This is a genomic window from Rhodococcus sp. NPDC060084 (assembly GCF_042730335.1).
Taxonomy (GTDB): Bacteria; Actinomycetota; Actinomycetes; order Mycobacteriales; family Mycobacteriaceae; genus Rhodococcus.
The window spans coordinates 1-56,512 of sequence record NZ_JBHWWX010000005.1 but is presented as its reverse complement, the minus strand read 5'-3'; the positions used below and the strand labels follow the sequence as shown (position 1 = coordinate 56,512).

The 56,512-nt window shown below is 68.2% G+C and carries 59 protein-coding genes (1 of these 59 cut by a window edge); 41 read left to right on the top strand and 18 right to left on the bottom strand.

From position 1 onward, the window contains the following. The 3 genes from ACFWBU_RS04555 to ACFWBU_RS04545 all read left to right on the top strand — a co-directional run. Positions 1–518 carry the 3' portion of an ABC transporter ATP-binding protein gene (locus tag ACFWBU_RS04555; protein ID WP_169651675.1) on the top strand. It extends 262 nt beyond the left edge of the window, so only the last 518 of its 780 coding nucleotides appear in the window; the start codon falls outside the window, past its left edge; the stop codon is at positions 516–518. Next, complete coding sequence (locus ACFWBU_RS04550) at positions 515–2,947, top strand: FtsX-like permease family protein (RefSeq protein ID WP_378527631.1); 2,433 nt, start codon at positions 515–517, stop codon at positions 2,945–2,947. Before ACFWBU_RS04555 ends, ACFWBU_RS04550 begins: the two co-directional genes overlap by 4 nt. Before the next feature lie 62 nt (positions 2,948–3,009). After that, a complete protein-coding gene (locus tag ACFWBU_RS04545) occupies positions 3,010–3,414 on the top strand; it encodes a hypothetical protein (protein WP_169619815.1) in 405 nt (134 codons plus the stop codon). Here the strand turns inward: ACFWBU_RS04545 and ACFWBU_RS04540 are convergent. Beyond that, a complete protein-coding gene (locus ACFWBU_RS04540) occupies positions 3,392–4,102 on the bottom strand; it encodes a TIGR03089 family protein (RefSeq protein ID WP_378527630.1) in 711 nt (236 codons plus the stop codon). The two genes, ACFWBU_RS04545 and ACFWBU_RS04540, sit on opposite strands and share 23 nt — an antisense overlap. Positions 4,103–4,172: 70 nt before the next feature. Then, positions 4,173–5,648, bottom strand: a complete 1,476-nt coding sequence (locus ACFWBU_RS04535) for an LCP family protein (RefSeq protein WP_378527692.1) — start codon at positions 5,646–5,648, stop codon at positions 4,173–4,175. A 386-nt stretch (positions 5,649–6,034) separates the two neighbouring features. Between ACFWBU_RS04535 and rfbD the strand changes: the two genes are divergently transcribed. From rfbD to ACFWBU_RS04515, 4 genes are read left to right on the top strand one after another with little or no spacing between them, the layout of a single operon-like run. Then, entirely contained in the window at positions 6,035–6,892 is an 858-nt protein-coding gene (gene rfbD / locus ACFWBU_RS04530; protein ID WP_378527629.1) for a dTDP-4-dehydrorhamnose reductase, read from the top strand. A gap of 59 nt (positions 6,893–6,951) precedes the next feature. Further along, positions 6,952–7,872 carry a glycosyltransferase family 2 protein gene (locus tag ACFWBU_RS04525; protein WP_378527628.1) on the top strand — a complete coding sequence of 307 codons (921 nt, stop codon included), beginning with the start codon at positions 6,952–6,954 and terminating at the stop codon, positions 7,870–7,872. Then, positions 7,869–8,954 carry a sugar phosphate nucleotidyltransferase gene (locus tag ACFWBU_RS04520; RefSeq protein WP_169619811.1) on the top strand — a complete coding sequence of 362 codons (1,086 nt, stop codon included), beginning with the start codon at positions 7,869–7,871 and terminating at the stop codon, positions 8,952–8,954. The genes ACFWBU_RS04525 and ACFWBU_RS04520 overlap by 4 nt, the downstream gene beginning before the upstream one ends. Before the next feature lie 10 nt (positions 8,955–8,964). After that, positions 8,965–9,729: an SGNH/GDSL hydrolase family protein gene (locus ACFWBU_RS04515; RefSeq protein WP_378527627.1), complete on the top strand. Its 765-nt coding sequence runs from the start codon at positions 8,965–8,967 to the stop codon at positions 9,727–9,729. Between the two features lie 12 nt (positions 9,730–9,741). Here the strand turns inward: ACFWBU_RS04515 and ACFWBU_RS04510 are convergent, their stop codons facing one another. Genes ACFWBU_RS04510 through cofD form a run of 3 tightly spaced genes read right to left on the bottom strand, consistent with a single transcriptional unit; the run spans position 9,742 to position 12,655 of the window. Continuing rightward, a complete protein-coding gene (locus tag ACFWBU_RS04510; protein ID WP_378527625.1) occupies positions 9,742–10,293 on the bottom strand; it encodes an NUDIX hydrolase in 552 nt (183 codons plus the stop codon). A 2-nt stretch (positions 10,294–10,295) separates the two neighbouring features. Beyond that, positions 10,296–11,666, bottom strand: coding sequence for a coenzyme F420-0:L-glutamate ligase (locus tag ACFWBU_RS04505; protein WP_296550430.1), 1,371 nt, complete (start codon positions 11,664–11,666; stop codon positions 10,296–10,298). After that, positions 11,666–12,655: a 2-phospho-L-lactate transferase gene (cofD, locus tag ACFWBU_RS04500; protein WP_378527624.1), complete on the bottom strand. Its 990-nt coding sequence runs from the start codon at positions 12,653–12,655 to the stop codon at positions 11,666–11,668. The genes ACFWBU_RS04505 and cofD overlap by 1 nt, the downstream gene beginning before the upstream one ends. Positions 12,656–13,032: 377 nt before the next feature. Here cofD and ACFWBU_RS04495 point away from each other — a divergent pair, with 377 nt between their 5' ends. Next, positions 13,033–13,260 carry a WhiB family transcriptional regulator gene (locus tag ACFWBU_RS04495; protein ID WP_169619998.1) on the top strand — a complete coding sequence of 76 codons (228 nt, stop codon included), beginning with the start codon at positions 13,033–13,035 and terminating at the stop codon, positions 13,258–13,260. A gap of 173 nt (positions 13,261–13,433) precedes the next feature. Here the strand turns inward: ACFWBU_RS04495 and ACFWBU_RS04490 are convergent, their stop codons facing one another. Continuing rightward, a complete protein-coding gene (locus tag ACFWBU_RS04490; protein ID WP_169619807.1) occupies positions 13,434–13,931 on the bottom strand; it encodes a metallopeptidase family protein in 498 nt (165 codons plus the stop codon). A gap of 89 nt (positions 13,932–14,020) precedes the next feature. On the opposite strand from ACFWBU_RS04490, the gene ACFWBU_RS04485 reads away from it, so the two are divergent. The 16 genes from ACFWBU_RS04485 (at position 14,021) to secA (ending at position 31,867) form a co-directional block, all read left to right on the top strand. Next, the gene (locus ACFWBU_RS04485) at positions 14,021–14,416 is read left to right on the top strand and encodes a DUF3499 domain-containing protein (protein ID WP_169619806.1); all 396 of its coding nucleotides are present in this window, start codon (positions 14,021–14,023) and stop codon (positions 14,414–14,416) included. A 77-nt stretch (positions 14,417–14,493) separates the two neighbouring features. Next, entirely contained in the window at positions 14,494–15,864 is a 1,371-nt protein-coding gene (locus ACFWBU_RS04480; RefSeq protein WP_378527623.1) for a phosphomannomutase/phosphoglucomutase, read from the top strand. An 84-nt stretch (positions 15,865–15,948) separates the two neighbouring features. Then, positions 15,949–17,037 (top strand): tobH protein, encoded by a 1,089-nt coding sequence (locus tag ACFWBU_RS04475; protein ID WP_296550428.1) that lies wholly within the window; start codon positions 15,949–15,951, stop codon positions 17,035–17,037. Beyond that, a complete protein-coding gene (gene manA, locus ACFWBU_RS04470) occupies positions 17,037–18,278 on the top strand; it encodes a mannose-6-phosphate isomerase, class I (protein WP_169619803.1) in 1,242 nt (413 codons plus the stop codon). The genes ACFWBU_RS04475 and manA overlap by 1 nt, the downstream gene beginning before the upstream one ends. A 219-nt stretch (positions 18,279–18,497) precedes the next feature. Next, positions 18,498–19,736 (top strand): alkane 1-monooxygenase, encoded by a 1,239-nt coding sequence (locus ACFWBU_RS04465; protein WP_169619802.1) that lies wholly within the window; start codon positions 18,498–18,500, stop codon positions 19,734–19,736. Between the two features lie 7 nt (positions 19,737–19,743). Further along, the gene (locus ACFWBU_RS04460; protein ID WP_169619801.1) at positions 19,744–19,911 is read left to right on the top strand and encodes a rubredoxin; all 168 of its coding nucleotides are present in this window, start codon (positions 19,744–19,746) and stop codon (positions 19,909–19,911) included. After that, positions 19,908–20,093 carry a rubredoxin gene (locus tag ACFWBU_RS04455; protein ID WP_169619800.1) on the top strand — a complete coding sequence of 62 codons (186 nt, stop codon included), beginning with the start codon at positions 19,908–19,910 and terminating at the stop codon, positions 20,091–20,093. Before ACFWBU_RS04460 ends, ACFWBU_RS04455 begins: the two co-directional genes overlap by 4 nt. A gap of 66 nt (positions 20,094–20,159) precedes the next feature. Further along, a complete protein-coding gene (locus tag ACFWBU_RS04450) occupies positions 20,160–20,861 on the top strand; it encodes a TetR family transcriptional regulator (protein ID WP_169619799.1) in 702 nt (233 codons plus the stop codon). A 110-nt stretch (positions 20,862–20,971) separates the two neighbouring features. Continuing rightward, positions 20,972–22,441, top strand: coding sequence for an adenosylhomocysteinase (ahcY, locus tag ACFWBU_RS04445; RefSeq protein ID WP_169619798.1), 1,470 nt, complete (start codon positions 20,972–20,974; stop codon positions 22,439–22,441). A 31-nt stretch (positions 22,442–22,472) separates the two neighbouring features. Beyond that, positions 22,473–23,138 carry a dTMP kinase gene (locus ACFWBU_RS04440; RefSeq protein ID WP_169651682.1) on the top strand — a complete coding sequence of 222 codons (666 nt, stop codon included), beginning with the start codon at positions 22,473–22,475 and terminating at the stop codon, positions 23,136–23,138. Positions 23,139–23,143: 5 nt separating this feature from the next. After that, a complete protein-coding gene (gene mtrA / locus ACFWBU_RS04435; protein WP_072699446.1) occupies positions 23,144–23,821 on the top strand; it encodes an MtrAB system response regulator MtrA in 678 nt (225 codons plus the stop codon). A gap of 68 nt (positions 23,822–23,889) precedes the next feature. After that, positions 23,890–25,563, top strand: coding sequence for an MtrAB system histidine kinase MtrB (mtrB, locus tag ACFWBU_RS04430; protein ID WP_240951962.1), 1,674 nt, complete (start codon positions 23,890–23,892; stop codon positions 25,561–25,563). Next, positions 25,560–27,341 (top strand): MtrAB system accessory lipoprotein LpqB, encoded by a 1,782-nt coding sequence (gene lpqB, locus ACFWBU_RS04425; RefSeq protein ID WP_169619795.1) that lies wholly within the window; start codon positions 25,560–25,562, stop codon positions 27,339–27,341. The genes mtrB and lpqB overlap by 4 nt, the downstream gene beginning before the upstream one ends. A gap of 44 nt (positions 27,342–27,385) precedes the next feature. Continuing rightward, entirely contained in the window at positions 27,386–28,030 is a 645-nt protein-coding gene (locus ACFWBU_RS04420; RefSeq protein WP_378527620.1) for a ComF family protein, read from the top strand. A gap of 207 nt (positions 28,031–28,237) precedes the next feature. Further along, positions 28,238–28,903, top strand: a complete 666-nt coding sequence (gene hpf / locus ACFWBU_RS04415; protein WP_169619793.1) for a ribosome hibernation-promoting factor, HPF/YfiA family — start codon at positions 28,238–28,240, stop codon at positions 28,901–28,903. Positions 28,904–29,086: 183 nt separating this feature from the next. Next, positions 29,087–31,867 (top strand): preprotein translocase subunit SecA, encoded by a 2,781-nt coding sequence (secA, locus tag ACFWBU_RS04410; protein ID WP_378527691.1) that lies wholly within the window; start codon positions 29,087–29,089, stop codon positions 31,865–31,867. A 31-nt stretch (positions 31,868–31,898) separates the two neighbouring features. On the opposite strand, the gene ACFWBU_RS04405 is transcribed toward secA, so the two are convergent. Continuing rightward, positions 31,899–32,429 (bottom strand): Rv3235 family protein, encoded by a 531-nt coding sequence (locus tag ACFWBU_RS04405; protein WP_378527619.1) that lies wholly within the window; start codon positions 32,427–32,429, stop codon positions 31,899–31,901. 331 nt (positions 32,430–32,760) lie between these two features. Here ACFWBU_RS04405 and ACFWBU_RS04400 point away from each other — a divergent pair, with 331 nt between their 5' ends. From ACFWBU_RS04400 to ACFWBU_RS04375, 6 genes are all read left to right on the top strand, one after another. After that, on the top strand, positions 32,761–33,204 hold the full coding sequence (locus tag ACFWBU_RS04400; protein WP_169619997.1) for an HAD family phosphatase: 444 nt from the start codon (positions 32,761–32,763) through the stop codon (positions 33,202–33,204). Next, positions 33,201–34,610 carry a wax ester/triacylglycerol synthase family O-acyltransferase gene (locus tag ACFWBU_RS04395; RefSeq protein ID WP_378527618.1) on the top strand — a complete coding sequence of 470 codons (1,410 nt, stop codon included), beginning with the start codon at positions 33,201–33,203 and terminating at the stop codon, positions 34,608–34,610. The genes ACFWBU_RS04400 and ACFWBU_RS04395 overlap by 4 nt, the downstream gene beginning before the upstream one ends. Positions 34,611–34,613: 3 nt before the next feature. Further along, entirely contained in the window at positions 34,614–35,123 is a 510-nt protein-coding gene (locus ACFWBU_RS04390) for a DUF6912 family protein (RefSeq protein ID WP_378527616.1), read from the top strand. A 106-nt stretch (positions 35,124–35,229) separates the two neighbouring features. Beyond that, positions 35,230–36,360, top strand: coding sequence for a ferredoxin reductase (locus tag ACFWBU_RS04385; RefSeq protein ID WP_169619788.1), 1,131 nt, complete (start codon positions 35,230–35,232; stop codon positions 36,358–36,360). Positions 36,361–36,420: 60 nt separating this feature from the next. Then, the gene (locus ACFWBU_RS04380) at positions 36,421–37,701 is read left to right on the top strand and encodes an acyl-CoA desaturase (protein ID WP_169619787.1); all 1,281 of its coding nucleotides are present in this window, start codon (positions 36,421–36,423) and stop codon (positions 37,699–37,701) included. Between the two features lie 87 nt (positions 37,702–37,788). Continuing rightward, positions 37,789–39,024, top strand: coding sequence for a fatty acid desaturase (locus ACFWBU_RS04375; protein WP_169651685.1), 1,236 nt, complete (start codon positions 37,789–37,791; stop codon positions 39,022–39,024). An 80-nt stretch (positions 39,025–39,104) separates the two neighbouring features. On the opposite strand, the gene rsgA is transcribed toward ACFWBU_RS04375, so the two are convergent. Both rsgA and aroA read right to left on the bottom strand, forming a co-directional pair. Further along, on the bottom strand, positions 39,105–40,124 hold the full coding sequence (rsgA, locus tag ACFWBU_RS04370) for a ribosome small subunit-dependent GTPase A (RefSeq protein ID WP_378527615.1): 1,020 nt from the start codon (positions 40,122–40,124) through the stop codon (positions 39,105–39,107). Then, entirely contained in the window at positions 40,091–41,377 is a 1,287-nt protein-coding gene (aroA, locus tag ACFWBU_RS04365) for a 3-phosphoshikimate 1-carboxyvinyltransferase (RefSeq protein ID WP_378527690.1), read from the bottom strand. The genes rsgA and aroA overlap by 34 nt, the downstream gene beginning before the upstream one ends. A gap of 79 nt (positions 41,378–41,456) precedes the next feature. On the opposite strand from aroA, the gene ACFWBU_RS04360 reads away from it, so the two are divergent. After that, the gene (locus ACFWBU_RS04360; protein ID WP_296550018.1) at positions 41,457–42,203 is read left to right on the top strand and encodes an SOS response-associated peptidase; all 747 of its coding nucleotides are present in this window, start codon (positions 41,457–41,459) and stop codon (positions 42,201–42,203) included. A gap of 11 nt (positions 42,204–42,214) precedes the next feature. Here the strand turns inward: ACFWBU_RS04360 and ybaK are convergent, their stop codons facing one another. Together ybaK and ACFWBU_RS04350 are read right to left on the bottom strand one after the other, a co-directional pair. Beyond that, positions 42,215–42,712 carry a Cys-tRNA(Pro) deacylase gene (gene ybaK, locus ACFWBU_RS04355; protein ID WP_169619783.1) on the bottom strand — a complete coding sequence of 166 codons (498 nt, stop codon included), beginning with the start codon at positions 42,710–42,712 and terminating at the stop codon, positions 42,215–42,217. 27 nt (positions 42,713–42,739) lie between these two features. Next, complete coding sequence (locus tag ACFWBU_RS04350; RefSeq protein ID WP_169619782.1) at positions 42,740–43,333, bottom strand: ABATE domain-containing protein; 594 nt, start codon at positions 43,331–43,333, stop codon at positions 42,740–42,742. Between the two features lie 96 nt (positions 43,334–43,429). Here ACFWBU_RS04350 and ACFWBU_RS04345 point away from each other — a divergent pair, with 96 nt between their 5' ends. Then, positions 43,430–44,497: an LLM class flavin-dependent oxidoreductase gene (locus tag ACFWBU_RS04345; RefSeq protein ID WP_378527614.1), complete on the top strand. Its 1,068-nt coding sequence runs from the start codon at positions 43,430–43,432 to the stop codon at positions 44,495–44,497. Positions 44,498–44,583: 86 nt separating this feature from the next. Then, positions 44,584–45,216: an isochorismatase family protein gene (locus ACFWBU_RS04340; protein ID WP_378527613.1), complete on the top strand. Its 633-nt coding sequence runs from the start codon at positions 44,584–44,586 to the stop codon at positions 45,214–45,216. A 59-nt stretch (positions 45,217–45,275) separates the two neighbouring features. Here the strand turns inward: ACFWBU_RS04340 and ACFWBU_RS04335 are convergent, their stop codons facing one another. Then, on the bottom strand, positions 45,276–45,827 hold the full coding sequence (locus ACFWBU_RS04335; RefSeq protein ID WP_378527611.1) for a GNAT family N-acetyltransferase: 552 nt from the start codon (positions 45,825–45,827) through the stop codon (positions 45,276–45,278). A gap of 292 nt (positions 45,828–46,119) precedes the next feature. On the opposite strand from ACFWBU_RS04335, the gene ACFWBU_RS04330 reads away from it, so the two are divergent. Further along, the gene (locus ACFWBU_RS04330) at positions 46,120–46,788 is read left to right on the top strand and encodes a sigma-70 family RNA polymerase sigma factor (protein WP_378527610.1); all 669 of its coding nucleotides are present in this window, start codon (positions 46,120–46,122) and stop codon (positions 46,786–46,788) included. Then, a complete protein-coding gene (gene rsrA / locus ACFWBU_RS04325) occupies positions 46,785–47,069 on the top strand; it encodes a mycothiol system anti-sigma-R factor (RefSeq protein ID WP_169619759.1) in 285 nt (94 codons plus the stop codon). Before ACFWBU_RS04330 ends, rsrA begins: the two co-directional genes overlap by 4 nt. A 69-nt stretch (positions 47,070–47,138) precedes the next feature. Here the strand turns inward: rsrA and ACFWBU_RS04320 are convergent, their stop codons facing one another. Further along, positions 47,139–47,213, bottom strand: coding sequence for a 50S ribosomal protein bL37 (locus ACFWBU_RS04320; RefSeq protein WP_022597109.1), 75 nt, complete (start codon positions 47,211–47,213; stop codon positions 47,139–47,141). Between the two features lie 96 nt (positions 47,214–47,309). Here ACFWBU_RS04320 and ACFWBU_RS04315 point away from each other — a divergent pair, with 96 nt between their 5' ends. Both ACFWBU_RS04315 and ACFWBU_RS04310 read left to right on the top strand, forming a co-directional pair. After that, the gene (locus tag ACFWBU_RS04315; RefSeq protein WP_169619758.1) at positions 47,310–47,525 is read left to right on the top strand and encodes a biotin/lipoyl-binding carrier protein; all 216 of its coding nucleotides are present in this window, start codon (positions 47,310–47,312) and stop codon (positions 47,523–47,525) included. 17 nt (positions 47,526–47,542) lie between these two features. After that, a complete protein-coding gene (locus ACFWBU_RS04310) occupies positions 47,543–49,018 on the top strand; it encodes a sensor histidine kinase (RefSeq protein WP_169619757.1) in 1,476 nt (491 codons plus the stop codon). Between the two features lie 80 nt (positions 49,019–49,098). On the opposite strand, the gene ACFWBU_RS04305 is transcribed toward ACFWBU_RS04310, so the two are convergent. Further along, positions 49,099–49,353 carry a WhiB family transcriptional regulator gene (locus ACFWBU_RS04305; RefSeq protein WP_072699424.1) on the bottom strand — a complete coding sequence of 85 codons (255 nt, stop codon included), beginning with the start codon at positions 49,351–49,353 and terminating at the stop codon, positions 49,099–49,101. 243 nt (positions 49,354–49,596) lie between these two features. Further along, a complete protein-coding gene (locus tag ACFWBU_RS04300; RefSeq protein ID WP_169651692.1) occupies positions 49,597–50,538 on the bottom strand; it encodes a diacylglycerol kinase family protein in 942 nt (313 codons plus the stop codon). Positions 50,539–50,585: 47 nt separating this feature from the next. Between ACFWBU_RS04300 and ACFWBU_RS04295 the strand changes: the two genes are divergently transcribed. After that, on the top strand, positions 50,586–51,008 hold the full coding sequence (locus tag ACFWBU_RS04295; protein ID WP_169619755.1) for a hypothetical protein: 423 nt from the start codon (positions 50,586–50,588) through the stop codon (positions 51,006–51,008). A gap of 22 nt (positions 51,009–51,030) precedes the next feature. On the opposite strand, the gene ACFWBU_RS04290 is transcribed toward ACFWBU_RS04295, so the two are convergent. Beyond that, positions 51,031–51,501: a GNAT family N-acetyltransferase gene (locus ACFWBU_RS04290; protein WP_378527609.1), complete on the bottom strand. Its 471-nt coding sequence runs from the start codon at positions 51,499–51,501 to the stop codon at positions 51,031–51,033. A gap of 104 nt (positions 51,502–51,605) precedes the next feature. Between ACFWBU_RS04290 and ACFWBU_RS04285 the strand changes: the two genes are divergently transcribed. Continuing rightward, entirely contained in the window at positions 51,606–52,391 is a 786-nt protein-coding gene (locus tag ACFWBU_RS04285; protein ID WP_169651694.1) for an AAA family ATPase, read from the top strand. Between the two features lie 11 nt (positions 52,392–52,402). Here the strand turns inward: ACFWBU_RS04285 and ACFWBU_RS04280 are convergent, their stop codons facing one another. Beyond that, positions 52,403–53,614, bottom strand: a complete 1,212-nt coding sequence (locus ACFWBU_RS04280) for a hypothetical protein (RefSeq protein WP_378527608.1) — start codon at positions 53,612–53,614, stop codon at positions 52,403–52,405. Positions 53,615–53,619: 5 nt separating this feature from the next. Continuing rightward, positions 53,620–55,317 carry a DEAD/DEAH box helicase gene (locus ACFWBU_RS04275; protein WP_378527607.1) on the bottom strand — a complete coding sequence of 566 codons (1,698 nt, stop codon included), beginning with the start codon at positions 55,315–55,317 and terminating at the stop codon, positions 53,620–53,622. 201 nt (positions 55,318–55,518) lie between these two features. On the opposite strand from ACFWBU_RS04275, the gene ACFWBU_RS04270 reads away from it, so the two are divergent. Both ACFWBU_RS04270 and ACFWBU_RS04265 read left to right on the top strand, forming a co-directional pair. Further along, positions 55,519–56,211: a ferritin-like fold-containing protein gene (locus tag ACFWBU_RS04270; RefSeq protein ID WP_169619750.1), complete on the top strand. Its 693-nt coding sequence runs from the start codon at positions 55,519–55,521 to the stop codon at positions 56,209–56,211. 45 nt (positions 56,212–56,256) lie between these two features. Further along, positions 56,257–56,487, top strand: coding sequence for a DUF3107 domain-containing protein (locus ACFWBU_RS04265; protein WP_169619749.1), 231 nt, complete (start codon positions 56,257–56,259; stop codon positions 56,485–56,487). The last annotated feature ends 25 nt before the right edge of the window (positions 56,488–56,512 follow it).

Below are 56,512 nucleotides of genomic sequence, written 5' to 3'. Positions count from 1 at the left end.
CCGACGCGGTCCTGACCGGATTACGACGCGACCGCATCGGTTTCGTGTTCCAGGCGTTCAATCTGCTGCCGGTGCTCACCGCCCGCGACAACGTGCTGCTGCCGATGCGTTTGGCCGGAACGCGTCCGGCCCCCGAGTGGTTCGACGAAGTGATCGGCCGGCTCGGTCTCACCGAGCGCCTGGACCACTTCCCGCACGAGATGTCGGGCGGGCAACAGCAGCGGGTCGCGGTCGCGCGCGCACTGCTGGCGCGACCGGACGTCATCTTCGCCGACGAACCCACCGGCAACCTCGACTCGCACTCCGGCGCCGAGGTGCTCTCGCTGCTGCGGTCCAGCGTGCGCGAAACCGGTCAGACCGTCGTCATGGTCACGCACGACCCGGTCGCCGCATCGTATTCCGACCGGGTCGTCCTGCTGTCGGACGGCCGGCTCGCCGGCGAAATCCGTGAGCCCACAGCAGATTCCGTGCTCGAAACGATGCGCGATCTGAGCGCGGGCCCGGTGTCGGTCGGATGAGACATCTCGTTCTCGCTCAGGCACGGGCACACCGCGGCCGATACGTCGCGTCGGCACTCGCAGTGGTCGTCGCGGTCGCCTTCGTCGTCGCGACGCTCGTTCTCGGCAGCACCGTCGACTCCGCGATCACCACGTCGACAGCGGCGCAGTACGACGGTGCCGCCGCCGTCATCACCGAGTCCGACTCCGACCTCGACCCCGACGGGGTTCTCACCGCGATCTCGGCTGTGCCGGGCGTGGAAGCCTCCGCCCTCGATGTGACGGGCCCGATAAAGGTCGCCGGAACCGATGGGTACAGCACCGCATCGACGGTGTCGGGCGACGTGTCGTTGCGGTGGCAGCGACTCGCCGACGGGCGCTGGCCGTCCGGCCCCGGAGAGGTGACGGTGTGCTCGTCGTCGCGCCACGCGATCGGTGATTCTCTGGCGATCACCGATATCGACGGGAAACCTGCGGCCGGCGACGTCACGGTGGTCGGTACGGTCGACCTTGCGGGGTCACCCCTCGCGCTGGATTCGCGCCTCGTGTTCGGCGACGTCGCGCAGGTCCGGGCCTGGGCGGGGGAGTACACCGAGTGGGAGATCAGGGTCGCGGGCCGGGGCGGGTCCGCGCTCACCGACGTACTCGCCGCCGCAGTTCCCGGCGCGCAGGTCACCACAGGTGCCGACCGGGCGACCGCGGTAGCGGGAAGCTATGTCGGCGACATCGGGGTACTCCGCAACGTGCTGCTGTGTTTCGCTGCCATCGCGGTCGTGGTCGCCGGATTGGTCATCTCCAACACCTTCGCGGTCCTGCTCGCGGCCCGGACGCGCGAGTTCGCGCTCATGCGCTGTGTGGGCGTCACATCCGCGCAGGTGCGACGCAGCGTACGTGCCGAATCCGTGATCGTCGGCTTCGTTTCGGCGGTCTTCGGCGTGCTCGCCGGATGTGGTCTCGCTGCCGCGGTCGTCGCGGTCGCCCGCGCCGCGGACGTGCCGATCCCGCTCACCTCGATCGCGGTGACCCCCGGCGCGATCGGCCTCGGCCTGCTCTTGGGCACCGTGGTCACCGTGATCGCCGCGAACGGCCCGGCCAGGGCTGCGACACGCGTGTCCGCACTGGCTGCGATGCATCCGCTCGAGACCCAGCCGGAACCGGTGCGGGACACGTGGGTGCGCAGGGTGTGCGCACTGCTGGCGATTGCCGGCGGTGCGGCACTGCTCGGGATCGGAGCGGCGGTGGGCAACGTCCTGATGGCGTGCCCCGGTGGGCTGATGCTGTTCGTCGGCGTCATCTTGGCCTCCCGCCGGATCGTGCCGGCCCTGGTGGGGGCGGTAGGACAAGCGCTGGCCCGGTTCGGTGGCCCCGTGGCCGCGCTCGCCGCCGGCAATGCCCGCCGCAATCCCCGTCGTACCGCGTCGACCGCGACCGCGCTGTTCATCGGTGTCACCCTGACCTCCACGATCGTGGTGGGCATCGGCACGCTCAAGGCCGGCGCACCCGCCTTGATCGACGAGAACTTTCCCGTCGACGTCGCGGTGATGTCGGTTCCGGACGCATCCGACGGTGCCGTGGACCGGTTCACCGCACTCGACGGTCTCCGCGCGGGAACCGCGGTCGCGAATACGACCGTCGGGGTCGGGGAGACCGAATTCTTCGTCACCGGGGTGGATCCGGACTCTGCCGCACAGACACTGCGGGACGACGTTCGGTTGCCGCAGCCGGGAACGATCGCCCTCGAACCGGCGCTGGCCGAGACGCTGGGAGTCCGTGAGGGCGAGGCGATCACCGTGCGTGGCGACACCGGGTCGCGCGAACTCACGGTCGTGACGGCGGGCCCCGGTGCGCCCGACCTGATCGCGCTCGCCGACCTGCAGGCCATCGATTCCGAGACTGCCGACACCGTCTGGTTGCGGCTGGACGACGGTCTGACCGACGACCGGCTCGTCGCGGTCTCGGACGACATCGCGCGGGTGGCGGCCGACATCTCACCCGGCAGCGAGGTGGTGGGCGCGGTGGCGAACCGCCAGATGCTCGAGAAGGTGCTCGACACGATGTTGCTGGTCGTGGGGGGTCTGCTGTCGATCGCGATTCTCATCGCACTGATCGGCGTCGGAAACACGATGGCTCTGTCCGTGATCGAACGGCGTCGCGAGACCGGGATGCTGCGCGCGCTGGGCCTGTCCCGGTCCGGGGTGCGCAGTCTGCTGGTCCGGGAAGGCGTGATCATCGCCGGCGTCGCGTCGGTGCTCGGGGTCGCTCTGGGCCTGCTGCTCGGCACGGCCGGGACCGCGTCCGTGATCGGCGCGGGCTACGTCACGCCGGGCGCCGTCCCGTGGGCGCAGCTCGTCGCAATCGTCGTGGCGGGAAGTGTCGCGGGTGTGGTGGCCTCACTGATCCCGGCGTACCGCGCGGGCCGGACCAGCCCCGTGGCGGCGCTGACCGGCTGACGGTCTCTGCGCGGCGCCGCCGTCGTCCGTGACGGCGGCGCCGGATCGCTAGGCTCGGAACCGTGCCCCCCGAACGCAGGGTTCCGAGCCGAGCGGTCCGCGCATCGCGCGGTGTGCCGTCCGCGCGTGTCGCCACCGTGGCTGCATTGCTCTGGGCCAGGTTGTGGGGCGCCGCGGTGACCTTCGACGACGAGTGCGGCATCTACGTGTGCGCCGGTATGCGGGGCGGCTTCGCGCGCGGAGGGACGACAGTCGGCGGCGCGTTTCTCACCCGCGCCCAGCCGACCCGGCGGTTGCTGCGTCACGAGGCCGTCCACGCCGATCAGTGGGCACGATACGGTCTCGGGTTCGCCGTGCGGTATTGGTGGGAAGAGATCCGAAATCCAGGTTCTCGCAACCGGTTCGAGATCGAAGCAGGGCTGGAGGACGGTGGCTACCGGAAGATCACCCGTCCAGGCGCACGGTGACCTTCTCGCTCACGACGCGCCGTTCCTCGGCGGCCGGGTCGGGACGGGAGACCTGCACGAGCGACGCGCCTGCCGTCAGCACGGCGAGCAGGCCGCCGATCAGCGCGTCGGGCGTCTCCCAGGTCCGTGACGAGAGCACCCGGTCCGCGGCGGTGATCCCCGCGCTCTGTGCGGCGTCGCGCGCGGCGGCGAGTACGTCGCCGGCGGAGCGCCCGTCGAGCACCGAGCCACCGTCGCCCGCCGAGCGGAACTGGTCGCCGTGCACCCGGACGTTCGTCGCGTAGTCGGTGACACCGGGCGGCAGATCGGCGACGGGCGCACCGAAGGCGTCCAGCGAGAGCGCGCCCACCTCCGGAACCTGTTCGACGTCGGCGAGACGATCGGGCGTCACGAGAGCCACTTCCACGTCGTCGGAAGGCTCGAGGACGACTTCGGCGCCCGCCCACCACGTGCCGAGAAGCACAGCGGCAGTCTGCCAGTGCGCCGGAAGCAGGACCGCCACCTGCGCGCCGGGCAGCACACCGAACTCGTCACGCAGAAGGTTCGCCGTCTTCGCCGCCCAGTTGGCCAGCGTGACCGCCGACAGTTCGATCCGGGCTCCGGTCGCGTCGTCGTACCAGGTGATCCGCGGACCCGCCGGATCGGTGGTGAGGATCGGTTCGAGCAGGGTGTCGGTCAGTGTGGTCACATCTACCTCGTTCGTCGGGCGGTGGTTGGTTCGCGTGTCGATCGCGGGCGGTGCGGGGCCGGCGGTGCGGTCAGTTGACGCAGCGCGGGCCCTCCGACCCTGCGTCGATCGGAGGCGCGGCCGGGGCAGGTGTGGCGGTGCCGTCCGCGGGGGTCAGGCCGGACGAACTCGAGGTGGTGGTCGACTCCGAACCGGCGAAGGTCGAGGTGCCGGGACCGCTGTAGTCACCGGCGAGCACCACTCGCACCGTTCCCTCGGGCAGCGTCGGATCCGTCGCCGTGTCGAGCCCTCCGAGCGCAGCGGCCACCGCGCGCGTCTCGTCGGACTCCTCGTCGGCGCCGTACACGGTCGACGACGAGACCGCCGAGCCGGTGTAGTTGCCCACCTCGCCCTCGACGTACCCCTCGGACGAGAGCTCGGCCGAGACCACCGACGCGAGGCCGGCCACGTCGCCGGCGTTCGTGACGTCGACGGTCACTGTCGACGGCTCGATGTCCGGTGCCGGTGTGGCGGACGTGGTCCTGTCGTCGTCGGGCGCCCGATCGTCGGAGGTGCGTCCGGCCAGACCCGCCACGAAGTCTCGTACCTCGTCGGGGTCGACCTGCACCACGGATTCGCCGTAGTCGGTCATCGCGTTGATGTCCTCCACGGGGATCGTCGAGAACGTCACGTCGCCTCCGGCGAGGCCTTGCAATTGGGTCGCCAGATCCATGATGTCCCAATCGGAGTCGAGCACGACCGACCGCTGCACAGCTGCCGTGAGCTGATTCACCTTCGACGGGTTGCTCAGGGTCTTGGCGCTGAGCACCTTCTGCGCGAGCGACGCCATGAACACCTGCTGGCGAACGATCCGATCGAGATCCCCGCGGGGCAGACCGTGTCGTTGCCGCACGAAGCTGAGCGCGTCGGGGCCTTCGAGCGTCTGTTGTCCGGCATCGAACCGTGCGCCGGAGAGAGGCTCGTCGACGGGAGCGTTGAGGCACACCTCCACACCGCCCACCGCGTCGGTCAACAGCACGAAGCCCAGCAAGCCGACTTCGGCGTAATGGTCGACGGTGACGCCGGTCAGGTCGCCCACGGACTCGATGAGCGCTTCCCGGCCCGCCTTCGTCGACTCGGTCTCTGCCTCGGCGGCGTCGGAGCCGGACTCCACCAGTTCCAGCCGTGTCGTTTCCTTCGTTGCGCCGTAGGCGGCGTTGATCTTCGACATGCCGATGCCGGGAACATCGACGTAGGTGTCGCGCGGGATGGACAGCGCGGTCGCGGAACGCCCGTCGTTCGGCACCCGGATCATGATGATGGTGTCGGTGTTGTTGGCGACCTCTTCGCCGGCGCGCAACGCGTCGAGTTCGCGCTGCGACAGCGGGTTGCCGTGCGCATCGGTGCGGCTGTCGGTGCCGACCAGCAGAATGTCGACCGCACCGTCCTCCCCGCCGCCGAGGCCGAGACCGCCGATCGATGCGAGCGACGACCGCAGCGAGTCGATGCGCTGCCAGGCGATGCCGGTGACCACGAGTGCGAGAGCCGCGGCGACCGCCGCGATCATCTGCAAGGGCCGTCCGGTGAAGACGCGGGGTGCCGCGGCGACCGCGGGGCGACCGGGATCGTCGCTCCGGCGGGGCCGGCGCGGTCGTCTGCCCGTGGCGGCGGCCGACCCGGGACCGTCGGCGATCGGTGTTCCTCCCGCGCGAGAGCGGCGGCCGCCCGTCGGGCGTCGCCCGCCGGTACGGCGGCGGGGCGGCTCTGGCGGCACCTGGTCCTCCTGTCGGGTGGATCGCTTCTGTCGTGTCGAGCACTGCTGTTGTATCGCGCACTGCTGTCGTGTCGAGCACTGCTGGGCAGGCTGATGTCGGGTGTCCGGACTTCCCCTGAAGGCTACTGGGGCGGGTGCTCCAGGGGCACGCACCACTCCGGCGTGCCAGACTTCACAGCGTGTCCACCCTCCTCGTCACCGGTTCCCACGGACAGCTGGGCCGCGCGCTCCTCGCCCGGGCTGCCGCATCCGGGATACCCGTTCGAGGCGTCGGTTCCACAGAGATGGACATCACCGATCCGGTAGCCGCCGCCGCGACCATCGAGCCGGGTGCGGTGGTGATCAATTGCGCCGCGTACACCGCGGTCGACGCAGCGGAAAGCGACGAGGCCCGCGCGGCAGCCGTCAACGGAACGGGGCCCGGGGTGCTCGCCGCGACCTGTGCGGACAAAGGTGCCCACCTGATCCACGTTTCCACCGATTACGTGTTCGCGGGCGACGCGACCGAGCCGTACCGCACGGACGCCGCGACCGGCCCGCGCACCGCGTACGGACGGACGAAACTGGCCGGCGAGCGCGCGGTGCTGGGCACGTTGCCGTCGGCGCATGTCGTGCGCACCGCATGGGTGTACACGGGAGACGGCACGGATTTCGTGGCCACCATGCGGCGGCTCGAGCGTGAGCGGGACACCGTGCGGGTCGTCGACGACCAGCGTGGATCGCCGACCTATTCGCACGACCTCGCCGACGGACTGCTCGAGCTCGCCGCTCGGACGGATCTGCCCGGCGGCGTGCTGCATGCCACCAACGGCGGCGACGCCACCTGGTTCGACCTCGCGCAGGCCGTGTTCGCGGAGGTCGGCGCAGATCCGGTACGGGTGCAGCCGTGCGGGAGCGACGAGTTCGTGCGGCCCGCCCCGCGCCCGGCGTATTCGGTGCTCGACGGCGGGGGGTGGGCACGTGCCGGTCTCACGCCCTTGCGACCGTGGCGAGACGCGCTGCACGCGGCCATCGGATCGGTGGACACGCGCAGATGACCTGCGAGTGCGCAGCCTGTGTTTCACCGCACACCGAGAGGGTCGCTATGGTTGCCCGCGTGGATTCGACGCTGGCCGTGGTGACGGTGACGTACTCGCCCGGCGAGCACCTCGAGAACTTTCTGACTTCGCTCGCCGGAGCGACCGAGCGCCCGACGCGGGTGATCATGGCCGACAACGGGTCGACCGACGGTACGCCGGAGGCAGCTGCGGTCGCGCATCCGAACGTGGAGCTCCTGCGCACCGGCGGCAACATCGGTTACGGCGGCGCGGTCAACCGTGCCGTTGCCGAGATCGAGTCGTCGGTCGAGTTCGTGGTGGTCGCCAACCCGGACGTGCGATGGGAACCGGGGTCGCTCGACGCGCTGATCGAGGCGGCCGGCCGGTGGCCGCGAGCCGGCTCGCTCGGCCCGCTGATCCACGAGCCCGACGGAAGCATCTACCCGTCCGCTCGTTCGGTCCCGACCCTCGCATCCGGTGCCGGGCACGCGCTCCTCGGAACGGTGTGGCCCGCGAATCCGTGGACCCAGCGGTACCGCCAGGAGAACGAGGAGATCAGCGAACGGTCCGTCGGCTGGCTGTCCGGATCGTGCCTGCTGCTGCGCCGATCCGCATTCGACGCCATCGGCGGATTCGACTCGCGCTACTTCATGTACATGGAAGATGTCGACCTGGGCGACCGGCTGGGCCGCGCCGGGTGGCTCAACGTGTTCGTTCCGTCCGCGCACGTGACCCACGCCAAGGGCCACGCCGCCGGGCGACATCCCGAACTCATGCTTCCCGCACACCACGAGAGCGCGTACCGGTTCCAGGCCGACCGTCATCCGCACAGGTGGCAGGCGCCGCTGAGATGGGCACTGCGGGGCGGACTGCTCGTGCGATCGAAGCTTGCGGTCGCGGCCGCGGTGCGTGAGCGCGCCAGGGCAAGCGCCGAGCCGGACGTTCGGTCCGGCAACGACACGAAACAGGGGAGACCATGACCAGTGCTGCAGCATCGCATACCGATGCGGTGATCCTGGTGGGCGGCAAGGGCACGCGGCTGCGACCGCTGACGTTGTCGGCACCGAAGCCCATGCTGCCGACCGCCGGGGTGCCGTTCCTGGTCCACCTTCTTGCACGGATCCGCGAGGCGGGGATCAAGCACGTGGTGCTCGGCACGTCGTTCAAGGCAGAGGTCTTCGAGGAGCACTTCGCCGACGGCTCGGACTTCGGCCTCGAGATCGAGTACGTGACCGAAACCGAGCCTCTCGGTACCGGAGGCGGTATCCGCAACGTGCTGCCCAAGCTGCGCGGCGACCACGTGATGGTGTTCAACGGCGACGTGCTCGGAGGCACCGATCTCGGCGCTGTGCTCGACACCCACGTGCGCAACGAAGCGGACGTGACGATGCATCTGGTGCGCGTCGGCGATCCGCGTGCCTTCGGGTGCGTGCCGACAGACGCCGACGGACGGGTGACGGCGTTCCTCGAGAAGACACAGGATCCGCCGACCGACCAGATCAACGCGGGCTGCTACGTCTTTCGCCGGGAGATCATCGAACAGATCCCGGAGGGCCGGCCGGTGTCGGTCGAGCGGGAGGTCTTCCCGACCTTGCTCACCGAGGGCAAACGCGTCTACGGCCACGTCGATGCCGCCTACTGGCGCGACATGGGGACGCCGGAGGACTTCGTGCGCGGTTCCGCCGACCTGGTCCGCGGAATTGCGCCGTCGCCCGCGCTGGACGGGCCCCGCGGCGAGTCGCTGGTGCACCCGAGTGCCTCGGTCGGTCCGGGCGCGCTGCTGATCGGCGGCACGGTCGTGGGGCGCGGAGCGGAGATCGGTGCCGGCGCGCGCCTCGACGGTGCGGTGATCTTCGACGGCGCCCGGATCGAGGCCGGGGCGGTGATCGAGCGGACCATCATCGGATTCGGTGTGCGCGTGGGTCCACGGGCGTTGATCCGGGACGGCGTGATCGGCGACGGCGCCGACATCGGAGCCCGGTGTGAATTGTTGCGCGGTGCGCGGGTGTGGCCGGGGGTGCAACTCCCGGACGGGGGCATCCGGTTCAGCACGGATGTGTGAGAGGTTTCACGTGGGATTCGAACGTTATGTGGCATTGGGTGATTCGTTCACCGAGGGTGTAGGCGACCCGGATCCGTCCCGGCCCAACGGGTTGCGCGGCTGGGCCGATCTCGTTGCGGAGCAGCTTGCGATCGCGAGCGACGACTTCGCCTACGCCAATCTCGCGATCCGGGGGCGGTTGCTGCGTCCGATCATCGACGAGCAGGTCGACACCGCGGTGGCGATGAAGCCCGATCTGGTCACCATCTACGCCGGTGGTAACAACCTGATGCGGCCCAAGGTCCACTTCGACGATCTCGCCGCCGATTACGACGAAGCGATCGGCCGACTGGCCGCCACCGGCGCCCGGGTGCTGATGTGGACCGCGTACGACGGCAGCTGGGCGCCGGTGTTCGGCGCGCTGCGCGGACGCTGGGCCGTGTACAACGAATTGATCCGGGAGATCGCCGACCGGCACGACGCGACCATCGTCGACTTCTGGCGCTTCTCCGAATACCGCGATCTCCGGATGTGGGACCCCGACCGGTTGCATCTGTCACCGGCGGGCCATCACAACATGGCGCTCCGGGTACTCGATATCCTCGGCGTCTCCCACAGCCTGCCGCTCGTCCGCCTCGATGCGCCGGTGCCTCTGACGCCGGCGGCGCAGCGCGCCGACGATCGCCGGTGGACGCGCGAATTCCTGCTCCCCTGGGTGGGGCGCCGGCTGCGCGGGCTCTCCTCCGGTGACGGCGTGACGCCGAAGTACCCGTCGCTCACCCCGATCGGGGTCTGACCCGCGAGCTCGTCAGCGTCGCGCGGACGCGAGCCGCACGAGGTGGTCGATCGTGTCGCGCTCGGCGCGGGGCGGAAGTGCGTCGACGGGCCACCACCGCAGATCGGTCGACTCGTGGCTGCGTACCGGTTCGGCGCCGGCGGGTGCCGTCACCAGGAACCGCAGGTCCAGGTGGCGGGTGGGAACGCCGAGCGAGCACGTGATCGGATGCGTGTGCGCCGAGAGCAGTTCGGGGTCGATCGTCAGACCTGCGATCCCGGATTCCTCGGTGGCTTCCCGCAGCGCTGCGTCGACCACCGTCTCGTCGGACTCCTCGCAGTGCCCCCCGAGCTGGATCCACCGGCCCACCCGCGGATGCAGTGTGAGGAGCACGTTCCGGTGGTCGGCGTCGAGTACCAGCGACGACGCGGTGATGTGCCCGGGCACGTGCGCGCGCAGGCATCCGTCCGGTGCGGAGTCGAGAAACGCGAGCATCGTGTGCCGCAACGAATCCGCGTCGGCGGAGTCGGGATGCCACGCGGTGAGGCGATCGACCGCGGACCGGTGCAGGGAACGTGACGACATCGCTACAGCTCCACGAAGGCGGGTCCGGGATCGGCGGGCTCCCGGGGCGACGGGTCGTCGAGGGGATATCCCACGGCGACAGCCCCGAGCGGTGACCAATCGGCCGGCAGCCCGAGTTCGTCGCGGACGACCTGGGGCGCGAAGATCGTCGAACCGATCCAGCAACTGCCGAGCCCGCGGGTCGCGAGGGCGACGAGAAGGCCCTGCACCGCGGCGCCCGCAGCGACGGTGAACATCGTCGCCTCGGCGGCGGTGCGTTCCGCGTCGGGATAGTGGTGGGCGCCGTCCGGAACCCAGAAGGGAACGACGATTTCGGGGGCGTCGTAGAGGATCGAGCCGCGAGAGAGCCGGCGCTCGATCGCGACCGGATCGAGACCGTCGCGTTCGAGGTCGGCGGCCCACTGCTCACGCATGCTGTCGAGCAGGCGTCGCCGGACCTGCTCGGTGCGCACCCAGACGAATCGCACCGGGCGAGTGTGGTGAGGCGCGGGTGCGGTGAGCGCGTCCGCGACGGCTTCGCGAAGATCCTCGGGATCGACCGGTTCCGAGGCGAATTCGCGCACCGAGCGACGCAACAGCAGTGCTTCGCGGCGTCCGCGTTCGAGGGCTTCGGCGGTGCCGAGCCAGAACAGGTCCTCGTCGCCGCTGCGGATGAGTGCGCGTGCGTCGGAACCGTCGTCGGGCAGATCGAGTCCGCGGACCACCGCGACGGGCACGCCGCCGAGCTTGCCCTTGACGAGATCGCCTGCCGCGGCGATCTCGTCGGCGACGGCCACCGCCGTCACGAGCAGTTCGTTGCCCTGGGCGTCGCGCGAGCCGGCGTATTCGTGCAGTACCGGCAGACCGGCGGAACCGATCGCGGCGTCGGTCTGGCCGTTGCGCCAGGCGCGGCCCATGGTGTCGGTGACCACGACCGCGACGGTGACGCCGAGCAATGCGGAGAGACGGTCGCGCAGCGCGGCCGCGCTCGCGTCGGGATCTTCGGGCAGGAGCGCGAGTTCGGCGCCGTCGACGTTGGAGCCGTCGATCCCCGACGCGGCCTGCACGATGCCCAGCCGGTTCTCGGTGATGAGGGTTCGGCCCTTGCGGGCGAGCACACGTACTGCCTCCTGGTCGACCAGGCGGCGCCGCAGGGCATCGCGGGCGTCGGGATCGGTGGGCGCGGAGACGATCCGGCCTTCGACCTTGGAGATCACCTTGCTCGTGACGACGACGACGTCGCCGGTCGTCAGCCAGGGTGCCGCGGCGGCGATCGCGGCGGCGAGGTCGTCGCCGGGGCGGAATTCGGGGAGCCCGGGCACGGGCAGGATTTCGAGGGGCCCGCCGGGGGCGTGGTCACGCACCGAGGCGTGGGGCGCGGCGTCGGGGGACATCACAGGGTTACTCCAGCGAGTTCCAGAGCGGCGCGGGCCATATCGGCGGTCGCGTCGGGGTCGGTCATGAGCAGGGGGACGGAGCGGACCTCCACGCCCGGAACGTCGGCGCTGTCCGTGTCGTGCACGAGCCAGCCGTCGAGGATGCCCGTACCGTTGCGGCCGCCGTAGTAGCGGCCGACCGCTTCGGCCGTGGTGTCGACGCCGATGACGTCGAGGCACGCGTCGGCCATGCCGCGCAGCGGTTTGCCGCCGACGACGGGGGAGAGGCCGACGACTTTCGCGTTCGTCGTGCGCAGCGCGCCGCGCACACCCGGGATCGCGAGGATCGCACCGACGCTCACCACGGGGTTGGACGGTGCCAGCACTACCGCGTCGGCGTTCTCGATGGCGTCGAGGACTCCGGGGGCGGGCTTCGCCTCGTCGGCGCCGATATGCGCGAAACTGTGCGTCGGGACCCGAGCGCGGTGGCGGACCCACCACTCTTCGAAGTGGATCGCGCGCTGGAGGCCGTCGGCGGGATCGGTGATGACCACGTGGGTTTCGCTGCGGTCGTCGGACACCGGCAGAAGTGTGACGCCGGGCTTCCACCGGGCGCACAGTGCCTCGGTGACCGCCGAGAGCGGGTATCCGGTGCGCAGCATCTGGGTGCGGATGAGGTGGGTCGCGATGTCGCGGTCGCCGAGACCGAACCAGTCGGGAACGGCACCGTACGCGGCGAGTTCTTCCTTCGCGTTCCAGGTTTCGTCCACACGGCCCCAGCCGCGCTCCTCGTCGATTCCGCCGCCGAGGGTGTACATGCAGGTGTCGAGATCGGGGCAGATCCTCAGCCCGTGCATCCACACGTCGTCACCGACGTTGACGATGGCGGTGATCCGGTGGGGTGCGTCCGGATTCGTGTCGGCGCCGGGCGAGATGCCGAGAAGTTGGCGCAGACCTGTGAGAAAACGCGCCCCACCGACACCCCCGACCAATACAGTCACATTCACGGGGCAAGCCTAGGCGGTGCGCGCCGTACCCGGTTCAGCGACGTCCGAAACCGGAAGTGGCAAAGTCGTCGATAGTAAGCGACGGTTATCCCACAGCTTGACCGCGACACGCCCGACGTGTCTAATCACATACGTGTCATTCCGAGTTTTCGGATCGAGATCGATTGCGGGGACCCGCTTTCGAACGAAGGTTCGAGGGGTGGCCGCGGGGGAGATCCCCGGTCCAAAGATCGGCGCTGCAGTTGAGGAGGCGACCTATGGCCGACGAGCGCGAGGGATTCGAGATCGTTCGGATCGGAACTGCAGTCGAGAGTGTCTGTGACGAGCCGGATAGTGGGGCACCGATCCTGAATCTCGTTTCGGGATTCGACGACCTCATGGAGGGCGACGAACAGTGGCAGGAGCGCGCACTCTGTGCGCAGACCGACCCGGAAGCATTCTTCCCCGAGAAGGGTGGTTCCACACGGGAGGCCAAGCGCATCTGCCTGGGGTGTGAAGTTCGGGGCGAATGCCTCGAGTACGCCCTCGCTCACGACGAGCGGTTCGGTATCTGGGGTGGACTGTCGGAAAGGGAACGGCGGCGCCTCAAGCGCGGCATCATCTGACGGGACGCAGGGTCCGGTACGGGGAGTTCGGGCCCGGGTCCGGTATTCCAGGGAAGCCGCGTGGCGAAGGCCGGGTTGATCGACGGGGGTCGAGCAACCCGGCTTTCGTCTGTCTGCGTCGGTCTTCCCGAGTCGCCGTCGTGTTCGTCGGCGCCGACGGGGTGGAACCGAGGTCACTCCTCCTCGTCGAATCCTCCGAGTCCGGGGTCGACGACCTCCGGTTCGATGCCGAGATAGGTGGCGACCTGGTGCACCAGCACGTCGTGGACCAGATCGGCAAGATCCTCCGGGTCTTTCGCGCGGAGTTCGAGCGGCCGGCGGAAGAGCACGATGCGAGCGCGGGTGGCGGCACCTCGGCGATCGATGCCGGCGGGCACGAGACGCGACAGCGGGACCGGTCCGTCCGCAACCACCTCGTCCGGCCAGTTGACCGTATCGGGATCGCGAGCACGGATCTTGGGCACTTCGTCGACTGCGATGTCGAGTTTGGTGAGGCGCGCGTGCCAGCGCGAGTCGATGGGGGCGAACGCCGTCAGCACCAGAAGGTCGAACTTCTCGGCTCTCGACTTCCACACGGGGAGTTCGTGCGGAAACACCGGCCCCCGAATTCCCCGGCCGCGCCGCGTCACGGATCGGGACGAGAGCGGGCGGGAACGACGTGCACGGGCCATGTAGTGGACACTACGACACGAAAAATCCGTGGGCTCGAAACGGTGTGTCCGAATAGTCCCGGGGGCTCCGGCGCGCTACGCTCCCTCCCGTGAGAACACTGCGTCGATGCTGCCGGCCTGGGTGCAAGAACCCAGCTGTTGCGACGCTGACCTACGTGTACTCGGATTCCACCGCTGTCGTCGGTCCACTGGCCACCGTTGCCGAACCTCACTCGTGGGACCTGTGCGAAACGCACGGTTCGCGAATCACCGCCCCCAAGGGGTGGGAACTGGTGCGGTACGAGGGTGCTTTCTCGTCGGGTACGCCGGACGAGGACGACCTGACAGCGCTGGCCGAGGCCGTGCGGGAAGCCGGACTCGGTGAGCGTGTCCGTGGTGAAACCGACGCTGCGCAACCGGAGAGTTCGCCGCGCGTCGCAGTCGCTCCCGCGGGGCGTACAGGACGCCGCGGTCATCTGCGGGTCCTTCCCGACCCCACGTCCTGACGGCTTCGCACTAGGCTGACCACGGGCCGTGTCACGAAGGATGGCGCGGCTCGAGTCGAGTAGCAGGAGCGGAACAAGTGGCGAGATCTGCCGAGTCGGTGTCAGCCGTGATCAAGGCGTACGACGTCCGAGGTGTCGTGGGGGAGCAGATCGACGAGGACTTCGTCCGCGAGGTCGGAGCCTCGTTCGCGCGTCTGATCCGGAGTGAAGGCGCCTCCGACCGTGTGGTCGTCGGGCACGACATGCGTGAGTCGTCGCCGAAGCTGTCGCAGGCATTCGCCGACGGGGTCACCGCGCAGGGCCTCGACGTCGTGCTGATCGGGCTGGCCTCCACCGACCAGTTGTATTTCGCATCCGGGTTGCTCGACGCGCCCGGTGCGATGTTCACCGCGAGCCACAATCCGGCGGCCTACAACGGCATCAAGCTGTGCCGCGCGGGCGCGAAGCCGGTCGGGCAGGAGACGGGACTCGCGATCATCTCCGCCGAACTCGTCGACGGCGTCCCCGAGTACGACGGAACGCCCGGTGTCGTGAGCGAGCGCGACGTGCTCGCCGACTACGCGTCGTTCCTCCGCGGGCTGGTGGATCTGTCGCAGATGCGGCCGCTCAAGGTTGCGGCCGACGCGGGCAACGGAATGGGCGGGCACACGGTGCCCGCGGTCTTCGGTCCGCTGCCCATCGATCTGGTGCCGCTGTACTTCGAACTCGACGGCACGTTCCCCAACCACGAGGCCAACCCCCTCGATCCCGCCAATCTCGTGGACCTGCAGCGGCTCGTCGTGGAGTCCGGCGCCGACGTGGGCCTTGCCTTCGACGGCGACGCGGACCGGTGCTTCGTCGTCGACGAGCGCGGCGAACCCGTCACCCCGTCGGCGGTCACCGCCCTCGTCGCAGACCGGGAACTCGCGAAGGAGCCGGGAGCGACGATCATCCACAACCTGATCACCTCCCGCGTCGTGCCCGAACTCGTCCTGGAGCAGGGCGGCGTTCCGCTACGCACCCGGGTGGGGCACTCGTTCATCAAGCAGCAGATGGCCGAGACCGACGCGGTGTTCGGCGGCGAGCACTCCGCGCACTACTACTTCCGCGACTTCTGGGGCGCCGACTCCGGCATGCTCGCAGCGCTGCACGTCCTCGCGGCTCTGGCAGCGCACGACGGCACGCTGTCCGACCTCATGTCGTCCTACGACCGGTACGCGGCATCGGGTGAGATCAATTCCACGGTCGCCGATGCGGCCGACCGCACCGAGGCCGTCATCGCCGCGTTCTCCGACCGCGCCACCGCTGTCGACCGACTCGACGGCGTCACCGTGGACCTTCCGGATCATGCGTGGTTCAATCTGCGCGCCTCGAACACCGAACCGCTCCTCCGGCTCAACGTGGAGGCGCGGACCCAGGACGAGGTCGATGCCCTGGTCGAGGAGATTCTTGCTGTTGTGCGCGCGTGACGTAGGTAGTCGCGCGGGGAATAATCGAGGTGCTCGGCGTCGGGGTGGGGGCCCCAGGGCGGGCGGAAGGAAGGTGACGCGGTCGTGACGGCACCCTTGCCGCTGTTCGACTTCGACGACGTGGACGGAGTGATCGCAGCAGACGTCGACGGCGTCCTGCGCAGCGCCGCTCTCGGCGGAGCGCAGATCCGTGCGGTCGCCACCGCCGTCGACGAACGGCTTCTGGACGGCCTCGCCGATGTGCGACCGCGCAGCGTGGTCTTCGTCGGCACCGACGCACGGTCGAGCCGCGCCGCCGAACTGGTCGTGTCGTTGTTCGCCGAGCACGCCGCTGCCCCGTTGGTGTACGCCCCGGAGACACCGCCGTGGGTGGGTGCGCTGGACGTCGTGGTGGTGGCCGGAAACGATCCCGGCGATCCGCAACTCGCACGATCGATCGATGCGGCCCTGAGGCGCAGCGCCGAAGTGATCGTCGACGCCCCCGACGAAGGCCCCGTGCGGGCTGTCGCAGCCGGACGGGCGGTGCTCCTGGCTCCGCGCGTGCAGGTGCCGGCTCGCTACGCGCTGGCACGGCACGTCGCTGTGTTCTACGCCGTCCTCGCGGTCATGCGCGACGTGCTGCGGGGGGACGCCCTCCGGGTGGATCTCGCCCGGCTCGCGGACGCGGTCGATCAGGAGGCGCTCCGCGATCACCCCTCGAACGAGGTGTTCCACAATCCGGCGAAATCCCTCGCGGTACGCATGCAGTCGCGGCGGGTCATCGTCGCGGGGGACCGTCCGGTGACTGTCGCGCTGGCACGACACGCGTCGGAGTCGCTGCTCCAGGGTGCGGGTGTCGTCGCGTCCGCTGCGGCGCTGCCCGATGTGCTGGCCGCTCGTGAGCGACTGATCGAGGTCCTCACGGCCGCCGGTGAGCGATACGACCCCTTGTTCCACGACGAAGAACTGGACGGTCCGGCCCCGCTCGCGCCGGCACGCGTCTTCGTGTTCAGTACGGATTCCGACCGGCTCGCGGCGCAGCGCCGCGGTGCTGCGCTACCCGACGCCGAGCTGGTATCGGTGGTAGGGGAATTCGAATCCGACACGGTCCCTCCCGTGCTCGAGCAGATTGCGGTATTGATGGTGCGAATCGACATGGCGGCGGCCTATCTGAGACTGGCCGGGGGACGATAGTGCACTCACTCGAGGGGGCGGTGCGGTCGTACGCATGGGGCTCGCGCACCGCGATCGCGACGCTGTGCGGCCGCAAGGTGCCGTCCGACCACCCGGAAGCCGAACTGTGGCTCGGGGCGCATCCCGCGGACCCGGCGCGGGTGATTCTTCCCACCGACGAGAAGCTTTCGCTGCTCGAGGTCCTCGATGCCGACCCGCACGGGCATCTCGGTCCGCACACTGTCGAGCGGTTCGGGACGCGGCTGCCGTTCCTGCTCAAGCTTCTCGCAGCGGAGGAACCGTTGTCGTTGCAGGCGCATCCGAGTGCGCGGCAGGCGGCCGAGGGTTTTGCCCGCGAGGACGCACTGGGATTGCCGATCGATTCGCCCATCCGCAACTACAAGGACGCCAGCCACAAACCCGAACTGGTGGTCGCGTTGACGCGGTTCGAGGCGCTCGCCGGATTCCGTGATGCGCATCGCACCGTTGCGCTGCTCGAGGCCCTGCACGTGCCCGAACTCGAACCGTATCTGGGGCTGCTTGCCGGGCAACCGGATTCCGACGGCTTACGGGCGCTGTTCACCACGTGGATCACTCTGCCTCCCACTGCGCTGCTGGCCTTGCTGCCTCGTGTGCTCGACGGGTGCGTCGGCTACCTCACGGGAACGGAGAACGGGCGGGAGTTCGTCGAGGAAGTACGGACCACGCTGCAACTCGCCGAGTTCTATCCCGGCGACGCCGGGGTCCTGGCGTCGCTGTTGCTCAACCGCATCACCCTCGAGCCCGGTGAGGGGCTCTACCTGGCAGCCGGCAATCTGCACGCCTACCTGCACGGCATGGGCGTCGAGATCATGGCGAACTCGGACAACGTCCTGCGCGGCGGTCTGACGCCCAAGCACGTGGACGTGCCGGAACTGCTGCGGGTGCTCGATTTCGGTTCTGCAGCGGTGCCGATTCTCGATGCCGAGCAGATCGGACCGTTCGAGTGGCGGTACCGGACCCCGGCACCGGAGTTCGCGCTCTCTCGCGTCGAACCCGGACCGGGCGACGAAGTCGTGATCGCTCCCGGCGGCCCGCAGATCCTCCTGTGCACCCATGGTGCGGTGAGCGTCGAGTGCGCCGGAACGACCGTGGACCTGGACTCGGGTGATTCGGTGTGGCTGTCGCATTCCGACCCGGAGACGGTCGTGCGGGGCCGCGCGGACGGCGCACAGGTGTTCCGTGCGCGCCTCGGTGAACTCCCGGCACTGTCTCGCGACTGACGGTTCTTCCGGTACGACCGTCGATCCGTCACCGTGCGGTGACGGGCATTCCCTGTACGGTGCTCCTCTGCCGCCCCGCTGCGCGTGTGGCAGTTTACAAATCCTCAAGAATGTCTAGACCTCGGACGCGATCCGTCCTATAGTCCAGATCACAGTGATGTGTGTCACGACGTCGGGATGTCCGGCCGGGTGACCCACACGGGTGACGAGGAGACAGACATGAGTACGGACTCGGCGGCGAGCCCGCTGGACATGCCGGATGTGCAATGGCGTGACCGCAAGAAGAAACTGTGGCTGCTCGGCCTCGTCCCGCCCACCGCGCTCTTCCTTGCCACCGCGCTCATCTGGGCCGGAAACGCACTGGGCTGGCAGGCGGTGACCCCGGCGCTGTGGTGGATCGGGCCGCTGCTCGTCTACGTGATGGTCCCGACGCTCGACCTGTTCGTCGGGCCCGACGGTGAGAACCCGCCGGACGAACTCGTCGAAGCGCTCGAGAACGACCGCTACTACCGGTACTGCACGTACATCTACCTGCCGTTCCAGTTCGCCAGCCTCGTGTTCGCCTGCTACCTCTGGTCGGCCGACAACCTGTCGTGGCTCGGCATCGACGGCGGCCTCGGTATCGCGTCGAAGATCGGCCTGGCGCTCTCCGTCGGTGTCGTCGCCGGTATCGGTATCAACACCGCGCACGAACTGGGCCACAAGAAGGTCGAGCTGGAACGGCGACTGTCCAGGATCGCCCTCGCACAATCGTTCTACGGCCACTTCTACATCGAGCACAACAGGGGACACCACGTCCGCGTCGCGACACCGGAGGACCCGGCCTCCGCTCGCTTCGGCGAGAGCTTCTGGGCGTTCCTGCCGCGCACGGTCATCGGCAGCGTGCGCTCCGCGTGGCGGCTCGAGCGGGCCCGCCTCGAGCGGCTCGGCAAGCCCGTGTGGAGCCTGCGCAACGACGTGCTCAGCGCGTGGGCACTCTCGGCTGTGCTCTTCGGCGGCCTCATCGCAGTCTTCGGGATCGGGATCGCGCCCTATCTGGTGATCCAGGCGGTCTTCGGCTTCGCGCTGCTCGAAGCGGTCAACTACCTCGAGCACTACGGTCTGCTCCGGCAGCGCACCGCCAACGGCCGGTACGAACGGTGCAGTCCCGCCCACAGCTGGAACAGCGATCACCTCGTGACCAACATCTTCCTCTACCACCTGCAGCGGCACAGCGACCATCACGCCAACCCGACCCGCCGCTACCAGACGCTGCGGAGCATGGAGATGTCGCCGAATCTGCCCGCCGGGTACGCCACGATGATCGGGCTCGCCTACATCCCGCCGCTGTGGCGCAAGGTCATGGACCCCCGGGTGCTCGATCACTACGACGGCGACATCACGCGGGTCAACATCCAGCCGAGCAAGCGCGAAGCGATCCTCGCCCGCTACGGCGCCGCTGCCCAGGAAGGGAACTGATCCCCAGATGACTGCGTACCGCTGCCCGGTGTGCGACTTCGTCTACGACGAAGCGCTCGGTGCCCCGCGCGAAGGATTTCCCGCCGGCACCGCATGGGATGCCCTTCCCGACGACTGGTGCTGCCCCGACTGCGGGGTCCGGGAGAAGATCGATTTCGAGGAGTATGCGCGATGAGCACCGAATTCCGGCTGTTCCGCTGCCTGGTCTGCGGCTTCGAGTACGACGAGAAGCTCGGCTGGCCCGACGAGGGGATCGAGCCGGGGACGCGCTGGGAGGACATCGACGACGACTGGTCGTGCCCGGACTGCGGTGCGGCCAAGGCCGACTTCGAGATGATCGAGATCGTCCGGCGGTGAACAGCCGTCGACAGGACATCTCGTTCGGCTTTGACGCGCACGCGGAGCCGTGAGAGCGTCACGGCCATGGCGAGTGCGCAACCGGGTAGCGGCGGCAGCGACGGCAGGGGTGTGTCGCCGAACGGCAACGGTGTGACCACCTCGCCGGGTGACACCGCCGGTGCGTCGTCCGCGCGGGTGCTGTTCCACGAGGCGAGCCGGGTGCTCCTGCGCTCGACGATTCTCGACGCGATGCGGGACCTGCTCCTCGAGCGCGACTGGTCGGCCGTCACCATGAGCGACGTCGCGCGCGCCGCGGGAATCAGCCGGCAGACGTTGTACAAGGAGTTCTCGTCGCGGCAGGGGCTTGCCCAGGGCTACGCGCTGCGCCTGGTCGACGAATTCGTCGACGCCGTGGCCGACTCGGTATACGCGCACGTCGGCGACGCGCGTGCGGCCCTCGTCGGAGGATTCACGTCGTTCTTCACGGCGTCGGCGGCCGATCCGCTGGTGCGGTCGCTGCTCCACGGCGAGGCCAAACCCGATCTGCTGCGCCTGATCACCACCGATGTCGCGCCGATCCTCGAGCGGGGCTCGGTCCGGCTCGCCGACACCTTCGAGCACAGCTGGGTGTCGGCGTCCGGCACCGACGCCGGCATCCTGGCCCGCGCGATCGTGCGGGTCGCGCTGAGCTTCATCTCGATGCCGCCGGTCTCGGGCAACGACGTCGCCGCCGACCTCGCCGACCTGCTCGTTCCCTTCGTGGAGAAGGCTGCGGTGCCCGGCTGACCGCGACCCGCCCGTTCGTACCGGCCGTACCGTGACGCCGCAGGTTGTATAGCCTGGTTGCAACTGCTTTGTTCGAAGAATTGTCTGCCGACAGGAAGAGGCATTTGCACGTGTCTGACACCACGCTCGTCGCCGACCGGATCAACGGTCTCGATTTCAAGGTCGCCGATCTGTCCCTCGCCGAATTCGGGCGCAAGGAGATCCGCCTGGCCGAACACGAGATGCCGGGACTGATGTCGCTGCGTCGCGAATACGCCGAGGTGCAGCCGCTGAAGGGCGCACGGATCTCGGGCTCGCTGCATATGACCGTGCAGACCGCGGTACTGATCGAGACCCTCGTGTCGCTGGGCGCACAGGTCCGATGGGCCTCGTGCAACATCTTCTCCACCCAGGACCACGCTGCGGCCGCGATCGTCGTGGGCCCGCACGGCACGCCCGAAGAACCCAAGGGTGTGCCGGTGTTCGCATGGAAGGGCGAGTCCCTCGAGGAGTACTGGTGGGCGGCCGAGCAGATGCTCACCTGGCCCGGTGAACCCGCCAACATGATTCTCGACGACGGTGGCGATGCCACGATGCTCGTGCTCAAGGGCGCGCAGTTCGAGAAGGCCGGTGTGGTCCCGCCCGTCGACGAAGAGCACGATTCCGCCGAGTACAAGGTGTTCCTGCAGTTGCTGCGCAACTCGCTCGAGGCCGACGCCGGCAAGTGGTCGGCGATCGCCGCGTCGGTGCAGGGCGTCACCGAGGAGACCACCACCGGTGTGCTGCGCCTCTACCAGCTCGCGGCCGCCGGCGAACTGACGTTCCCGGCGATCAACGTCAACGACTCGGTCACCAAGAGCAAGTTCGACAACAAGTACGGCACCCGGCACTCGCTGCTCGACGGCATCAACCGCGGCACCGACGTGCTCATCGGCGGCAAGACCGCTCTGGTGTGCGGTTACGGCGACGTGGGCAAGGGCTGCGCCGAGGCGCTGCGCGGCCAGGGCGCACGTGTGTCGATCACCGAGATCGATCCGATCAACGCGCTGCAGGCCCTCATGGACGGCTACGACGTCGTGACGGTCGAAGACTTCATCGGCCAGGCCGACATCGTCATCACCTCGACGGGCAACAAGGACATCATCACCTTCGAGCACATGAAGGCGATGAAGCACCAGGCGATCCTCGGCAACATCGGTCACTTCGACAACGAGATCGACATGGCCGGCCTCGAGCGGTCCGCCGACGTCACGCGGATCAACATCAAGCCGCAGGTCGACGAGTTCACCTTCGCCGACGGACATTCGATCATCGTGCTGTCCGAGGGACGTCTGCTCAATCTCGGCAATGCGACCGGTCACCCGTCGTTCGTGATGAGCAACTCGTTCGCGAACCAGGTCATCGCGCAGATCGAACTGTGGACGAAGCCGGACGAGTACGACAACGAGGTCTACCGCCTGCCCAAGCACCTCGACGAGAAGGTCGCCAAGATCCACGTCGAGGCGCTCGGCGGCAAGCTGACGAAGCTGACCAAGGAGCAGGCCGAGTACATCGGCGTGGACGTCGAGGGCCCGTACAAGCCCGAGCACTACCGCTACTGATTCCGAGATCGGCGGCGAGAAGCGCAGCGTTATGGGTGGTCTGATTGTCGTCGAAGGTCTCGACGGGGCCGGAAAGCGGACATTGTCCGCCGGCCTCGTCGAGGCGTGGCGCGCCGCGGGGGCGCGCGTGGCCACACTGGCGTTTCCCCGCTACGGCCGATCGATCCACGCCGATCTGGGCGCCGAGGCGCTGCGGGGACAGCACGGCGACACCGCGTCGAGTGTCGAAGCGATGGCGTTGCTGTGGGCACTCGATCGGCGCGACGCCGCCGACGAACTGCGGAAACTCCTCGCTGCCAACGACATCGTGCTTCTCGACCGCTATGTCGCGTCCAACGCGGCGTACACCGCGGCCCGGCGCCACGAGGATGCCGCAGGGCCGTCGGTCGAGTGGATCCGGAACCTCGAATACGAACGCTTCGCGCTTCCCGTGCCCGATCTGCAAGTGCTGCTGCGTGTCCCTGTCGCGCTCGCCGCAGAACGGGCCAGGAGTCGCGCGGAGTCGGACGCCGCGCGGGAACGCGACGCGTATGAACGCGACGGCGACCTCCAGTACCGGACCGGAGAGGTGTACGACGGCTTGGCGCAGCGGCACTGGATGTCACGGTGGATCGTGGCGGGCGCCGAGACCGATACGCAACAACTCGCCGTTCGCATCTCAAATCTGCTTCACGAAGGTGAAGGGGTGACACGATAGAGCTTATGAAGCCGAGGATTCTGGTAGTCGACGACGATGCAGCACTCGCCGAAATGCTCACAATCGTGCTGCGCGGCGAAGGATTCGAGCCGTTCGTGGTGGGCGACGGGACGCAGGCGCTCGGTGCCGTGCGCGAAATCCGCCCGGACCTCGTCCTGCTCGATCTCATGCTTCCGGGCATGAACGGCATCGACGTCTGCCGCGTGCTCCGCGCCGATTCCGGCGTGCCCATCGTGATGCTCACTGCCAAGTCCGACACCGTCGATGTGGTTCTCGGACTCGAGTCGGGCGCCGACGACTACATGGTGAAGCCCTTCAAGCCGAAGGAACTGGTGGCGCGCGTGCGCGCCCGGTTGCGCCGCACCGAGCAGGAACCCGCCGAAGTACTCTCGATCGGCGATATCACCATCGATGTTCCGGCACACAAGGTCACCCGCGGCGACGAACTGATCTCGCTCACCCCGCTGGAGTTCGACCTGCTGGTGGCGCTCGCGCGCAAGCCGCGTCAGGTGTTCACCCGTGAGGTGCTCCTGGAACAGGTCTGGGGTTACCGGCACGCAGCCGACACCCGTCTGGTGAACGTTCACGTCCAGCGCCTGCGGGCGAAGGTCGAGAAGGATCCCGAGAACCCGGAAGCGGTGCTCACGGTGCGGGGGGTCGGCTACAAGGCCGGACCGCCGTGATCCGTGGTCAACCTCTGCGGCGGCGGATCGCACGGAGAACGCTGCCGCTCGTAAGGTGGTCGCGGGCCATGAGCAGCAGGCTCGCGCACACCTGGCGACGATCGCTCCAGCTACGTGTGGTCGTCTCGACCCTCACGCTGTCGCTGATCGTGATGCTCGTGCTCGGCGTGGTGCTCATCAGCCAGATCACCGACCGGCTTCTGGAAGTCAAGATCGACGCCGCGACCGAGGAGATGGACCGCTCCCGCGCGCTGGTCGAAGGACAGCTCGCCGGAGCCGACGACTCCGGCTCGCTGGCGGTCCGGCTCGACGGCGCCGCCGCGACCCTGACCAGCCGCGGTAGCGACGGCGGTCAGGACACCGGCGTCGCCGGCACGTTCGACCCGGTTCTCATCGTTCCGGGCGACGGTCCGCGCGCGCCCACCGCGAGCGGGCCGGCCGAGCAGATCCCGCAGAATCTGCGCGCCTTCGTCCAGAACGGGCAGGTCGCATACCAATTCGCCACAGTCTCGAACCCCAACGGCTATACCGGCCCGGTACTGATCATCGGCAGCCCCACCGACTCGGCCATCTCGACGCTCGAGCTGTATCTGGTGTTCCCCCTCGGCGGTGAGGAACGCACCCTCGCGCTCGTTCGGGGCACGCTGGTGGTCGGCGCGGGTGTCCTGCTCGTGCTGCTCGCCGCGATCTCGATGATCGTCGCCCGCCAGGTGGTGCTGCCGATCCGCTCCGCCTCCCGCATCGCGGTGCGGTTCGCCGACGGCCGCCTCAAGGAACGCATGCCGGTGCGGGGCGAGGACGACATGGCGCGACTCGCCATGTCGTTCAACGAGATGGCCGAGAGCCTGTCGCGGCAGATCACCCAGCTCGAGGAGTACGGCAACCTGCAGAAGCGGTTCACGTCCGACGTGAGCCACGAGCTTCGTACCCCGCTCACCACGGTGCGGATGGCCGCCGATCTGATCCACGACGGCAGCGACGAGCTGGATCCCTCGCTCAAACGCGCGTCCGAACTCCTCGTCGCCGAACTCGACCGGTTCGAGGGCTTGCTGGGCGACCTCCTCGAGATCAGCCGCCACGACGCGGGTGTCGCCGAGCTCGCCTCCGAACGGCTCGACGTCCGCATGTGCGCCCGGGCCGCGGTGTCCACGGTGCGCCACCTCGCCCGCGAAACGTCGACGGAGTTGATCGTCGACATGCCTTCCGAACCCGTCGAGGCCGACGTCGATCCACGTCGAGTCGAACGGATCCTGCGGAATCTTCTCGCCAACGCGATCGACCACGGTGAAGGAAAACCGATTCTGCTCCGCCTGCGGGCCGACGACAACGCGGTGGCGTTCGTCGTCCGCGACCAGGGCATCGGCCTGCGTCCGGGTGAGGAGAAGCTGGTGTTCAACCGCTTCTGGCGATCCGACCCGTCGCGGGTGCGCCGTTCCGGTGGTACCGGTCTCGGCCTCGCGATCAGCGTCGAAGACGCCAACCTGCACAACGGAAAACTCGAGGCGTGGGGCGAACCGGGCCGGGGCGCGAGCTTCCGGCTGACGTTGCCGCGCGAACGCGGCCGGAAGGTCGGACGCAGCCCCGTCCCCCTGGTGCCGGGCGCCGTCCACGCGGTGCAGGGCAAACCGCCGCAGTCTCCCGGACACGAACCGGCCGGTGGTTCCTCCGCGGAGGTCTCGGCCGACGGTGCCGGTGGGGTGGACAACTCGACGCCGTCACCCTCGGAAGGAGCGCCGACATGACCCGCGCCGCACGGATCCGTACCGCGCTCACCGTGGTGATGTGCGTGGCGGCGCTGGTCGTCTCCGGGTGCGCGACCCTGCCCGACTCGTCGTCTCCGCAGGCCATCGGCACCATCGATCCCGCACCCGCGACCACCGAGGTCAGCGCACCCGTCCCCGGCCGCGAACCGGATCTGTTGCTCCGCGATTTCCTGCAGGCCAGCACCGAACCCACGAACCGGCACGTCGCGGCCCGGCAATTCCTCACCCCGGAGATGTCCGGACGCTGGGACGACGCGGCGAGTGCGACGATCGTGGACAAGGTCGACGTTCTCGTCGAGAACCGCAACAGTGACCGGGCGACGTACGTCGTCCGCGCGAACATCGTCGGCTACCTGGAAGAAGGCGGCGTCTACCGGGCGGCCGGCGGCGAATTCGAAGCGAAGTTCACGCTCGTGCGGACCGACGGTGAGTGGCGGATCGACGCGATGCCCGACGGGGTCATCATGGATCGGCCACGCTTCCTCAACAGCTATCAGCGACGTTCGCTGTACTTCGTCGAACCGGCGGGCGAGACGGTCGTTCCCGACCCGCGGTGGATCACCGGCAGTCCGGAACAGACCGCCTCCCAGCTGATCGGCCTGCTCGTCGAGGGGCCGAAGGCATCGTTGGAACCTGCCGTGCGGAACCTGCTCGAGGACGTCACTGTGGTCGGTGCCGTCACCAAGGCCGACGGGCGCACCGGGCAGGTCGGTGTCGGGCTCGGTGGCATCCGCGTCGACTTCCAGGGCATCGGGGCGATGAGCAAGGAAGACCGGGAACTGCTCGCCGCGCAGGTGGTCTGGACGCTCGCCAACGCCGACATCTCGGGTCCGTACGTGTTGCTGGCGGATCACCAGCCACTCGACGAACGGTTCCCCAACGGGTGGACGACCGCCGATGTCGCGTCCATGAACCCCCTGGCCACCTCGAGTGCCACCATCGGTCTGCACGCGCTCCTGCGCGGTGGCCTGGTGGGGGTGGCCGAGACAGGTGTCACCCCGGTTCCCGGGTTCTTCGGCTCCGCCGCCAACCTGGAATCGATTGCGCTCTCGCGCGACGGCGAACTCGTGGCAGCGGTCGCGGAGACCGGGGGCGTCGCACCCGAGCCCGCCACGCAGCTGATCGTCGGCGCGTACGGCGACGACGTCGCCGAACCGGCGGTCGACGGTAATTCGATCACGCGCCCGACCTGGTCGCCGGACGACACCTCCGTCTGGGCGGTGGTCAACGGAATGGCGGTGGTGAGAGCCGTGCGGGAGCCGGGCACCGGCCGCGTCACCGTCGTGGGCGTCGAGGCGGGCGCCCTCCGGGCGGTAGGCGGACGGATCACCGAACTCCGGCTGTCGCGGGACGGGGTACGAGCCGCGCTCATCATCGACGGACGCGTATATGTCGCGACGGTCGTGCAGACGCCGAACGGCGAATTCTCCCTCACCAACCCCCGCGAGATCGGGTTCGGCCTCGGAGGGCCGGCGCTCTCGCTCGACTGGAGTACCCCCGATACCGTCGTGGTCTCGCGGGCGGCGTCCGACATGCCGGTCGTGCAGATCGCGGTCGACGGGTCCCGGACGGACGCGCTGCCCAGCCGGAACCTGACGCCGCCCGTCATCGCCGTCGAGGCGTCCACCACCGCCGAATTCGTCGCGGACTCGCGTGCGGTATTCCAGCTCAACAACCGCGATCCCGCCGACGACCGCTATTGGCGCGAGGTCCCGGGGCTTGCCGGGCTGACTGCGATCCCGGTGTTGCCGGGCTGACACAGCCCCTCGAACCTGTCGGTGGTGGACGTCACACTGCCGGAATGCTGTCGTCCCTCTTCGACCTCGTGCTGCCCCTTGCGTGCGGTGGGTGCGGTGCGAGCGGGACCGCATGGTGTCGCGCGTGTGCGCGGGTGCTGAACGATCCACCGGCGCTGGTCCCGCTTCGGGGCGACCCGGGAGTACCGGTGTGGAGTCTGGGCCCGTACGCCGGTCCTCGGAGGCGCGCGGTGGTCGCCGCGAAAGAGCGCGGCCGCCGGGATCTCGCCGACCCCCTCGGACTCGCCTGGGCGGTGGCGGTGTCACGCCTGCGCCGGTGGGGTGAACTGCCCCCGGGGCCGACGACCGTCGTACCGGCTCCCACTCGTGCGCGGGCCGCCCGAGCGCGCGGGGGCGACCCTGTCTCGCGCGCGGCGCAGGTTGCGGCGAGCCACGACCCGCATCTGTTCGTGCATCCGCTCCTCGTCTCGGCCCGGGGCGTACGGGACTCGGTGGGTTTGTCCGCCGCCGAGCGCCGCCGCAACCTCGCCGGCCGGATCCGGCTTGAGGAGGGAGGTGTTCCGCGGACGCGGCAGGTGCTCGTGGTGGACGACATCGTCACCACGGGAGCCACCGCTGCGGAGTCCGTGCGGGTGTTGCGCCGGGGCGGTTTCGACCCCGTCGGAATGCTCGTTACAGCACACGCATGAGGCCGCTGTGGTAACGGCGGGTGTCCAAAAAGTGAATTGGACCGCAACGATGGCATGCGTCCGGCAGACCGACTACCGTTGCCCTCAGACCTGGAAACGAACAGGTAGAAGGGTGTAACGCCCATTCTTCCGGTTCCGGGCGGGCGCTATCGCGCTCATCGAACATGCCGGTGCGCAGTTGGCACCGGCCGTACTCGGGAGGTACTTGTGACGACCCCTTCGAAGACCCAGGCTTCCGTTGCCGAGGCAGACGCCACCACGGAAGGCCCCCAGGCCGAGATCGTCGTGAAAGGCCGCAACGTAGAGGTGCCGGATCACTTCCGGATCTACGTGTCCGAGAAAATTGCTCGAATCGAACGATTCGATCCGACGATTTTCCACTTCGATGTCGAGTTGCAGCACGAGCGCAACCGCCGACAGAGGAAGAGCGCCCAGCGAGTCGAGATCACGGCGCGAGGCAAGGGACCGGTCGTTCGCGCGGAAGCTTCCGGCGACAGTTTCTACGCGGCATTCGAATCGGTGATCGCCAAGCTCGAATCCCGGCTGAGGCGGACGAAGGAACGCCGGAAGGTGTCGTACGGCGAGAAGACCCCCGTCTCCGTCGCGGAAGCCACCGCGGCGCTGGCGCAGGACGACGAACTCGCGATCTCGCCGGATCTGCCGCTCGACGGCCAGGAGCAGGAACCCGAAGGTCCCGGCAGGATCGTCCGCGTCAAGGAGCACAAGGCCGAGCCGATGACGGTCGACGACGCCCTCTACGAGATGGAACTCGTCGGTCACGACTTCTATCTGTTCCACGACAAGGAGACCGACAAGCCGTCCGTGGTGTATCGGCGCCACGCTTTCGACTACGGTCTCATCAAGCTCGTCTGAGCAGTGCCCGGAGCAGCTGCGGCGTGACGCCGTCGCAGTAACTCCGGGAGAACGCCTACCATGGAATCCGGCCGGGGTCCGCAAGGCCTCGGCCGGATTTCTTGTCCGTGCAGGTACCCGAGATTGAGGACGAACACACCAGTGCTGTCGCTGACGAAGCTGCTCCGGATCGGTGAAGGTCGCATGGTCAAGCGGCTCAAGCAGATCGCCGAGCATGTCGAATCCCTCTCCCCGGAGTTCGAAGCCCTGACCGACGCCGAACTGCGGGCCAAGACGGACGAGTTCCGTCACCGCTACCAGGATGGGGAATCGCTCGACGAGTTGCTTCCCGAGGCCTTCGCGACCGCCCGGGAGGCGTCGTTCCGCGTCCTCGGTCAGAAGCACTACGGCGTTCAGATCATGGGTGGCGCCGCCCTGCACTTCGGCAACATCGCCGAGATGAAGACCGGTGAGGGCAAGACCCTGACCTGCGTGTTGCCGGCATACCTCAACGCCATCTCGGGAGACGGCGTCCATGTCGTCACCGTCAACGACTACCTCGCCAAGCGCGACTCCGAGTGGATGGGCCGTGTGCACCGGTTCCTCGGACTCGAAACCGACGTGATCCTGTCCGGCATGACTCCGGCGCAGCGCCGTGCGGCCTACAACGCCGACATCACGTACGGCACGAACAACGAGTTCGGCTTCGACTACCTGCGCGACAACATGACGCACTCGCTCGACGACCTCGTCCAGCGCGGCCACAACTACGCGATCGTCGACGAGGTCGACTCGATCCTCATCGACGAAGCGCGCACCCCGCTCATCATCTCGGGCCCCGCCGACGCGTCGAGCAAGTGGTACGCCGAGTTCGCGCGCATCGCGCCGCTGCTCGAGAAAGACGTCCACTACGAGGTCGACATCCGTAAGCGCACGGTCGGTGTGCACGAGGCCGGTGTCGAATTCGTCGAGGATCAGCTCGGTATCGACAACCTGTACGAAGCGGCGAATTCGCCGCTCGTGAGCTACCTGAACAACGCCATCAAGGCCAAGGAGCTCTACGCCAAGGACAAGGACTACATCGTCCGCAACGGCGAGGTCGTCATCGTCGACGAGTTCACGGGCCGCGTGCTGTCGGGACGCCGCTACAACGAGGGCATGCACCAGTCGATCGAGGCCAAGGAACACGTCGAGATCAAGGCCGAGAACCAGACGCTCGCCACGATCACGCTGCAGAACTACTTCCGGCTCTACGACAAGCTTTCGGGCATGACCGGTACCGCCGAGACCGAGGCTGCCGAGCTGCACCAGATCTACGACCTGGGCGTCATCCCGATCCCGACGAACCGTCCGATGGTCCGGGTGGACCAGGGCGACCTGATCTACAAGACGGAAGAAGCGAAGTTCGCCGCCGTCGTCGACGACGTGGTCGAGCGCCACGAGAAGGGCCAGCCGGTCCTGATCGGTACCACGAGCGTCGAACGTTCGGAGTACCTGTCGAAGCAGTTCACCAAGCGCGGCGTTCCCCACAACGTCCTCAATGCGAAGTTCCACGAGCAGGAAGCGCAGATCATCGCGGAGGCCGGGCGGACCGGCGCGGTCACCGTCGCGACGAACATGGCCGGTCGTGGTACCGACGTCGTGCTCGGCGGCAACCCCGACATCATCACCGACACCCTGCTGCGCAAGCGGGGACTCGATCCGGTCGAGACCTCGGAGGAATACGAGGCCGCGTGGGACGAGACCCTTCCCGCGGTGCAGCGGCAGGTCAAGGAAGACGCGGACCGGGTGCGCGAGGCCGGCGGCTTGTATGTGCTCGGCACCGAGCGTCACGAGTCGCGCCGTATCGACAATCAGCTGCGTGGCCGCTCCGGCCGTCAGGGTGACCCGGGGGAGTCGCGCTTCTACCTCTCGCTCGGCGACGAGCTGATGCGACGCTTCAACGGCGCTGCGCTGGAGTCGATCATGACCCGGCTCAACCTGCCCGACGACGTCCCGATCGAGGCGAAGATGGTCTCCAAGGCCATCAAGAGCGCGCAGACCCAGGTCGAGCAGCAGAACTACGAGATCCGCAAGAACGTCCTCAAGTACGACGAGGTGATGAACCAGCAGCGCACCGTCATCTACGAGGAGCGTCGCCGCATCCTTCGTGGCGAGGATCTCGAGGGCCAGGTGCAGCACATGCTCACCGACGTGGTCTCGGCCTACGTCGACGGCGCCACCGCCGACGGTTACGTCGAGGACTGGGATCTCGAGCAGTTGTGGACCGCGCTCAAGACTCTCTACCCCGTCGGCATCGACTACAAGACGCTGCTCGCGGAGAACGAGGATCTCGACCGCAACGACCTGCGTGAGGCGCTTCTCGACGACGCCCGTGCCGCGTACGCGCGCCGGGAGGCGGAACTCCAGGCGCTGGCCGGGGAGAACGCGATGCGCGAACTCGAGCGGCGGGTCCTGCTCTCGGTCCTGGACCGCAAGTGGCGTGAGCACCTCTACGAGATGGACTACCTGAAGGAAGGCATCGGCCTGCGCGCGATGGCGCAGCGCGACCCGCTCGTCGAGTACCAGCGCGAGGGCTTCGACATGTTCACCGCCATGCTCGAGGGCCTCAAGGAAGAGTCGGTCGGCTTCCTGTTCAACCTCAAGGTCGAAGCGGCGCAGCCGCAGGCTGCCGCGGGCAACGGGGTGTCGGTGACACCGGCGTCCGCTGCCGCTGCGTCCCGGACGGCACCCCCGGTCGGGCAGCCCATTCCGGCTCGGGCACCCGCCCAGCCGGCGCCCGCGCCCGCTCCCGCCGTGCTGCGCGCACAGGGTCTGGACGAGGGCGAACGTCGTCTCACCTACAGCGGCCCCGCCGAGGACGGTCGTGCGCACGTCGCACGTCGCAGTGGTGGCGACGGCGCCGCACCGGCCGCGCATGCCGGTACCCGCAAGGAACGTCGTGCGGCCGCGCGACGCGACGCGAAGTCCGGCCGCCGGCACTGACCGTCGGTGAACTCCTTCACGACCCTGTGGCTCATCCGAGCCACAGGGTCGTGATCGTCCAGGGGTGAGGCGACTTCGGCTTCGGCGTCCGGCGCGCGATCCGTCCCGCCAGCGCGTACACGCGGTCGCCCCGGGCGTAGGTGCCGAACACCTCCGCGGTGTCCGCGTCGACCGCGTGCACCCGCGTCCGGAGCAGCACCGCGGCTCCCGCAACCCCGGTCGGGGAGGTGCGCGACGCCGAGACCGCATCGACGAGCGTCGGTTCGAGTACCGCCGCGAGCTGGGTGACGGCGCGTCGCCCGTCGACGACCTCGAGGATCAGCCGCAGGGCCACATCCGCGAACCTGTGCGCGGTGGCATCGACCCGAGGTACTGCGTCGGCGTGCGCGACCGGGGCGCGAGCCGAACCGGCGGGACGGCCGGATCGCCCGTCGTGCGGCGTGGCGCGCGGCGCGGCGTGGGGCCGGCACCGGACGCACTGCCCGGGAGGCTGCGATTCCTGTGGTGGCGGCTCGAAGCGAGGGATGCGGCGTACGTAGCGGCCGGTGTGCAGATCCGTCATGTCATGTCTCCCGGGCGTGGACGGCGCCGGCTCGGCGGCCGGTGCAGGGATCGCGCCTGTGCGGCGCGATGAGGTCCGGGAGAGGACGGACCGCCGATATCGTGACATATCCGGCGGGTCCGCGCTCGCCGTACATCTCGCGGCCGACCCGGGTGATGTCGCCACCGCGACGCGGCCGGGTGCGATGTGCACTTTGCGTCAGCCGTCCACGAATACGCTCTGCTGGTTGTCGTGGACGCCGGTGAACATTTCGGTCGGGGTGAGGGGCCGTGACGCCACCGTAGGCATGATCCCTTCGCGATGACGGCGAAACATCTAGGGTGAGGCCGTGCTGCGTGGACTGGTGCTCGACTTCGGTGGCGTGCTCGCCGGCCCGGATACGGACCCCGAGGCACTCGCGGCGGTCGTCGCCGAGTTGCGCCGCCGCGGGGTGCGCACCGCGATCCTGAGCAACGATCCCGGTGGCCCGCACGCGCAATGGTTGCGGGATCTCGCCGGGACCTTCGTCGACGAGGTGGTGCTGTCGGGGGATGTGGGGGTCGCCAAGCCCGATGCCGAGAGCTTCCGGCTCGTCGCCGAACGCCTCGGGCTCGCACCTTCCGAATGCGTCTTCGTCGACGACCTGGCGGGCAACGTGCGGGGCGCCGTGGCTGCGGGGATGGTCGGCGTCCACCATGATGGTCCCCACACCGTGATGGCCGAATTGGCTGTTCTCTTCGGCATCGCCGCAGGACGATCCGGGCAACCCGGAAGTGAGGGGGACGTTCGGCAATGACGAGTCGGATGACGGCGCAGGACGCGTCGTACTACTACCTGGAGACGAGCAACACGCCGATGCACATCGGCTCGCTGGCGATTCTCGAGCCGCCCGACGGGGGAGTTCACTACGACCGGGTGCTCGAGTTGGTCGAGCAGCGGCTCGCGGAGGTTCCGCGTTACCGCCAGAAAGTGCGTGAGGTGGCCTTCGGGCTCTCCCGGCCGGTGTGGATCGACGACCGGGACTTCGACATCACGTACCACGTCCGCAGATCCGCGGTCCCGCGTCCGGGCACCGACGATCAGTTGCACGACCTCGTCGCCCGGCTGATCTCGAGACCCCTCGACCGGACCCGCCCGCTGTGGGAGATGTACGTCGTCGAGGGGCTTGCCGGCGACCGCTGCGCAGTGTTCACCAAGTCTCATTCGGCGCTGGTCGACGCCGAGCAGTCGCTCGAGATCGGCCAGGTGCTGTTCGACCGGGACGCGATTCCGCGCGAGGTGCCGGAAGAGTTGTGGATGCCGGAGCAGGAACCGTCGGAATCGGCGTTGCTCGTCGGAGCACTCGCCGAACTGGTCGCGCGGCCCGGTGAAGGCGTGGCCGCGGTGCGGTCGGCGGTGGGCAACCTTGCGTCCACGCTCACCGAAACCGTGGACGCGGTGAGCCGTATCGCCCGCACCGCGGCGCAGTCCGCCCCCGAATCGCCGCTGAACGCGTCGATTTCCCGCAGCAGGCGTTTCGCTGTCGTGGAGTCCGACCTCGAGCCGTACCGGAAGATTCGTTCCCGATACGGCTGCACGGTCAACGACGTGGTGCTCGCCGTCATCGCCGGGGCACTGCGGTACTGGCTGCTTTCCCGCGGCGAGCCGCTGACCGAGGCCACCGTCGTCCGCTCGATGGTTCCCATGTCGGTCTACGTGCGTGACGCCGGCGGCGAGGGTACGGACGGGACGACCACGGTGCATCCTCAAGGCGAGGTGTCGTCGTTCCTCGTCGACCTCCCGGTCGGGGAGCCGAACGCCGTCGTGCGGCTGTCGCACATCGCCCACGCCGGGGAGGCGTACGCGCGGGAGCGCAGGCGGGTCGCGGCGCAGTCCATGATCCGGCTGTCCGGGTTCGCGCCGGCGACCATGCACGCGGTCGGAGTGCGCGCCGCGTCGGGTTTCTCGCAGCGCGTGTTCAATCTCATGATCACCAACGCTCCGGGGCCGCAGTATCCGCTGTATCTGGGAGGGGCACGACTGCTCGGGATGTATCCGGTCTCGCCGTTGCTCAAGAATCAGGCCCTGAGTGTCGCGCTGACGTCGTACGACGGAAAGATCTACTACGGTTTGAATGCGGACCGCGATGCCATGCCCGACGTGCATGTGCTGACGTCGCTGCTGCACGAATCGCTCGAGGAGTTGTCGGATGCCAGTAGGTGAGAAGTGACGCGTGTCTATGTACCGGCGACGCTCGGGATGCTGCAGCGTCTCGTCGCCGAGAACGAGCTCGACGCGGTGGGGCGTACAGCGTTCGCGGTAACGCCCACCTTGCGTGAGGCCTACACCTCCGGCGACGACGACGAGCTCGCGGAGGTGGCCATGTCCGAGGCAGCGCGTGCCTCGGTGCGGCTGCTGGCTGCCGAGGACACCGGGGCGACCCCGGAGTTCGGGACGCGGCGTGTCGTGATCGCCGCGGATGTCGAGGGCGCAACCCCGCGCCCCGATCTCGACGACGCCGTGGTGCGCCTCGCCGGGCCGATCCCGATGAGCGCCGTCGCGTCCGTGCACGTGGATCTGAAGGCCGCGGAAGCGGACGTCGCGCGTGCGATGGAGGTTGTCGACGCGGGCGATCTGGGCGACGAGGAGGCCGAGTTCGTGCTCGGCGACGCCGAGGATCACGAACTGGCGTGGTACGCGGCGCAGGAGTTGCAGTTCCTGCTGGAATTGCTCTGACCGCTCGGAACGAGGACGCTTGTGAGTGGAGTCTCCACGTAACCTACGGAACCGTAACCTCTGATAACCTTCGCGGTCGTAGTTCCAGCGTGAGGAGAATCGGTCGATGGGTTTCAAGGAATGGATCGAAAGGCCCGCGGCCCATGTGGCACCGGGTGAGCGATCTCTGTCCAACGTGGTGCGAGGCGCGGTCGCGCGACTCACGACCCCACTGTTGCCCGATGATTATCTGCACTTGATCAACCCGTTGTGGTCGGCGCGTGAGCTTCGTGGGCGCATCGTCGAGGTCCGTTCCGAGACCCCCGACTCCGCAACCATCGTCATCAGGCCCGGCTGGGGCTTCGACTTCGGGTACTCGCCCGGTCAGTACATCGGCATCGGCCTGCACATCGACGGCAAGTGGCATTGGCGGTCGTACTCGCTGACCTCCACCCCGATCCGCACCGACAAGGTCATCTCGATCGCGGTGAAGGCGATGCCCGAGGGGTTCCTGTCGAGCCATCTCGTCGGTGGTGTGCCGGAAGGCACAATCGTGCGCCTCGCGGCTCCGCAGGGCGACTTCGTTCTTCCTGATCCGCCGCCCGAGAAGATCCTGTTCCTGACGGCCGGCAGCGGCGTCACACCGATCATGTCGATGCTCCGCACCCTCGATCGGCGTGCGGCCGACCGTGGCGTCGACATTGCCGACGTCGTGCATGTGCACTCGGCGCCCACCGCCGAGGACGTGATGTTCCGGTCCGAACTCGAGCAGTTCGACGCCAACCACGACCGCTACCGCTGCCACCTGCAATACACGCGTGAACAGGGCAAATTCGCCCTGTCGCAGCTAGACGAGGTATGTCCGGACTGGCGGGAGCGTCAGACCTGGGCGTGCGGACCGCAGCAGATGCTCGCCGATATCAGCGCTCACTGGGAGAAGGCGGGCCTCGAAGATCGCGTGCATCTCGAGCGCTTCGCGGTCACACGGGCCGATACCTCCGGAGCCGGGGGAACGATCACGTTCGCGAAATCCGGCAAGACGGTGACCGCCGACGGTGCCACCACCGTTCTCGAGGCGGGGGAGAGCGCAGGAGCGCTCATGCCCTTCGGTTGCCGGATGGGAATCTGTCAGACTTGTGTGGTGCCGCTCCAGAAGGGGTATGTGGTAGATCTCCGGTCGGGCGAGGAGCATGGAGAGGGCGAGCGAGTCCAGACCTGCATCTCCGTTGCGGCCGGCGACTGCACCATCGACGCCTGAGGCCTCGACCGCACAATCGATGCCCTGAGGGCACAACCATGAACGACGAGAGGGACCCGCTTGGCCATCACCGACATCCGCGAGTTCGCGCATCTGACCGACGCCGATATCGACGCTTTGGCAACAGAGTTCGATGCCATCCGGCGCGACGTCGAGAATTCGCGTGGGCCGCGTGACGCGCGGTACATCCACAACACGATTCGGCTGCAGCGAACGCTCGAGATCGTCGGCCGGATCGTGCTGCTCGGCTCGCGGCGGCGCTCACGCTGGCTGCTCGGCACGACCGCGTTGTCGCTCGCGAAGATCATCGAGAACATGGAGCTCGGGCACAACGTGATGCACGGGCAGTGGGACTGGATGAACGATCCGGAAATCCACTCCACGTCGTGGGAATGGGACCAGACCGGCCCGTCCGCTCATTGGAAGCGCGCCCACAACTACGAGCACCACACGTACACGAACATCGTGGGGATGGACGAGGACGTCGGATTCGGCATCCTGCGCATGACCCGCGACGAGAAGTGGCGCCCGATCAACCTGCTGCAGCCGGTCGCGAACGTGGTCCTCGCGCTGACATTCGAGTGGGGTATCGCGCTGCACGATCTGACGGCGCAGCGGATCGCGTGGGAGAAACAACTCGGTGACGGTCCGCGGCCCAGGATGTCCGGGCCCGACCGCGAGTTCGTGGCGAAGGCCGGCCGCCAGGTGTTCAAGGACCTGGTGCTGTTCCCCGCCGCGACCGGACCGGCATGGCGCAGCACGCTCACGGCGAACCTGACGGCCAATGTCGTGCGCAATATCTGGGCGTACCTGGTGATTTTCTGCGGACACTTCCCGGACGGCGCCGAAAAGTTCACGGTCGAGCAGTTCGAGGACGAGTCGCGCGGTCAGTGGTACCTGCGGCAGTTGCTCGGTAGCGCGAACATCACCGGTGGCCGGGTCATGGACTTCATGACCGGCAACCTCAGCTACCAGATCGAGCACCACCTCTTTCCGGACCTGCCGAGCAATCGCTACCGGGAGATCGCGGCCCGGGTCCGTGCGCTGTGCGGCAAGTACGACCTGCCGTACACGACCGGACCGATCGGACGGCAGTACATGCTGGCACTGCGCACCATCCACAAACTGGCGTTGCCGGACACCCTTCTGCGGGCGACGTCCGACGATGCGCCGGAGACGTCGTCGGAGCGTAAGTTCGAGCGACTCCGTGCTGCCGCAGCACTGCCGGCTCTCACCGAGGACCCCGTCACGGGACGTCGCCGTGGGTTGCTCACCGCGCTGCGCTCGCATGCCGAGCACACGGTGGCGATGCGACGTGCGCGTCGCCGGAATCGGCAGTAATCGACGCCGCCCGCCCGTAAGTGATTCCGATCACACGTCCGAAATCGCCTAACCTACGGAGCCGTAACCTACGGTAGAGTAGCCGCCATGGCGATATCGGACATCAAGGAATACGCGCACCTTACGGAGGCGGACGTCGAGGCCATCGGCCGCGAGCTCGATGCCATCCGGCGCGATATCGAGGAGTCGCGCGGTGAGCGCGACGCCCGATACGTCCGCAACACGATCCGGTTGCAGCGCGGCCTCGAGGTCGGTGGACGTCTGGTCCTGTTCGGTTCCAAGAAGCGCTCGCTGTGGTGGCTGGGCACCGGAATGCTCTCGTTGTCGAAGATCATCGAGAACATGGAGCTCGGGCACAACGTGATGCACGGGCAGTGGGACTGGATGAACGACCCAGAGGTCCACTCCGCCAACTGGGAGTGGGACAACGTCGATCCGTCGGCGCACTGGAAGATCACCCACAACCACCTGCACCACAAGTTCACGAACATCCTGGGTATGGACGACGATGTGGGCTACGGGTTGCTCCGCGTCACCCGCGACCAGCGTTGGAAGCCGTTCTACCTCGGCAACATCGCCTACAACGCGATCCTGGCGTCGCTGTTCCAGTACGGCATCGCGATCCAGTTGCTCGAACTCGGCAAGGTCATCCAGGGTCGCGACGACCGCGAGATCACCAAGAAGCACGGCGCCGAGGTGCTCGCGAAGATCGCGAAGCAGGACCTGCGCGACTACGTCGTCTATCCGGCGCTCACGGGCAAGTCGTGGAAGACCACGATCACCGCGAACGCCACGGCGAACTTCGTCCGCAACGTGTGGACCAACGCCGTGATCTTCTGCGGGCACTTCCCGGACGGTGCGGAGAAGTTCACGAAGCAGGACGTCGAGAACGAGACGCACGCCGAGTGGTACCTCCGGCAGATGCTCGGGTCCGCCAACATCTCCGGCGGCAAGATCATGGACTTCATGACCGGCAACCTGAGCTACCAGATCGAGCACCACATCTACCCGGACCTGCCGTCCAACCGGTACGCGGAGATCGCCGTGCGCGTGCGGCAGTTGTGCGACAAGTACGACCTGCCGTACACCACCGGTCCGCTGGCCGTGCAGTACTGGAAGTCCTGGCGCACCATCGCGAAGCTCTCGCTACCCGACAAGTTCCTCAAGGACGACCGCGACGCCGCCCCCGAGACCGCATCGGAGCGGGGCTTCGGTGGCCCGGCGGAGATCGATCCGGTCACAGGACGCCGGCGCGGTCTGGCCACCACGATCGAGACGACCCGCAAGCGCGGTCTCGTCCGCAGGATTCTCGGCATGCGCTGAGTTCGCGAGCGTGTGCTGCACGCCCCGAACGATGATCGAACCCCGGCACCGGAACTGGTGCCGGGGTTCGATGCATTCGATCACCAGGAGTCGTTGGACGCCAGCGAGGCGAGCAGTTCGCGCACGGCCTGCGCCCGGCGCAGCGACTTGCCCTCGAGGCGGTCGAGCGCGCACTCGGGGTCGGCGGGCGGCCCGAGATGCGTACAGCCGCGGGGGCAGTCGGCGACCGCCGCGGCGAGATCGGTGAAGGCCGCGACGACGTCATCGGGCTGGATATGCGCGAGCCCGAACGACCGGATGCCCGGAGTGTCGACCACCCAGCCACCGGACGGAAGCGGAAGCGCGACGGACTGGGTCGACGTGTGCCGGCCCTTCCCGACACCGGAGACCACACCCGTGGCGCGGTCGGCGTCGGGGACGAGGCGATTGACAAGGGTCGATTTGCCGACGCCGGAGTGGCCGATCAATGCGGTGACCCGGCCGGTGAGACGCTCGGTGAGATCGGAAAGATCGTTGTCCTGGCCGACGGCCAGCACGGGGATGTCCAGATCGGCGAACTGCGACGCGAATTCCTCCGGGTCGGCGAGATCGCTCTTGGTCAGCCCCAGCATCGGGGCGAGCCCGCCCGCGTACGCGGCGACCAGCGCGCGCTCCACGAGCCCGGTGCGGGGCGGCGGATCGGCGAGCGCGACGACGATGAGCAGTTGCGACGCGTTCGCCACCACGATCCGTTCGAACGGGTCCGTGTCGTCGGCTGTCCTGCGGAGCACGGTGGTGCGTTCCTCGACCCGCACGATGCGCGACAGGCTGTCGGGACGGCCGGAAAGGTCGCCGACCACCCCCACCCTGTCTCCGACCACGATCGGCGTACGGCCCAGTTCGCGTGCGCGCATTGCCACCACGGGCCGCTGCGGATCGCCACCCAGGACGACCCCCCAGCGCCCACGGTCCACCGAGAACACCATGCCCTCCACCGCATCGAGATGGGCGGGCCGATCCTTGGTACGCGGTCGCGAACTCTTGCCCGGACGGACCCGGACGTCGGACTCGTCGTACTGCCGCCGGCTCAGGAGCGTGCTCCCGTCAACATCGCCGCCCACAGACCTTCGAATCCGGGGAGGGTCTTGGCGGTCGTGCCGATGTCCTCGACCTCGACGCCGTCGACGACGAGACCGAGGATCGCGCCGGCAGTCGCCATCCGGTGGTCGGCGTAGGAGTGCCAGACACCGCCTGTCAGGGTGGCCGGTTCGATCAGGAGGCCGTCCTCGGTTTCCGTGGCGATGCCGCCGAGCCGGCCGATCTCGGCTGCCAGCGCGGCGAGCCGGTCGGTCTCGTGGCCCCGCAGGTGTGCGATACCGCGAAGACGCGAGGGGGTCGATGCCAGCGCGGCCACCGCGGCCACCGTGGGCGTCAGTTCACCGACGTCGTGCAGGTCGATGTCGATGCCGGTGAGCGTGGCCGGTCCCCGCACCGTGAGCGTCCCGTCCGACAGCGACACAGCCGCTCCCATGCGCTCGAGGATGTCCCGGATGGCGTCGCCCGCCTGCGTGGTCTTCTCCGGCCAGCACGGGACCGACACTGTGCCTCCGGTGACCGCGGCGGCGGCGAGAAACGGGGTGGCATTCGAGAGGTCGGGTTCGACGACCACGTCGTGGGCGGCGATCGGGCCGGGCAGCACCCGCCACGTGTTCGCCTCCGAGGTGTCGACGTGCACGCCCGCGTTGCGGAGCATGTCGACCGTCATGTCGATGTGCGGGGTGGACGGGACGGGCTTGCCGTCGTGGTGCACGGTCACACCGTCGTCGAACCTCGCGGCGGACAGCAACAGACCGGACACGAACTGCGACGACCCGGACGCGTCGATCGTGACGGACCCGCCGCGCACGCCGGCGCGACCGTGGACCGTGAAGGGCAGCGTGTCGCCGTCGATGTCTGCGCCGAGTGCCCGGAGTGCGTCCAGCACCGTGCCCATCGGCCGGGATCGTGCCTGCTCGTCCCCGTCGAAGCGGACGTCCCCGTCGGCCAGCGCAGCCACCGGCGGAACGAAGCGCATCACGGTCCCCGCGAGGCCGCAGTCCACCGCGCCGGCTCGCAGGGGTCCCGGAGTCACGTCCAGGGTGGTGCCGCCGTCGCGCTCGGTGATCGCCGCTCCGAGGGTTCGCAGCGCAGCGATCATGAGGTCGGTGTCGCGGCTGCGCAGCGCTCCGGTCACCGTCGAGGGGCCGGCCGCCAGGGCCGCCAGGACGAGGGCACGGTTGGTGATGGACTTGGATCCAGGCAGCGTCACGGACGCGTCGACGGGGGACACGGCTCGGGGTGCTTTCCACAGGCTCACCCGTCCATCTTCGCCCATGGTCCGCCCGGGCATCGACTCCCACCCGTCCGCGCGACCGGTGTGTGCCGTGTCGGCGGTCGCTGCCACACTCGTGGGCATGTGCGGCAGGTATGCGTCGACGGCCGATCCGGCCACTCTCGCGATGGAACTCGACGCGATCGACGAGACGGGCGACGAGGAACTGCGGCCCGACTACAACGTCGCGCCCACCACGCAGGTGCTCACCGTGGTGGCGCGGCACGACCGCGACGATGCGGACGGCCCGGCGCGGCGCCGTATCCGGCGGATGCGCTGGGGACTGGTGCCTCCGTTCGCGAAGGAGGTGTCTTCGGGCGCTCCGCTGTTCAATGCACGGTCCGAGTCGGTGGCAACCAAACCGTCGTTCGCGCATTCGCTGCGTTACCGACGGTGCCTCGTTCCGATGGACGGCTGGTACGAGTGGCAGGTGGAACCGGCGCCGGACGGCAAGACCCGCAAGGTGCCGTATTTCATGGCGCCCGCCGACGGTGCACGCGTCTACATGGCGGGTCTGTGGGCGGTGTGGCGCGATCCGCGTACCCCCGACGCGCCACCGCTGATGAGCACCACGATCCTCACCGCGGATTCCGTTGCGCAACTGGGCAATATGCACCACCGGATGCCCCTGATGCTCCCGCCCGAGCGGTGGGATGCCTGGCTCGATCCCGACAGCCTCGGACACCCCGACCTCATCGTGCCGAGCGAAGACGCCGTGGCGCGGATTCGGATCCGCAGGGTGTCGGACAAGGTCAACAGCGTGCGCAACAACGGCCCGGAACTGCTCGTGCCCGACGACGGCGCCGGCGACCAGATGGCGTTGCTGTAGCGGCTGCGCCGTCAGTGACCTGCTGCGACCGGGGCGACCACGGCTCCGGTCAGGCGGATCAGGTCCGCGGGGGCGAGTTCGATTTCGAGGCCGCGCCGCCCCGCGCTGCACAACACCTTGTCCCAGTGGCCCGCCGACGCGTCGATCACCGTCGGGAGGCGTTTGCGCTGACCGAGCGGGGAGATGCCACCGAGTACGTAGCCGGTCGCGCGTTCCGCGGCGGCGCGCTCGGCCATCGTGGCCTTGCCGCCACCGAGCGCCGCCGACGCGGCCTTGAGCGACAGCGTCTCCGGGACGGGGACGACGGCGACGCCCAGCTTGCCGGACGGCAGGGCGATCACGAGTGTCTTGAAGATCTGGGCGGGCACCACGCCGAGGCGGTCGGCGAGCGCCTCGACCGCCTCGGATCCGAAAGAGCCGGACCGAGGGTCGTGGGGGTATTCGTGGACCACGTGGGGCACCTTCTCGCGGGTGAGAAGCGTGGTGGCGGGGGTCGACGTGGATGCCATGTGCTCACCTTAGGCAACAGCGTTCCCTCATTCTGTGGCAACGCGCTGCGGCGACCGGCGCGCATAGGCTCGCGCGGCCCGCACCCGGTCGCCGCACCGAGTGCAGCACCAGTACCGGCGTGCGTGAGTGCGCAGCAGGAAGCGATCGCACGGGGTCGCACCGCAGCGGGATATGAGCGATGCGCTCTCGCCGGTCAGCAACGCGGCGGCGTCCTCGGCGATCTGCATCATCGCGTGCTCGACGATCCGAGTCGTCGGATGGATCGAGGTCCGGCGTAATCCCGTCTTCTCCTCGTACCTGAGGACGACCGCGCTGGGCACGGTGGTGAGTGCTCGGTTGATGCCCTCCAGTGCCGCCGGATCGGGAGCGTTCCCGTTCACATGGGCGGCGAACACCGTGCGCAGGTCCGTCCGCAATCCGACGAGTTGGCTCCGGCAGTAGGCCAGAAGTTCGGTGTCGCGAGGCGCGAGACCGTGACCGATCAGCCATCCGGTGGCCTCCGTCGGCGTGCTCAATTCGTCTGCCTCGAGTCCGCCGGGGAGGCTCACGGTGCTGTTGACCAGCGCCAGACTCCAGTGAGTCTCGGCGCCGGGCGCCGGCGGGAGCGGAATCGTCACCATGCCTCTCATGGTAACCGTTGTGGTTTTCCGTGAGATCCCCGTACAGTGAACCTCACGTTGAATGGCAACTGTTTCCGTGAGAGTTGAGATCGCTTCATGCTCGAGCCGCGCACGTCCGGCACCGCCCCTTTTTCCCTTTCCGTGCTCGACAACGCACATACCGGCGTCGGGAGCACCGTTCAGGAGACCTTCCAGGAGATCATCGCGCTGGCGAAGCTGGCCGACCGGCGGGGATACCGACGTTTCTGGATGTCCGAACACCACGCGATGCCGGGCGCTGCCACGTCGTCACCCCAATTGATGGTGGCGCGATTGACCGGCGAAACCGAACGCATCCGGCTCGGTGCGGGCGGGGTCATGCTGCCCAACCATGCGCCCCTGGTGATTGCCGAACAGTTCGGCATGCTCGACACCCTGGCCCCCGGGCGGATCGATCTCGGCGTCGGCCGGGCACCCGGCACGGACGGCGCGACCGCGGCAGCGCTGCGGCGGCATCGTGGCGCCGGCGACGACTTTCCTCAGCAGGTTCTGGAACTGCTCGGGTTTCTCGACGACGAGTTTCCGCAGGGACATCCTTACCGCGACGTTCACGCGGTACCCGGTCCGTGGCAGGCCGAGCAGAACGAAGTACCCCGAGCCACGACCCGGCCCGGCGTGTGGATCCTGGGTTCCTCGCCGTACTCCGCGCAGTTGGCAGGGCGGCTAGGGCTGCCCTATGCCTTCGCCTTGCAATTCGGCAGCGCCGATGTCGTCACCGCTATGGCGCTGTACCGCAAGCATTTCCGGCCGTCCGCCGTGCTCGCGGAGCCGTACGGTCTGGTCAGCGTCGGAGTCGTTGCCGACGACGATCCCGTGGAGGCCCGGCGTCAATCCGCGTCCACCGCGATGGGCATGTTGCGGATGTTCCGGCGCGAGCCGTACTCCCTGCTCCGTCCGGAAGACGTCGAGGCGTACCCCGCCACGGCCCAGGAGCGGCAGATCCTGGACGAATGGACGGACCGCACGCTGCACGGCACAGCGCCGACCGTGGCCCACCGCCTCGAGCAACTCCACGAGCACACCGGCGTCGACGAGGTGATGCTGGTTCTGGTGGGCCACTCCCGGCAGGCCCAGGCCCGGACAGTGGAACTCATGGCCGATCACTACGGTCTGCCCGGACTCTGACAAGCACAATCCCGGTACGACACGGACGCCCGAACAATTCGGCGCATCCGCACACTCGACCACTCGGTCTCGAGAAGGAGAACACCATGACGTCCCCCCGCCGCGCGCTGCTCGTCGTCGACGTGCAGAACGAGTACTTCGACGGTCCCATGCAGATTCAATATCCCCCGCGCGAGGCGACCCTTGCGAACATCACCCGGATCCTCGACCACGCCGACGCCGCCGGACTGCCCGTCGCCGTCGTCCAGCACACACTCCCGGCCGAAGCTCCTGTCTACGCGGAAGGGTCGCACGGCTGGCAGCTGCATCCGGACGTGGCCGCCCGGGTCAAGCCGCACTGGAAGCAGGTCACCAAGAACTACGGATCGGTGTTCGGCAACACCGACGTGGCGCAGTGGCTGCGTGAGCAGAACGTCGACACCATCACGATCGTCGGTTACATGACCAACAACTGCGATCTGGCCACTGCCGCAGAAGCCGAAGTGCACGGCCTCGTCGCGGAGATCATCTCCGACGCCACCGGCGCGATCCACCTCGCCAACGCAGCGGGCAAGGTTTCTGCCGAGCAGGTTCACACCACACTGATGACGCTGTTCCACTCCAACTTCGCCGCGGTCGCGAGCACCGAGATGTGGACCGACGCCGTGTCGTCGGGCACCGCCCTTCCCAAGGACAATCTCGTCGCGTCGGCACTCGAGGGACGAAACTCCTTCAGCTGACGCCGGGTCTTCCGCACGGAGGAGACCGAGACATCAGGACGGACGTTCAGGACGGACGTTCAGGACGGATGAGAGCGGGCGCCGCACCCTTCGGGGTTCGGCGCCCGCTTCGCAAGCAAAGGACGCGTACTCGGCGCCACCGGCCGAAGCGGCAGAGTCAACGTCATGTAGACGCTGTGGGGATCGTCCCGGTAATCACCGAAGGGCCCACAGACGACGAAGCCCGCGCCGGCATACAGTGCCCGCGCCGGAGCGAAGAACTCCGTGCTTCCCGTCTCCAGCGAGATTTGCCGGACACCGCGTGAGACCGCGTCGGCGAGCAGGTGGCGCAGGATTTCCCGGCCCACACCGTGTCCTCTCCGGCGAGGGTCCGTGCGCATCGACTTGAGCTCTTCGTGCTCCTGCCCGAGTGCGGCGAGGGCACCTGTCGCTGCGATTGCCTCACCCCACTCGCCGACCCAGAGCCGCACGCCCGGCTGCCGGAGACCGGACAGGTCCAGGGCGTGCCTGCTCTCCGGGGGCGCCGTCGGGGCGAGCTCGTCCAGATGAGCCTGGAGGAATGCGGCCAGGCGGGGGTCGGAGAAATCGGCGCGATGGATGTGGAGCGTCACGGCGCAAGGGTAGCCAGGAGACCCGACGGCCGAATGCCGAGATCCGGTCCTCGCCGGCGTCATCTATCCCCCTTGGCGCGGAGACACCGCCGCCGACCAGCCGACCCGCGCGCCGACTCGCCGCCCGTCGGGAACAAGTCCGGTATGCGGTGTGTTGACCCCTTCGGACGTGCCCGCCGGCGCGACCGCTGTTGCTCGAGGATCGGAGACCCTGTTGGCAATCCTTTGCCCGCCCCGTCCGGCTACGGCAGGACCGGTAGCCTTCACGGAGAACGTCGGTGAAGGGATCGGTGTGGTCGAGGAGTCTGTCGAACAATTGGCCGAACGGTTCGAGCGTGAGGCACTGCCGCTGCTCGACCAGCTCTACGGTGCTGCGTTGCGGATGACCCGCAACCCGGCTGACGCCGAAGATCTCGTCCAGGAGACGTATATCAAGGCGTTTTCCGCGTTCGCGTCCTTCCGTGAAGGCACGAACATCAAGGCCTGGCTGTACCGCATCCTCACGAACACCTACATCAACTCCTACCGGAAGCGGCAGCGGCAGCCCGCGCAGTATCCGACGGACGAGATCACCGACTGGCAGCTCGCGGCGACCGCGGAGCACTCGTCGACGGGGCTCCGTTCAGCGGAGGTCGAGGCGCTCGACGCGCTGCCCGACGACGACATCAAGGCGGCGTTGCAGGAACTCCCCGAAGACTTCCGCATGGCGGTGTATTACGCCGACGTCGAGGGATTTCCGTACAAGGACATCGCCGAGATCATGGGAACCCCGATCGGGACGGTGATGTCGCGCCTGCACCGCGGCCGCAAGCAACTGCGTGGCCTGCTCGGCGACGTGGCTCGCGAACGCGGCTTCAATCGCGGCGGTGGAGTCGATGCGGCAGTGGATGTGGAACCGGGCGCGGGTGAACCGTCCGGGAACAGCGAGAACAGCAAGAACAGGAAGGGAGTCTCGCAGTGAGCGAGCCGACAGACTTCGAGCGGGTGGACTGCTCTGCGGTCATTGCGGACGTGTATCTGTTGCTGGATTCCGAGTGTGACGAGGATGCGCGAGCGAGACTCCAGGGGCACCTCGACGACTGTGGTGCCTGCCTCGAGGCCTACGGCATCGAGGAGAAGATCAAGTCCCTGCTGAGCCGCAAGTGTGGCGGAGAGCATGCGCCGGCGGGACTGCGGGAACGCCTGGTGCTGGAGATCCGCCGGAATGTGGTGGTGCACCACCACCGCGACGCCCAGAACTGACCGACTCGGCCCCCGAGCAAGAAGGACCGGAAAGCAACGCTTTCCGGTCCTTCCGTGTTTCCGAACGCCTCAGGCGTTGGGACGCTTGCCGTGGTTGGCGGCGTTCCCCTTGCGGCTACGCTTCTTGCGGCCTCGCTTACCCATGGTTGGATCTCCTTTCTCTTTCATTACAGTGTTTCACGTGCGGTCGAGTGGTCCTGTCGGCAGGTCCACCGTCCGGTTCGCGGAATGAGGTGTTCGATGGCAGAGGACGTACGGGCCGAGATGGTATCCACGGTCTTCGAGGTGGTGGTGAGCGAGGGACAGGTCGTCGCGGAAGGCGACACCCTGGTCATCCTCGAGTCGATGAAGATGGAGATCCCGGTGCTCGCGGAGACCTCGGGCACGGTGACGTCGGTCGGCGTCGCCGTGGGAGATGTGATCCAGCAGGGCGATCTCATCGCGGTCATCTCCTGAACAAGAAGGCGGCCTCCGTGTCCACCCTCAGTGCCCTTCTCGCCACCCACACCGATCTTCCCGGTGCCGCTGTCGACCACCTGCAGCGCGTCGTCGGGGAGTGGCAACTGCTCGCCGACCTGTCGTTCGCGGACGTGTTGCTGTGGGTGGACGCCGCGCCCGACGGGATCGTGTGTGTGGCGCAGTGCCGTCCCACCACCGCCTCGACCGTCATCCCGGAGGATGCGGTGGGGACCGTCGTGTCCGACGACGAACATCCTTATGTCCGTAAGGCTTTCAAATCGGGCGAGATCGTCACGGTCCGTCGCGGATCCAGCGACTCGATCCATTTGCGTCAGGCCGTGCCGGTGCGGTGGGCCGGGCAGGTGGTCGCGGTACTGAGCCGGGACGCCGCGCGGGTGTCACGGCGCTCGGCGAGTGCGCTCGAGACGGCATATCTCGAATGTGCCGATGCGCTCTACAGCATGATCAGCGAGGGAACGTTCCCCACTCCGGAAGCACGGTCGGACACGAAGTCCAGCCCCCGCGCCGGTGACGGTTTCATCCGTCTCGACCGTGAGGGCCGCGTCGTCTACGCCAGCCCGAATGCATTGTCCGCGTACCACCGCATGGGATTCAATTCCGACCTGCTGGGTCAGGACCTCGTCGAGACGACCCGCTCCCTCGTGACGGATCCGTTCGAAAGTGCGGACGTCTCCGAATATCTCAGCGGGGCCGTGCACGGACGGCTGGGACAGCGCATGGAGGTGGAGGCGCGCGGAGCGACGGTGCTCATCCGTGCTCTCGTCCTGTCGCCCGGCGGCCGCATCGAGGGCGCCGCTGTGGTCATCCGCGACGTCACCGAGGTCAAACGCCGTGACCGTGCCCTGCTCAGCAAGGACGCCACGATCCGGGAAATCCACCACCGGGTGAAGAACAACCTGCAGACGGTCGCGGCGCTGCTGCGGCTGCAAGCGAGGCGCACCGGCAATGTCGAGGCCAAAGAGGCGCTCGGCGAAGCGGTGCGCCGGGTCACGTCGATTGCGCTGGTGCACGAAGCCCTGTCGATGTCGGTCGACGAAGAGGTCGACCTCGACGGTGTTTTCGACCAGTTGATCCCGATCGTGGTGGATGTCTCGGCGGTGGGCAGCCAGATCCGGGTGCGCCGTGAGGGAAACCTCGGTGTGTTCCCCGCGGATCGCGCTACCCCGCTCGTGATGGTGCTCACCGAACTCGTGCAGAACGCCGTCGAGCACGCATTCGACCCCGGTGTTCACGGCACGGTGACGGTCCGGGCGAACCGGTCGGCCCGGTGGCTCGACGTCGTCGTGCGGGACGAGGGCAAAGGCCTGCCCGAGGGGTTCCGTCTCGAAGATTCCGACCGTCTCGGGCTGCAGATCGTGCGGACGCTGGTCGCTGCCGAACTCGGCGGCACGCTCGACCTGGCCGCGAACGAGACCGGCGGAACCGACGCGCGCCTGCGACTGGCACTCGGCAAGGTTGCCGGAACCTGATCCACGTTGTCGGCGAGACACCTACGACGTACGAAGGCCCGGTCCCCTCGGGGGCCGGGCCTTCGTACAAGTCGCGATCGTCAGACCGTGGTGCGAGCCCGGGTGCGGGCGTTGCGGCGCTTGAGTGCGCGTCGCTCGTCTTCGCTCATGCCGCCCCATACGCCGGCGTCCTGACCCGATTCGAGGGCCCACGAGAGGCACTCGGCGGTGACGGGGCAGCGGTTGCACACGAGCTTGGCATCGGCAATCTGCGCGAGAGCCGGTCCACTGTTGCCCACAGGGAAGAACAGTTCCGGATCCTCGTCGCGGCAGATGGCTTCGTGGCGCCAGTCCATGCTTCTACTCTCCTTCGATGGTGCTGTGCACCGGATGATTGTCTGTGCGTGTTCACGCTTTCGGCGCGAAGTATTTCCGCGCGGTTACTTGTGAATGCTTTCACGAACTTGCGTGAAGTCAAGAGAATCGACCGCGACCGTGTGGAAGCTCACGCCGACGAAGGGGCGAAGCATTCGTCAATCCTTCTTTCTACACCTGTTCGGCCGAAAAGTAAGCAGAATCACAACATTCGAGCACGCTGCTCACTGTGCAGGAGCGACGACTTCGAGTATCGAAGGCACGGACACGAACTCCACATCGGTGCGAAGCCCCAGGTAGTCGCCGTCCACCTGCAGACCGATCGGTCGCGTCGACCGTGCGCGCACGTGCGTGACGTCGTCCGCGCGCAACAGATACGGAGACGACGGATCTCCCTGCTTCGCGAGCAACTGCCGCACGACGCGAAGGCTCGGCACGACCCGCATCGTCGCCATCGCGAAGACCCCGAGGCCCGTGCCGAACGACGTACCCGGGTTCGTGTGCACCGGGCGCCTGTCGAGAAAGGTCCACGGGCTCGAGTTGGACACGAAGGCGTAATACACCCCGGCGACCGGATCCTGGCCCGGCACTTCGAGCGTGAGTGCCGGTTCGATCCGCTTCGACGCGAAGAACTGTGTGATCGCATGTCGCACATACCGCGAACTCGTCGCCTTCTTGCCGCTGAGACGACTCAGATCGACCGCTTCGCACACCTGCGCGTCGAGACCGAGCCCCGCGTTGAATACGAACCACCGCCCGTCGCAGTGGCCGAGCCCGATGCGGCGGGCCGTGCGATCGGCGAGCAGGGCGAGCAGTTGTTCCGTCGCCTCCATCGGGTCCGGTGCGATCCCGAGAGAGCGAGCGAACACGTTCGCCGATCCGCCCGGCACCACGGCGAGGCGAGGCAGCGTCGGATCGGGACCACGGTCGGGGGAAGGCCCCAGCAGGCCGTTGACGATCTCGTTCACGGTGCCGTCGCCACCGTGAGCGATGACGACATCCATCCCGTCCGCGTGTGCGGAACGTGCCAGGTCCGCGGCATGCCCCCGGTGCGTCGTATGCGCCACGGTGAGCTGCGTTCTGCCCGACAGCGCGTGAGCCAGCCGGTCACGACCGGCCGGAGTGGTGGTCGTCGCGTTCGGGTTCACGATCAGCAGGGCACGCACGGAGCATCAGCCTAAGTGCTATCGCGCCGGTCCACTACGCTGGTCGGGTGCCCACTGAAACACCTCGTACCCGTACCCCGTCGACCGTCAAGGTTGCCGGGTCGCTCGTCGTGCTCGAAGGCGTCATCGCCATCGGGTTCGCGGTGTACTCGGTCATCCGGGCATGGTCGGGTAACTACGACCAGTCGGTGAGTAACGGCTACGGCCTCGCGCTGTGGCTGTCGATCCTCTTCGGCGGCGTCCTGGCCGCGGGCATCGCGCTCCTGCGCGGCGCGCACTGGGGACGTTCGATCGCTGTCGTCGCGCAGCTTCTGCTGTTGCCCGTGGTGTGGTCGCTCCTCACCGATTCCCATCAGGTGTTCCTCGGTGCGCTCATGGGGCTGATCGTGGTGCCGGCGCTCGTGCTCCTCTTCAGCCCCGCCACCACCCGGTGGCTCGCCCGCGACTACGTGCCCGAGGACGAGCACTGAACCGGGCCGCGTCGGAGGCCGGTCAGGCGCCGAGCTCGCGCAACGCGTCACCGCTGAGACGGAACGTCGTCCACTCGTCCTGAGGGACCGCACCCAGCGACCGGTAGAAACCGATGGACGGCTCGTTCCAGTTCAGCACGGACCAGCTCAGCCGGGTGTAACCGCGCTCCACGCATTCGTGGGCCAGTGCGGAGAGCAGCGCGCGCCCGTGTCCCGCACCGCGATGTTCCGGCCGGACGTAGAGGTCCTCGAGATACACGCCGTGGACCCCGTCCCACGTGGAGAAGTTCCGGAACCACAGCGCGACCCCGACGACGGTGCCGTCCGCCTCTTCCGCCACATGGCCGAACACCGACGGCTCCGGACCGAACAACGCGGACCGGATCTGTTCGGTCGTCACAGTGCACTCGTGCCGGGCCTTCTCGTACTCCGCAAGGTCGTAGATCAGGCCGGTAACGGCGTCGACATCGTCGGGACGGACTCTGCGGATCACGGGCGGTACGCCTTTCGGGAGCGTCGGAGGGGTCTGCACGATGTGCCGGGAAGATGCCGCGTCGTTACCGCACACCGGAGCGCCGAATACGCGAGGATCGACCCGTGACAACCGTACTTGCAGTGGCAAACCAGAAGGGTGGCGTCGCCAAGACCACCACCGTCGCGTCGCTGGGGGCCGCCCTGTCCGCGCTGGGACAGCGGGTGCTCCTCGTCGACCTCGATCCCCAGGGATGTCTCACCTTCTCCCTGGGCCACAACCCGGACCGGCTCGACAAGTCGGTGCACGACGTCCTCGTGGGGGAGACCAAGGTGCAGGAGGTGCTGGTCGAGGCGGGAGAAGGCATCACGCTCATGCCCGCGACCATCGACCTGGCCGGTGCCGAGGCGATGCTGCTCATGAAACCGGGCCGGGAATACACCCTCAAACGCGCACTGGCGACGGTCGCGGACGACTTCGACGTGGTGATCGTCGACTGTCCTCCGTCCCTCGGGGTGCTCACCCTCAACGGGCTCACCGCGGCAGACTCCGTCCTCGTCCCGCTGCAGTGCGAAACGCTCGCACACCGCGGCGTCGGTCAGCTTCTGCGGACGGTCCAGGAGATCAAGCAGATCACCAACCCCGAACTCGAACTCCTCGGCGCACTTCCCACGCTGTACGACTCGCGGACCACACACAGTCGTGACGTGCTCGCCGACGTGTCGGACCGGTACGACCTGCCGGTGCTCTCGCCACCCATCCCGCGAACCGTGCGGTTCGCCGAGGCGTCTGCATCGGGTTCGACCGTGCTCGCCGGTCGGAAGAACAAGGGCGCGGACGCCTACCGGGAACTGGCCGAGAACCTGCTCGCGTCGTGGACGAAGGACACCGCACTGCCCACGCTGGACTGACCCCGGCGTCGTCAGCGCAGCGCGACGACCTGGTCTCCGCGTTGCTCGAGCACGAGTTCACCGGTGACCGCGACGTCCACGTCCGGTGCGTCGCCTCGTTCGACGGGAATCCGCCGCCGGACGTTGCCGGACGCGGGATCGACCGCCGCGACCGCGTCGTCGACCGGCAGGAGCAGTGAGCCGGCCATCGCCGCTCCGGTCCCGAGGGTGTCCTCGACGGTCCATGCCGGTGCGAAATCCTCGGGGGAGAGGGCGACCGTGTCGAGACCCGTCCACCAGACCAGTACCCCCTCCTGTTCGGTGGCGGGTGCGGTGCCGTTGCCGGCGACACGTCCGAGGTCGTGGGTGTCGACGAGTGCGCCCGAGCCGTCGTACACCGCGATGCGTGGGCCGCCGCCGGGTCCCGGCGGCATGTACACAGCGGTGCGTTCACCGAGTACGGCGACGATGCGTGCGCCTGCTCCGGTCTGTGCGTCCGGCAGCACCGACGACGCGTATTGCTCGGGTTTCTGACTGTCGTCGGGAGTGGGGTCCAGCAAGGTGAGCCGATTGGCCGGTTCGTTCGGGCACTGCTCGAGTACCGCGAGACGGCTGGTCCCGGCGTCGGCGGAGAGTAGTTCGCAGCCGGACCGGGGCTGGGCGCGCGGGTTGACGGGGGCGTCGACGTACCCGTATTCGACGGTGCGCACGAGGTCGGACCGCCACATCTCGAGCCGGGTGTCGCCGAGTGCGATGACGTGGGAGCCGGCGTCGATGAGCCGGATCTCCTCGTCTGCGTCACCGGTTCGCTGCGCCCCGCGCGCTCCGCTGTCCGAGTCGAGCGCGGTGACCTGGCCGCAGCCGCGTGCGTCGCGGTAGACCGAGACCACCGAACCCCACGCACCCGTTGCGGCGCACAGCGGACGGTTGCGCTCATACCGCCATCGTTCGTCGCCGGTGACCGGATCCCGGCCCACCACCGTGTTCGCGTCGGCCGTCGCGACGGTGCCTCCGAGCGCGACGGGCGCCGACGTGGCCCCGCTGGGTGCCTGCCACACCTCGGTGAGGGTGTCGGGCAGCGTGCCGGCGAGCGGGGGAGCGGACACCGGCTCGTCCCACGTGATCGAGGTGGTGCCGCGCGCATCGGACCGAAGCCAGACGACACTCGCCGCCACCAGGACGGTGACGACGAGTGTGGCGGCGACGAGCAGATCCGTGCGTGTGCGGCGCTCCGGCGCGAGCACGGGTCCTACTGAGCCGGCGATGCCGCGACGGTGTCCGCGCTCGAGGCGTCCTGTGAGGCCGTGTCGTGGCCCGCGGCGCCGTTGCCGTTGCCGTTGCCGCGACGACGGCGACGACGCCGTGCCGGGGAAGCGGGTGCGTCGGAACCGGCGCGCTCGGATGCGCCCTCGGCCTGCGGGTCCTTCTGTTGGCCGTTCGACGCCTTCGGCTCCGTAGCGTCGGCGCCCGAGGCGGCAGCGGTGTCACCGTCGGACGCCTTGCCGCGGACGGTGCGGCGGCGCACGCGGTTGCGCTTGGGCCGGGACGCCGTCTCCTCGCGATCCTCACGCGGGCGACGTTCGGCGGGCTCGCTCTCGGCGGACCGCGCCGGAGCCTGCTTGTGCACGCGCCCCGTGGTGCCGGCAGGAATGCCGAGTTCCTCGAAGAGGTGCGGCGAACTGGAGTAGGTCTCGACCGGATCGGGCATGTTGAGGCCGAGCGCCTTGTCGATCAGTTGCCAGCGGGGAATGTCGTCCCAGTCGACGAGGGTGATCGCGATGCCGGTGCGGCCCGCGCGACCCGTACGGCCGATGCGGTGCACGTACGTCTTCTCGTCTTCGGGGCACTGGTAGTTGATGACGTGGGTGACGTCGTCGATGTCGATGCCGCGTGCCGCGACATCGGTGGCGACCAGCACGTCGATCTTGCCGGCGCGGAACTTGTCGAGCGCCTTCTCGCGTGCGATCTGGCCCAGGTCGCCGTGCACGGCGCCGCAGGCGAAGCCACGCTCGACGAGATCGTCGGCGACCTTCTGTGCGGTGCGCTTGGTACGGGTGAAGATCATGGTCGCGCCGCGGCCCTCGGCCTGCAGCACGCGCGCGACGAGTTCGGCCTTGTCGAGCGCGTGCGCACGGTAGACGTGCTGCTGGGTGCGCTCGTGCACGGCCGACGACTCGGCTTCCTCCGCGCGGATGTGCGTCGGGCGGTTCAGGAAGGTGCGGGCGAGCGTGATGATCGGGCCCGGCATGGTGGCCGAGAACAGCATCGTCTGACGCTTGTCGGGCACCATCGTCAAAATGCGCTCGATGTCGGGCAGGAAGCCCAGGTCGAGCATCTCGTCGGCCTCGTCCATGACGAGTACGCCGATCTTGCCGAGGATCAGGTGACCCTGGTTGGCGAGGTCGAGCAGCCGGCCCGGGGTGCCGACGACGACGTCGACGCCCTTCTGCAACTGGGAGATCTGCTGCTCGTACGGGCGTCCGCCGTAGATCGAGAGGACTTCGAGGCCCTTCTTGCCGCTGCCGGGCAAGTACTTCGCGGCGCTCACCAGGTCGCCGGTCACCTGGACGCACAGTTCGCGCGTCGGGACGATGACGAGCGCACGCGGGGTGCCGTCGAGGGTCGTGGTGCCCGAACCGTCGGTGGTGATGCGGTTGAGCAGCGGGACCCCGAACCCGAAGGTCTTGCCCATGCCCGTGCGGGCCTGGCCGATGAGGTCGTCGCCCGCGAGGGCGAGGGGGAGTGTGAGCTCCTGGATTGCGAACGTACGGTCGATGCCGACCTCGGAGAGTGCCCGGACGATTTCGTCGCGGACGCCGAGCTCTCCGAAGGTGGGGGGAACGTGGGTGGAGTCGAGCTGTGCGGAGACGGTCGTTTCGGTCGCGTCGTCTTCGTGGTCGATTGTGATCTTGCTCAGGGGTCCGGCCTTCCTGGTCTCGGCACGCACGCACGAGGTCGGGCAGGGGACCGGCCTGCGCCTCAGCACGAGCATTGTCAGAAGCTCGGCGAAGCGCGGCGATCCGCGGTCGGGTGCGCGCACATTATCGGTGAAGCTCGCGGGCTGCGTTCAGCAGCTCGAAGCGCGAACTTCAAAGACCATTGTACCGGTTCCGGCGGATTCGCCGAGGTAGTACTACGCTTTGTCGTCATGGGAGCCGAATCGTCGCCGTCCACAGCATCATCCAGCCCGACCCTCGTCCCCGCCGACCATCCCGGCGTCGCCGAGTTGTTCGCGGTGATCGCCTACGGCGAGATCGCCGCGTTCTACCGTCTCGCGGAGGATGCCAAGTTCTCCCCGTCGGTACGGGGGCGTGTCGCCCTCGCGAGCATGGCAGCGGCGGAGATGAGCCACTTCGAGACGTTGAACGCGGCGCTCGACGACCGTGGTGTGGAGATCTACGCCGCGATGGAGCCGTACCGGCAGGCTCTCGACGCCTATCACGCGTCCACCACCCCGTCGACGTGGCTCGAATCCCTCGTCAAGGCGTACGTGGGGGACGGGATCGCCGCCGACTTCTACTGTGAGATCGCCGACCGGCTCGCCCCGGAGGTAGCCACGGTGGTGCGCGACGTGCTCGCCGCGACCGGGCACTCCGAGTTCGTCGTCCGTGAAGTCCGTGAAGTCGTGGAACGAAGCCCACTCCAGAAGGACCGCCTGATGTTGTGGGGGCGCCGGTTGCTGGGCGAAGCCATCACGCAGGCCCAGTACGTGCTCGCCCAGAACGAGGAGCTTGCCGAACTGGTGATTCTCACCTCGGGCGACCTCGCAGGCATTGCCGCCCTGTTCGACCGGATGCAGGTCGAGCACACCAAGCGGATGGCAGTGCTCGGACTGCATTAGCCTGGCGGTGACAAGCAGTACAGCCTGAGATTTCGGAGGTCCCCAGTGGAGGTCAAGATCGGCGTTGCGGACAGCCCGCGTGAACTCGTCCTCGTCAGCGACCAGACGCACGACGAGGTGGAAAAGCTTGTGACCGACGCACTGAGCGGCAATGGCAGCGGCGTGCTCGCTCTCATCGACGAGAAGGGCCGCAAGGTTCTGGTGCAGGCGGCGAAGATCGCGTACGTGGAGATCGGCCCCTCCACCATCGGGAAGGTCGGCTTCGCAGCCATCTGACCACCGGACCGATACGGCGAGAGGC

Coding starts and splice junctions, on each gene's coding strand:
- ACFWBU_RS04490 (WP_169619807.1), bottom strand. CDS start 13,931: ATGGCCCGTGCACGTCGTTCCCGCCCGCTCTCGTCCCGATCCGTGACG.
- ACFWBU_RS04350 (WP_169619782.1), bottom strand. CDS start 43,333: ATGGTGACGATTCCGCTCCCGCCGGCGCCCGGCGCCGAGACTCACTGG.
- ACFWBU_RS04340 (WP_378527613.1), top strand. CDS start 44,584: ATGACGTCCCCCCGCCGCGCGCTGCTCGTCGTCGACGTGCAGAACGAG.
- ybaK (WP_169619783.1), bottom strand. CDS start 42,712: ATGGCATCCACGTCGACCCCCGCCACCACGCTTCTCACCCGCGAGAAG.
- ACFWBU_RS04315 (WP_169619758.1), top strand. CDS start 47,310: ATGGCAGAGGACGTACGGGCCGAGATGGTATCCACGGTCTTCGAGGTG.
- ACFWBU_RS04450 (WP_169619799.1), top strand. CDS start 20,160: ATGGCGAGTGCGCAACCGGGTAGCGGCGGCAGCGACGGCAGGGGTGTG.
- ACFWBU_RS04505 (WP_296550430.1), bottom strand. CDS start 11,666: ATGTCCCCCGACGCCGCGCCCCACGCCTCGGTGCGTGACCACGCCCCC.
- ACFWBU_RS04520 (WP_169619811.1), top strand. CDS start 7,869: ATGACCAGTGCTGCAGCATCGCATACCGATGCGGTGATCCTGGTGGGC.
- ACFWBU_RS04395 (WP_378527618.1), top strand. CDS start 33,201: ATGACGAGTCGGATGACGGCGCAGGACGCGTCGTACTACTACCTGGAG.
- ACFWBU_RS04550 (WP_378527631.1), top strand. CDS start 515: ATGAGACATCTCGTTCTCGCTCAGGCACGGGCACACCGCGGCCGATAC.
- ACFWBU_RS04420 (WP_378527620.1), top strand. CDS start 27,386: ATGCTGTCGTCCCTCTTCGACCTCGTGCTGCCCCTTGCGTGCGGTGGG.
- ACFWBU_RS04345 (WP_378527614.1), top strand. CDS start 43,430: ATGCTCGAGCCGCGCACGTCCGGCACCGCCCCTTTTTCCCTTTCCGTG.
- ACFWBU_RS04465 (WP_169619802.1), top strand. CDS start 18,498: ATGAGTACGGACTCGGCGGCGAGCCCGCTGGACATGCCGGATGTGCAA.
- ACFWBU_RS04405 (WP_378527619.1), bottom strand. CDS start 32,429: ATGACGGATCTGCACACCGGCCGCTACGTACGCCGCATCCCTCGCTTC.
- ACFWBU_RS04510 (WP_378527625.1), bottom strand. CDS start 10,293: ATGTCGTCACGTTCCCTGCACCGGTCCGCGGTCGATCGCCTCACCGCG.
- ACFWBU_RS04440 (WP_169651682.1), top strand. CDS start 22,473: ATGGGTGGTCTGATTGTCGTCGAAGGTCTCGACGGGGCCGGAAAGCGG.
- ACFWBU_RS04375 (WP_169651685.1), top strand. CDS start 37,789: ATGGCGATATCGGACATCAAGGAATACGCGCACCTTACGGAGGCGGAC.
- mtrB (WP_240951962.1), top strand. CDS start 23,890: ATGAGCAGCAGGCTCGCGCACACCTGGCGACGATCGCTCCAGCTACGT.
- mtrA (WP_072699446.1), top strand. CDS start 23,144: ATGAAGCCGAGGATTCTGGTAGTCGACGACGATGCAGCACTCGCCGAA.
- ACFWBU_RS04360 (WP_296550018.1), top strand. CDS start 41,457: ATGTGCGGCAGGTATGCGTCGACGGCCGATCCGGCCACTCTCGCGATG.
- ACFWBU_RS04460 (WP_169619801.1), top strand. CDS start 19,744: ATGACTGCGTACCGCTGCCCGGTGTGCGACTTCGTCTACGACGAAGCG.
- ACFWBU_RS04305 (WP_072699424.1), bottom strand. CDS start 49,353: ATGGACTGGCGCCACGAAGCCATCTGCCGCGACGAGGATCCGGAACTG.
- aroA (WP_378527690.1), bottom strand. CDS start 41,377: ATGGGCGAAGATGGACGGGTGAGCCTGTGGAAAGCACCCCGAGCCGTG.
- secA (WP_378527691.1), top strand. CDS start 29,087: ATGGTCAAGCGGCTCAAGCAGATCGCCGAGCATGTCGAATCCCTCTCC.
- ACFWBU_RS04455 (WP_169619800.1), top strand. CDS start 19,908: ATGAGCACCGAATTCCGGCTGTTCCGCTGCCTGGTCTGCGGCTTCGAG.
- ACFWBU_RS04385 (WP_169619788.1), top strand. CDS start 35,230: ATGGGTTTCAAGGAATGGATCGAAAGGCCCGCGGCCCATGTGGCACCG.
- ACFWBU_RS04495 (WP_169619998.1), top strand. CDS start 13,033: ATGGAGGGCGACGAACAGTGGCAGGAGCGCGCACTCTGTGCGCAGACC.
- ACFWBU_RS04270 (WP_169619750.1), top strand. CDS start 55,519: ATGGGAGCCGAATCGTCGCCGTCCACAGCATCATCCAGCCCGACCCTC.
- lpqB (WP_169619795.1), top strand. CDS start 25,560: ATGACCCGCGCCGCACGGATCCGTACCGCGCTCACCGTGGTGATGTGC.
- ACFWBU_RS04535 (WP_378527692.1), bottom strand. CDS start 5,648: ATGATCGCGGCGGTCGCCGCGGCTCTCGCACTCGTGGTCACCGGCATC.